This window comes from Psychrobacter sp. Arc9 (assembly GCF_041431295.1).
Classification (GTDB): domain Bacteria; phylum Pseudomonadota; class Gammaproteobacteria; order Pseudomonadales; family Moraxellaceae; genus Psychrobacter.
The window spans coordinates 1-48,354 of sequence record NZ_JASMRK010000022.1 but is presented as its reverse complement, the minus strand read 5'-3'; the positions used below and the strand labels follow the sequence as shown (position 1 = coordinate 48,354).

The window sequence follows — 48,354 nt, the reverse complement described above, 5'->3', positions numbered from 1 at the left end:
GATGTTTATGAGCGCTCAGAAGACTTAGTACTGGATATCAGCAATGCACAGAACGCCACTATTGGCACGGACAGTGCGACCGGCAGCATTGTTGATGAATCTGATGATCCAAATGATCCAGGCGCCAATACTGAAGGCGACAAACCGACCGTCAGCGTTGGCGATGCCGTTGCCACAGAAGGCGGCAACTTAGTGCATCAAGTCACCGTCAATGGTGAGACAACGCAGGCGGACGTCACCTATGACTTTAACCTAGCGGATGGCAGCACTAATCCTGCCATAGCGGGTAGTGACTATACCAATGCCCCCGTATTTAGTAACGGCGTCATCAATAATGGCGATGGTACTATTACCGTCCCAGCTGGAGTGACCGACTTTACCGTCACTTATCCAAGCTTGACTGACAACATCCTTGAGAATGATGAAACCACCACCATCACTATTGGTAATGATAGTGGCACGGGTACGATCTTAGATAACGACACCGCGCCGACATTAACCATCACCGATAACAGCGTCATAGAAGCTACAGGTACGACCGTTAATGGTACGTTTGAAGTTACTGATCTCCAAAGTGTGACAAGTCTAACCATCAATGGACAGGAGGTAATCACAGCAATTACAACACCTGTTACCATTGTAGGCAGCGCGGGCACGCTAGTAATTACTGGTTACGACACAGTAAATGAGTCATTCACTTACGAATATACAGAAAACGGCAATGCAGAAAATCATAGCGCTGGTGCTGTATTCGATCAGTTTGACGTGATATTAACCAACACCATTGGCGATACCATTAATGACATCTTAGATATTGAGATTATAGATACTGCACCAACGGCTAATGATGACAAAAACACCATTAGCGAAGAGATAGATACTGTTTCAGGCAACGTGCTTACGTCAACTGGTGCAGCGACAGATGATGTGGCTGATGATCTAGGTGCTGATAATGCAATAACAGCAACTACGGTAACAGCAGTGGATGGTAACACTGGTGCAATTGGAAGCGGTACACAAGGTCAATACGGTGAACTGACACTCAATGCGAATGGCGAATATGTTTATGATGTTGATAATGCCGCTATACAGTATTTGGCACTAGGTGAAAGTTTAACAGAAACCTTTGAATACACTATAACCGACGCTGATGGTAGTACTGATACTGCCAAGCTTACCATTACTATCACCGGCACTAATGATCAACCAACCATCACTGCTGATGGTAATGACAATATTGCGAATATATCTTTCGTCGAGCAAACAGATGACTCAGTGATTACTCAAAGTGGCATTATTGCTTTTAGTGATATTGATGTCAGTGATACGCTAACACTGGGTTATATTAAAGGTGAAAACCAATATACCTTTGGTCAAGGTAATACAGCCTTGACTGATCTAACTGTTCCGCAAAAAACTGCGCTAGAAGGTATGTTCTCAATAACTCAAGCGACCAATAATAATGGAGTTTGGGAGATTGAAGCAAAAGATACTGATATTGACTTCCTCCCCGAAGGCGAAACCATCACCATCCGCTACGCGGTACAAGTTGATGACGGCAATAACATCACCATAGCTGGCGGTGGTAACGAGATTAGTACCAGTGAAATTCGCTACGTTGAAGTTACTATAACGGGTACTAACGACGGCATTGCCTTAGTAAACGATGTTGTAAGTACGCGAGAAGATACCACCTTAACAGGTAATATATTTGACAATGATAGCGATGATCCAGATTTTGGTCAGGCATTAACCGTAGAGAGCTATGATGTATTAGGTATGACAGCAATAGCTCCTGGTACGACGACTACATTGAGCCCAGACGGCACTAACGCCATTGGTAGCATTACTGTCAATAGTGATGGTAGTTATACCTTTGTACCTGCCGCCAACTATAGTGGTAGCGTGCCTGTGATTACGGCCAATGTGACAAATGGCTTAGCACCGAGCGATCCGTCTTATTCTGCAGGACCGGAGACCTTAACGATAACGGTCAACCCAGTATCTGATGCCCCAGATATCGGCTCTAACAAGACAGGTATTGATAAGATTACAACGAATGAAGACACTATCGTTGAATTAGGTTTAACAGCCCCTACTATTGCCGACGATACTGATCTGGATGGCACAGGGAACGACACCGACAACCTAGAACGTATTGGTTTAATCACCTTAACGGGTATTCCTAATGGCGCTAAACTTAACTATGGTGGTACTAGCTTTGACACAGTGGGCAGTGATATTACAATACTACTCAGTGACTTTGTCAGTGACGGTAAGATAATTAACAACCCAGGGTCAGCAACCATTACCATGACCAGCGCTGAATTTGAGTCGATGACCCTCACACCACCAGCAGATGATGCTACCAATATCTCCTTTGAGATGTCAGTGACAGAGTACGAGGTTGATAGTGATGGTGATATTATCAAGGTTGATAGCAATGGTGCAGTTGATCCAAGCGGTACTGATATTGCTGGTGCAACCAGTACTGTCACTATCGAGGTTGATGTCCAAGCCGTCACTGATAGCGTAGATAAAAACGACCCTAATGATCCAGATAATCCTCATGATGATAATGACGACTTTAGTGAGTTTGGCATTGATTCAAACTATACTATTACGCCTGATGACGGTATTACCTCAATTACTGGTAATAATGTAGTCGCTAATGTCGCTGAAGGTCAGTCGATTGAATTACCAATAAATACTAAATTTGGTGACCTAGTCTATAGCGGTAATAACGATAGAGAGAACTATGGATTTGTAATTACCGGTCTTAATGAAGGTACAGTGGTTGAGTTTGTTGATGCTAATGGTGATGTTATAGCAAGTGGAACTGCCAACGCCGATGGGATGGCGTTGATAGGCGCTACTGCGACTATGGATGTTAATGGTGTTGTCACAGTCACTAACACAGGTCTGCCAGTATTTGACACCAGTAGTGGTCAGCCCACCATGCGTATCGATACAGCTGATTATAATTCGAATGATATGAATGTAGGAGTCACGCTTTATACCAAAGACAATGATGCTGACTCACCTGCTGCTAACCCAACTGTGGAAGAAATCGACACTATCAATGTCAACCTAACCGTCACCCCAGTTGCTGGTCAAGTCGAGCTTGATAATGCAGGTGTTGAAACCAAAGAAGATACGCCAGTCACTCTTGATAGCTTTGGCTTTACCGTGCAGGATGATAAAGATGGCGCTGGTGCAGAAGTCATCACCGAGATTCAATTTGAGCTGCCAGCAGGTTGGACGTTCACTGATACTACTGGTGCAGGGTCACAAAGTGGTACTACTGTAACTATCGATATGACTGGCTCGCCTAATTTAAGTCAGATGGAGCTTACACCGCCACCTCATTCATCGTTAGATGCAGACTTTATTTTTGAGGTCACAACCTTAGACACTGATGATAATGATAGTACTATTACGGTACAGGGCACAGCAACGTTAGAGCAAACCGTAGTCGTCACCCCAGTCGCCGAAATAGTTGGTACGGATACTGACGGTGATGGTACAGATGACCTAACCATCAATCCAAGCTACACTTACATAGCCAACGCAAATGAAGACGAAGCCTTTAATCTTTTCGCTGATCCTGATGGTTCATTTAACTTAATAGATGATTGGAGCAACCAAGACACTTCCGAAGATACCTTCGCACATATGACCTTTGGTAATAAGAGTGATAGCGGCTTCACCTCAGTTGAGGGGGCGGTATTTACTTATAATGATGGCAATGGTTTAGTTAGCCTGACTGACAACGGCAATGGTGTCGATATTCCGATGGAGTACCTAGATACCGTCACCGTAACCCCACCGCAAGACTATAGTGGCTTTAACCTTGCTAGCGGTGCCGAGACAGCAGTCAAGGTCGAGGCAAAAACTGTCGATGTTGACGAAGATGGTGGCGCAACAGATACAGCCACCAGTGGCGAAAGTTACTTAACATTTGAATTTGATGTAAAAGGCGTAGCCGACCCAGCCACCTTAGCTGTTGATCCTGCCGAAGGTTTTGAAGATCAAGCAATTATTGGTGGTAACAATCGTGATGGTTCAATACCAGCAACGATTGATCCTGCTCTTGGTATCCCGCTCGATATCCGCCCAAGCTCGCGTGATAATGACGGCTCTGAGACTTATGATGTGACCATCTCGGATATACCAGCAGACGGGCAGCTTTATTATACTAATAGCAACGGTGATACAGTCTTACTTGATACTACTGGTGGTACGGTAGTGATTGAAGATTACAATAATAGCGTAACTGGGTTGTACTTTGTGCCTGCTGAGAACTTCAGTGGTACGGTAAACCTAAAAGTACAGGCAGTGAGTAAAGAGGATGGCACTAGCGGTATTGCAAGCCCTATTCTTAATCTACCTATCAAAGTTTTTGGCAAGGCAGATCTAATAACCAATGATGACTTAGCAAAAGAGACCGCCACTATCAATGGTAAGGACTATACCTATGTGACTGATGAGGCAACGCTAGATGGTACAGGTAACCATCAGATTGCCTTATCTAGCCTATTCAAGGATGTTGCGGATATCGAGGCATATGATGGAGACAGCCCAGCTGCTGAGCAAGTTATTTATCGGGTTGAGGACTTGCCTGCTGGCTTTAACTTAATCGGTGCAGAGGTTACTTTCTTAGGTGGCGGCGGCACTGATCGAGTATGGTCAGTGACGCTTGAGGCCTTGCAAAACGGTACAGCGCAGCTGCAGACACCAGATAACTTTGCAGGTGAAATCAACTTCAATATTACTGGTACCACTACAGAGAAGGTATCTGGTGATAGTGTCTCCCACAATCAGCAAAACGTCTCTATTCTAGTGACCCCTGATGCAGCTGACGGCACAGTGAATAATACTCAAGTCGTTGCCACTGAAGATTTGTGGGCGACTATTGACTTTGAATCAGCATTTACAACCACAGATCAAGGCGGTTTAACTGAAGGTCAAGAAGTGCTTGAGAGTATCACGCTATTAGCAACTGATCTAATGGCTAAAGACGTCATATTACGTGTTGACGGTATTGAAGTGGACTTAACAACTAACCCACCACCAACTTTGACATTTACGCCCGATCAGACAATCGAGATTATGTACGATGACGATAAACGTCATAGCGATGATGATGTTAGTATAGACTTTGACTACACTTATACTGACACCGCTAAATTGACTGATAATTCAGAGATTAAGGAGTCCACTTCAGGTAGTGCTACTGTTAATGTGACCTTCCAAGCGGTTACTGATCAGCCGAGTATGATTTTGAATGTAAACGATGGCACTATTGATAACAGCGGTAATGACAATACGGCGTCTGTCACCGTATCTATATCTTCAGCTGATCAAGATGGCTCAGAGAGCTTTACTCGTCTAGAAGTGACTGATGTGCCTGATGGTCTCAATGTGCAAGGCGGTATCTTATCAAATGGCGTCTGGTACGTTGATGTCCCTAATGATCCAGCTATTACCGACACTGCAGCGACTTATGAGCTAGTGCTTGAGCGTAATGATAGTACGGTTAATATACCAGAAGGCAGTTTCAATATTACAGTGACGGGTATTACGCAGGATATCAATGGTCAAGGCACTGATGGTAGTGAAGCGCGTGTAACCGAGAGCTTTGAGATCGCAATAGATAGGACAGGTGGCGGTGAGGATCCTACCCAGCCTAACTTGATAGATAGCTTTACTAGCAAGGCAGTCATACCTTCGCAGGTAGAAGATATCAGCTTTACTCTAGGTGATATATTGGACGCTACCTTGAACTCAGCTACCGCTAATACAGTTAGTGCTTATACTTTTTCCTTGACTGATCTACCAGCAGGGACTGAAGTATCTATCACCAATTCAGCTATAAGCGTGCAGCAGATTGGCGGTAAATGGATCATCAGTGTGGATGATGCAAGTAGCCTCAGTCCAGAAGATGCTCTTGATGCAGTGACAGTGACTCCGCCGAAAGATTTTAGTACCAACGTCACAGACGGTAGCCAAGATCTTACCTTTAATACCAACTTTACTGCGTTAGATAAAGATGGTGGCGAGGAACGAGTGCAGGTTGACGACGTCAAGGTTGAGATCAAGCCAGTTACGGATCCGATAGACAATGATGGTAAAACCACTATAGTCGATACGGATGAGGACACCAAAGTAGAAATTGAGATCGACTTAACCAACACGGCTGACGGTAATAATGTTGAGATTATTGATAACAAGCTGTATCTGCAGCTGGATGAGTCTGGTTTAACGACTGATAATGGCACTAGCGGAAAACTAACGGATGACAATGGTAACGACTTGACGCTTGTAACATTGGCAGATGGTGACGTTGCTGATATTCCAGCTGGTGATTATTATATCGTAGATGTAGGCACGCCTATTTTTTATGAACCTGCCGAAAATGAAGATGGCACGGCAACGGTTGATGTCTATGCCGCTCATAAAGAGAGTCATAATATCAGCGGACATGACAGTGGTACAAAGACTTATAAGCACAGTTATGACGTCACAGTCGAGTCGCAGCCAGACAATCTAAGTATTACTGATAAGAGTGATCAATCAACAACCACTGCTAGCGGTAATGAAGATACTATGATTGCTATCGACTATAAGATTGCGACTATCGATAAAGACAATACTGATGCCGCTACTGCCATCACCTTAGACAATATCCCTAATGGTTATCTGGTCTACTATACTGATGCTAATGGCAATCCCGTCTTGGCAAGTAACAATGGTAATTCTGGTGGTAATAACTTATGGTCTATTGATGTCTCCAAACTGGGTGATACTAATACTGGCGAAACGTCAAATATATTCATCATGCCACCGGAAAACGTCAGTGGTATCGTGTCTGGTATCGAGATGAAAGTGGTCAATGACAGCGGGATGATCAGTGATCCGCTAGAGATTAATCTTGAGGTCAAACCAGTCGCTGATGGGGTAGCTGCTAATCCTTCTACTATTCTTGGTAGTCAGGGTAAGTGGACCACGCTGAATCTAAACGCAACTATGCAAGATACGGATGGTAGTGAGACCGTTAATATAGTTGTCACTGATGATGGTATGAGCTTAACCGATGATGTCTTACGCTTTAGAGTGAAGAGTACAGGTGAAATGTTGACTGCCGTGTGGGATGATGTCGCTAACAGCTATACCATAACGGATATTACTCCTGAGCAAATCAATGACTTGCAAATTCAGTCATCCATACCGTTAAAAGGCGATCTGGACTTTGTGCTTAGTACGACCGATAAAGCTACAGGTATGACTGATAGTGTATCAACTGAAGTGACCGAAGAGGTATCTGTAGATATTGTCTTTACCAAAACCTTTGGAGGCACACCTGAAGACGATATCCTTGACGCTTCTGGACAATCTGTGGCTGTGAATTATAAAGGCGGCGCAGGTAATGACATCTTAACGGGTGGTAGTGGCAATGACTTCCTTGATGGTGGTACAGGTGCTAATACGCTGAGAGGCGGTGCTGGTAACGATAAGTTGGTGTTCTCTGCTGATAACCTACTGATGGATGGTGGTGACGGCATAGATACCTTACTGATCAATACCGCTGGCACGACTATCGATTTTAATAGCTTTAATAGTAGCGTGATTGATAACATGGAAGTCATAGAACTGGGTGTTGGCGCGCAGTCATTGACTAATATTACTACCAGTGATGTCATTGAGATGACCGATAGTAACAATGAGCTGTTTATCAATGGCGGCAATGCTGATAGTGTCTCTTTAACAGCGGATTTTGAAAAACAGCAAACGTCTGATGAGACCGGATACGCTCAGTATCAGAGCACGTTGGATTCATCGGTGACTCTATATGTCGATACTGATATTACCGTGATATAATTGCTATCTTTTCTAGATAATGTTGATGTAAACAAAAAAGCCATACTTGTATACTTGTGATGGCTTTTTTGTTACCTATCTAGTTGTTCGCTGATTCATCTAGTGAGGTGATAGGTGTGATGGGATAGTCGGGCGTCATCATCTCATCAGCGGGGCTGGCAAGTATAGGCGGCTCTATAGGCTGGTTGGCATGTTGCGCATCGATTTGCTGTTGATTGCGTTGCTTGACCTCACTAATCAGCTTGGAGAGTTGTTCGCTGTCTTTGTCAATATCTGCATTTAGCTGCTGAGTTTCTTGGGTTTGCTGCAGTCGATATCCAGACAGATTTTGTTGCTCACCATTGACAGCTCTGTTATTGATAGTCGTCACTGAAAGATCATCATTGTCATCGCTATCCTTGCTCAAAGAGGCCCTGCGGCTTGTCTCTATAACAGACGGCTCTTGTGACGAAGGGGGCTTTTGGGGTGGTGTATGCTCTTGCGGTTTATGGTTTTGGGTCGCAGTATTGTTGTTCGATACGGGGGCTGCTGATGCGGTAGGTTCTGTATTTGCGCTCACTTTAGCGGTAAAAACCTCTGTATCATCAACTGTGACCTGATCAACCGCTATTTGATCAATTGTGATTTTAGTGTCTTCTGCTATCATAGGTTTGCTGGTAATAGGCTGGTTTTTATTTATTAAGGCTTGCGATTCAGACGTTTTTTTGTGGTCGAATACGGTAAAATAGACAACGATTGCCAGCAAAACATGCAGTAATAGAGCCAATACGATGGTTAGGATTGGCTGATCTTTTGGTTTGCTCGTTGGCGTAGGCGCTGAAGGGTGAGGCATAGGGTAATCCATATGTTGACGCTGAGGGCTCAAAACTTTTTAATAAACGCTTCAATACGTCTTTAAGCATTGATAATCATCACGATGAACTTTGTTATTATCTAAAAAACAATAGCAGCAAAGAAGCCATAATATCATGTTGCACTTTTATTTTTATCCCGATCAATCCCAAGCAATGATCAAAAAGCCAATGTTTAAAAGGTGCTTTATCATAAAAAAACTACGTCATAGCTTATCACCTTTGGTATCGACAACCGCAATAGGTATGTTACTGATGACGCTATCAAGTGCGGCATTTGCCAATGCTGATATGCATGTCAACACCTTGATCAGTCAAGCCATCCAGAGCCATCCGCTGGTCGGCGCGGCGCGTGCAGAACAACGAGCCACGACTGAGAGTATTCGTGCCGCCAAGCTAAATATGCTACCTGCTCCTACCTTGTCATCAGGCTATGATCGCGACGATGGCATGGTCTCTCAGCTGCGGCTGCGCCAGTCTTTATGGACGGGTGGCAAACTGACCGCCAACGTCAATCAAGCTGTCTTTGATGACAAAGCCGCGACAGAATATGTCTATGAGCAACAAAACCAAGTGGCCAAAACCACCATAGAGGCATGGCAAAGCTATATGACTGCTGTTGCCAAGCAGCAAGTCTATTATGACAATTTGCAACTGTTAACAGAGTTCGAGGCGATGATGCAGCGCCGCGTCAATCAAGGCGTATCGGCTCGTATCGAGATGGACTTGGTGACCAATCGTATTTTGCAAGAGCAAAACGCCTATCAAGCGGCCGTAGAGCAGCAGCGTATTGCACTGGCACGTTTAGAGCAAATCACTGGGCGCAGACTGTCTGCAGCTGATTTGCCGGCCCCGAATCTTAGTGATCTGGTGAGCCGCGCCAAAAGTTACTCACAAACCTTTGAACAAATGGCTTTTGATCAGGCCAGCTTTTATAATCCTACCGTGGTAAAAGGGCATTATCAAGTTGAAGCGGCTAAGCAAGAAGTTAAGTCATTGCAGGCGGCGCGTTATCCGACTTTTTATGCACAGTACGAATACGACTATTATCATGATGAAAATAGAAACAACAATCAGAATAATAGTGAAGGTGAGTTTTCGGTAGGCTTAAGCTATGATCCAGGAGCAGGCCTATCTAATTTGGCACTAGCCCGGGCATCAGCCTCACGAGTAAACAGCCTTTCACAGTCAAAAGAAGCGTCAAGACGACAAGTGCTTGAGACTATCCAAACCCAATATCAGCAGTTTGCTAGTGCTAAGGATCAAGAGCGCTCTTTGATCGCAGCAGTCGCAGGCGCACAGATTGTGGTGAGCTCTTATCGCCGCCAGTTCATTGCAGGGCGTAAATCTTGGCTTGAGGTACTGAACGCAGTGCGTGAGCATTCACAATATCAAGCACAACTGGTCGAGACCCGCGCGGCTATCATCGGTGCTTTTTATAAGCTGCAAGTGGATTTTGGCCTGATGTCGTGGCAGCAATATGATCAAAGCCGTCAGCCTGAGCCATTATTTAGTCCGCTAGACCCGGTAAAAAAATGGCTGACCCGTCAAGATGCTGCCAGACAGCAGTCTGATCAGGTCATCATTCAGCCGATCGTGATGAAAGAGGCGAGTAGTGACAACAAAGATGATACAGGTCTCGTCACTTATCCACTTAATGACCCTAACTATCCATAAATTTGTAGGATATATTTATCATGAGTACACCAGTTCCAGCTTCGAATGACGCTACATCTGACAGCGAGCTGATGGCAAATCCTACTTCGCAGTTATCGACGCCTGCCCCTGATGAGCAAATAAATGAGCAAGCGGCGCAATTGGCGGCAGCGTTACACACTTTGCTGACTCAGCAAGGCTATCCTATTGATAGTGTGCGCTTGCATGGGGTGCTGCATCAGCAGACAGAGCTTGTGACGCTGGCGAGTATTGTTAGGGTGCTGGAACAGTTGGGCATTGATCAGTTGCCAGAATCTTTACCAATACCCGATGCCGCATTTTTGCCATTGTTGGCTTTGCATCCTACGCAAGGATGGGGCGTTATTGAGCAACAAAATCCACAGGGATTGTGGCAGTTTAGTCAGTCTGAGAAAATCAGTGTTCATCCAAGTGATGCGTTTACACAATTACTGCGTATCCGCTTAGAAAGCGAGCCGAGCAAGCGTAAACAGCTGTCTTTTGACCAACTATTAAAAAAAGATCTAAAAAACTATCGTGGTATTGTTATTGAGGCAGTAGTCGCATCATTTTTGATTAATATGCTAGCGTTAGCAGTATCGCTATTTTCGATGCAAGTTTATGACAGAGTCATCCCAACACGCAGTGAATACACTTTAATCATTCTGGCAAGTGGTGTTGGTCTCGTCATCTTGTTTGAGACCTTTATGAAGTTTGCGCGCTCAAAGATTATGGATAAAGTAGTGGTTAACCTTGATCAGTACTTGTCTCGAGAAGTATTTCAGCGGCTGCTGAGTGTTCGGATTGATCAAATGCCAGGGTCGGTGGGTTCAATGGCAGCGCAGCTACGTGGTTATGAGCAAGTTCGCGGTTTTTATACTGCAAGTACGCTATTCGGTCTTGTTGACATTCCAATGGCTATTATATTTGTAACCCTGATTGTCATCATTGGTAATCCTTTAGTGGCTTTGGTACCTATTGTGGCCGCCGTTATAGCCATCATACTTGGGTTCGGCGCACGTAGAAAAATCGACAGTATTGCGGCAATTGGAGCAGCAGCGTCTTATCGCAAAACAGGTATCCTTGTGGAGACTGTGGAAGGTGTTGAGACTATCAAAGCAGGATCAGGGAATTGGAAGTTCTTATCACGTTGGCTCGATGTGATGAGCATCACCACTAAGAATGATCTTGATATGAAACATGCCAATGACAATTTGAGCTATCTGTCGCAAATGATTCAGCAGACCAGCTATGTCGGCATCGTAATTATTGGCTCGTTTGTAGTGATGTCAGGTGATATGACAATGGGTGGACTTATTGCATGCTCAATCCTAGGTGGTCGTATCTTAGCGCCAATAATGGGTATTCCTAACCTGTTAGTACAACATTCACATGCCAAAGCTGCCAAGCTAAATATCGAAAAACTATTCTCATTAGAACAAGACAATCATGGTGTCAGTCATCCCTTGTCGCCTAGCAAAATCGCTGGTAATTTTAATGTAGACAAAGTTATTTTTAATTACCAAAATAATGATCAACCCGCATTGGCAATTAGTAGTCTGAATATAACAGCAGGTGAGCGTATTGCAGTATTGGGCCCTATTGGCTCAGGTAAATCGACTTTATTAAAAGTACTGTCAGGGCTGTATGCTCCTACCCAAGGCCGGATATTATTAGATGGATTAGATATTCAGCAGATTAGTCGTGAATCTATGAGTGAGCAAGTCGGCTATCTGCAACAAGACCATCGTTTGTTCGAAGGCACACTGCGAGAAAACTTATTGATTGGTCTACCAGCGCCCAGTGATGATGTAATGCGCGACGCCCTCGTTAAGACGGGACTGATTAAATTGGTAGCCAGTCATTCTAGTGGTTTGGATTTGCCAATTAGTGAGGGAGGTAAAGGATTATCAGGGGGTCAAAAACAACTGGTAGCATTTACTCGGTTGCTGCTGACAAAACCTTCCATATTATTGATGGATGAGCCGACCGCTTCTATGGATAATCGGCAAGAACTACAATGTATTGACGTACTCAAAAAAGAGTTTGGACAAGGGCAAACGCTTATTGTGTCCACTCATAAAATGCCACTCCTACAACTGGTCGATCGCATCATTATTATGGACAATCAAAAAATCGTAATGGATGGTCCGAAGGCACAAGTTCTTGAGCAATTAAAAGGCAATGATGATCAGAAAAAAGCTAGCAAACCATCAATTAAAGTAAGCTCGCCTAGAGTGACAGCAATTAGTAATAAGACTTCGAGTATCTCACCAAAAAACGACGATAAACGTGATAATTCAGGGCAGGATAATGGATAATTATAAACATAAGTTTCATGATCCTAAAGTGGGGCGCACGCGCATTATCATTTGGGGCTCATTGGTCGGAATAATTGCACTCGTTGTCTGGGCTTATTTTGCCCAAATTGATCAAGTCACGCGAGCGACGGGAACTATCATTGCTAGCGCTCGTACACAAGATATACAAGCCGTAGAGGGTGGCGTCTTGACCGAGATATTGGTCAAAGAAGGCGAGGATGTCACTAAAGGACAGTTAATAGTTACTTTAGAGGAAGAACGTGCGCAAGCAGCGGTCGCCAACTCAGGCTCCAAAATAGCAGCACTCAAAGCTAAGATTGCACGCCTAGAGGCGGAGATATTTGAGCGACCATTGGTGTTTCCAGAAGGCATCAAAAACTATAGTGAATATATAGAAAATCAAACCCAACTCTATAATCGTCGTAAGCAAGCAATTGACCAAGATGTCAGCTCACTACAAAAGATGATGGTATTAGCCCAGCAAGAGCTGAGTATGAATGAGCCGTTATTATCGTATGGTGATGTGAGTCAGGCTGATATCATCAAGTTGCGTCGGCAAGTTGCTGAAATTCAAGCTCAAATTACTAACAAGCGTAATAAGTATTTTGAAGAAGCACAGTCAGAGATGACCAAAGCGCAAGAAGATTTAGATACTGAACTTGAACAATTACGCGATCACTCACAAGTATTAGAAGAAAAAAATCTATTTGCGCCAACAGACGGTAAAGTAAACAATATCCTAGTGACTACTATCGGCGGCGTGGTTAAGCCTGGCGAAATCATCATGAAAATATTGCCAACCAGTAGTGATTTGATCGTCGAGGCTAAAATAAAGCCCGTAGACATTGCTTATGTCAAAGAGCAGCAGGATGCCACTGTAAAGCTTGATGCTTATGATTATTCTATCTTTGGTGCTATGAATGGTACTGTGATCTATATTAGTCCAGACACATTAATGGAGCAAACTCCGAAAGGGGAAGAGCCCTATTATCGTGTACAGATAAAAATTACTGGTGCTGAATTTTCTGGGCGCAGTGATGAGATTGTCATTAAGCCTGGGATGACAGCTTCCGTCGATATTAAGGCACAGCAGCGCTCGGTACTATCATACTTAACTAAGCCCATTACTAAGACTTTCTCTGAAGGACTAGGTGAGCGTTAGCGTTCAATATATTCTAGATAAGCAATAAGCAAAGCGTTATCTGATTAATTATCGGGTAGCGTTTTTTTATTGTTATATTAGGCGGTGTAGCTAAAATCTCCCAAGTGTGTTTGTACGGATTTGACGGCATAGATCAATATTGAGTTATATTATAATCAGACTAGGATTCAAAAGGGTTTAGGCTATAAATCGCCAAGACAGGTGTGGTTTGATTATTATCGTCAGGCTGCGTAATCAAAATCTCCCAAGTTTATATATACGGGATTGACGGCAGGGGTCAGCAAACTGCACTTAGTGGTCGATGCTTGTGGCAACCCTATACATGTTGAGCTGTCAGGTGGGCAAGTACATGACTCTAAGATGGAAAAGGCGTTGATATGTAGCACGATTAACAACCAGACTAAAGCGGTGATTGCAGACAGGGGCTACGATAGTAGCGATATTAGAGAGTGTATCTTCAAGCACTGTGCTCAGTCAGTCATACCTGTTAAGTCGAACTCTAAAAGCCGCAACGACACACTAGATTGGTATTTGTATCGTTGCCGTCATTTGGTAGAAAACGCTTTTGCTAGATTGAAACATTTTAGGGGCATTGCCACGCGATATGATAAGCTCAAAGATAGCTATGCAGCGGCGGTAATGCTCGCTTGTGTCTTTATCTGGTTGCCCCTGATTTGAATTCTATACAGCCCCTAATAAAAATAATATTTTTTGTGGTATCGCCATCAGGCAAATCTATAAGTCATTATGACAAAGGACGCTAGTACAAGAAGCTTAATTCGCAATAGATAATGTTTCATCTGTAATCAGCATCATATGCACAAAAAACCGTAGTAGTGGTGAGTATTGCCACTTGTTAGTCCGTTCCCTATGGTCTTGACTAGCAATACCGATATGGAGAGCATTTTTCGAGTCATTAGATTGCTGCTTAATGTCTTGATAGTCAGTAGATGACATAGTTTCCATCAATAGATTTTTGTTGCTACTCACCAGCCAACGTTTCAAAGGCAGCAATTTCTCAGCAATCCCAATGAACCGCTGCAATTCTTTTTTATCTTCTTTTCTAAATGGTAGGTATGCTCTGCTAACAGACAGTTTTTCACGACATATCTCAATAAACCAAGTCCAATCAGTCCCTGACTTTTCTCGTAGACGGTAGGCATTACTTAACAAAAGCGATAGCAATCTTAAGTCACTTTGATATTGAATGTTCAGTGGACTCAGTACGGAATTCTTTGAATCTGATAGCTTAACAAAGCGAGATTTGCCGCGTTTGGTAGCGATGTCGGCAACCTCGCTGGCACGTTTTATTAAAATGTTTGCATCGTGCATAGAAATATTTGCCAACTGGGCTGCTTTACTCAACAGTACCTCTTTATCATAGGTCTGTAGTAGCAGCTGTACTCGGTTTAGACCATAACGACCAAACAATTCATCAGTGGTTGGGGTATTGGTACTCAAGAGAAACTGTTTATCACAGTTTTCGATCGTAAATTGAGGTGACTTGCGTTTGCCTTCTATAATACTTTTAAACAAAAGTTTACGCATGCTAGGTATGCTGACCATGCCATTAGCAGTAATGTCAGCATTATCCTTAATCCTTCTAAGAGGAAATTCGGTAATGTTACACAGCGTTTGCTCGGGTAGTTTGATGTCAGCAATACTTAACGCATAGGTCGCCATCAAAGTAGCAAAATGGTTGTAATACTCAAAGCTACGCTCAGGCGACAAGTGCCCCATAACACCTGATAGAGCGTACCAGCGATCTTGTGCATCGATATGCTCCCCGAGTAGGCCTTTTTTTATACGCAGTATGTCGTTTTCGTCATAATCGGTGAGGGCTTCTACGAGATCTGGATGACCTAATAGCGCTAAAGATAGATTGCTCACAGCCGTGTGTCTAAACCCATGAAAGGTATGCTCTGCCACATTATCATCTACCGACATGTCTTTTAAGACTCGTTTGAGTAACTGTAAAGGAACATGGTCATCAATAGGACGCTGATCCGATGATAAGGTAAAGATAAATTTGTTTGAATGGCTGCCAATATTACTTTGCACAAAGTTAATAAAAAAGTTCAGCTCATCAGGCTTGAGAAGGGCAAATAAGGCAATGCGGCGGATACTACTTTGAGTCTTGGTGGGACGGTAGCTATTGGGCCTGATTACCACTGAGGGTGTAGCTGCCTTTAAACCTTCGATATCACTATACTTAAGTCCCAACAGCTCTTTTTTGCGCATGCCAGTACGATAGACTAAGATAAATAAAAGCGCGAACATCTCCCGCTCCAATATATCTACAGAACCCAGTATCTGCGTAATTATGGCTTTGTACGCTTGCGGTGATATCAGCTCTGCACGTACACGCCGACCGTTTTTGGAGTGTTGAAAGTTCACGGAGGGTAGATTGTATTTGCTCTTAGCAAAGTTGTGCATACTCTTTAATAAATTGGCAGAGTATCCAATGTCAGTATTGTTCCGTACGACAGCTTTGTACTCTAAAATATCTTCATAAAGTTCCTCAAACTCTTCCTCTGACCAAATATCAAGCGGCTGAGCCGTTGTGAAATATAACCATTCATAGCCTATGGTTCTAATATATTTCAAAATAGACTCATTACTAAGTGATTTTGACTCCTTTCGATTGAGTAAACTTAGTACCCAATCTAATAAAATTTTTTCACTTAAGTCATCGTATTGCCCATAGCGTTTTTGTACTCTTTCGATAAGAGTGTACGTCGTTTGGCCGAGTTTTTTCTTCTTCTGTTTTTTATCCATTTTGAAGTCTTTAGTCAGATTCATAATTAAATCAGACTTTCTAACCTCTATCTTTTTGGTAGAACTACTACTAGATGTCTCGTTTTGATTAACAGAGTTTTTGCTGATAGACAGCGTCAAAATATGTTCTAGATCATACGGCTCCTCTTTATACTGATATTTTTGGTTCAAAAACCGACCAAAGTCCTGTGTACTCAGTCCAGCAGTATTATGCATACCTCGCAGCACCCCAACTGAAGCATGATCAATATTAGTGCCCTTCAGCTCCTCCCAGTAATAACTGGCGTAATATAAAAACCTTGAAAAGGGAAGTGGCTTAATACCTAAAGGATTGATCACGTCAGACAAAGCCACAGTCAAGTATTGTTTTATCTTATCTTCTGACAGCTTGGCAATGATAGGTTTGATCTCTGCTTGACTGCTTTTTTTATGATAACGCATCAGCCAACACTGACTGACCACATCTACAACGATTTGCTTGGTGTTATAAAGCTGGTCACTTTCTTCTTCTCGCTCGTTACCAAAGCGCTTCTGCACAAAGCGCGGCGAGACCATTATCCTGTCTTTGATAAATGGCTGATACTCTTTGGCGAGCAATGAGGTAAGCCATCCTTGAAGCATTTGTACCTCGTTGATGCCACCATATACAATTCCTGAGAATATCAGCCAACCTATAATCTGATCTTGGCTATAATCGACTGTTTGCTCCCAATTATGCTCTACTGCGCGAATAATTTTGACCAGCGCCTTACCGTCTTTTAACCAAGCTGTATTTGTAATTAGTGGATTAATTTTAGTAGGCTGTGGCGCGATTATCTTAGGATAGTGATGCTCAGCAAGCATATGGTACTTATTTTGATAGTCAACGAACTTAACGACGACTTGCCAGACATGTTTGAGTGTTCTAGATGACTCGTAAGCTTTTGCAATTTTGTTTTCAATGATTGACTGAAACTCATCAAATCCTTCTTGAGACAATGGTTCCAATTGTCTATAAAGCTCTATCTGAAACTGGCTTAAAGATTGACTCCAAGATAGCCATGATAAATCAAAATAGTCGCTAGAGCTTGGCGAAAATGAAAAGATGCGCTCATTGGGCCAAAGCGCTTGTTGGTAGTATTTATTGAAAGACTGTATGAATCCGATACTTCCAGGATGAATCCTTTTCAATGACTCCCATTCGGTTTGTAAGTCGGCGAGTAGCTTTATCTCACGTGTCCTTGCCGTGTCACTGTTTTTGAGTATAGATGGGTAAGGCACGTAGCGCTTTTTTCTACCATCAAACTTTGCTAAGTCATCAATAATTTTTGGCAGCTTTATTTCATTTATTAGCATGATCAACCTCTGCAGTGCTTGTGCCGACATGATTTGAATTAGGGTAATGATTGATTGTGATATCTGATAACCCAAGCTGTGCTGCGATCTGTTCAAACACGGACGCTACACGCTTAATATCTGCTTTACTACTTGATGAGAAGCGCCCCAATACTTCTTGACGAGCTTTTTCATGACCAATAACCGTGTTAATCAGTGATAAGGAAACGCCAAGTTTTTCAAGCTGCGTACGAACAAAGTGGCGTGTCCAATAGGGATTGGCGTCAATGATATGCTTGGTCATATGATAAGCATCGCCACGCTTAATATCTTTAAGAGTAGGAGAGTTAGCAGTAGGAGCTCGCTCAGACAACAGCTTTAATAGTGCTTCATCATTACCTAAACGTATATTATCAATGATAGCGCTGATATCATGATGACCTTGGTGCTTTGCCTGATAGTTGACTAAATATGCTCTATAGTCTGTTAGATGGCGTATAAGTGTGGGGCATAGCGGAATGAGACGGTCACTTTTGACCTTCTTAACTGGCTTGTCATTGATGAGCAGCCAACCCATATCAAGATCAATATCGTACATCCTGCCAAGACCGTTGTTTGGTCGCACGCCGGTTAAAAGGCAAAAGACAAACCATACAAAAATACTGGTTCTATTAAAGTGCTCCTCATCGTTTGAACTTTGATCAGTCCAGTACTTCATCTCATTTACGATGTCGCAAACGGTTTCAATCGTTAGCGCAAACGCTGAGCCTACGGTATATTTATGCCAAGGGGTGATATAAGTTAAGTCAAAATCACTGTTGCTATTAAATATGCCCAGTGCTGATTTATAGTGTGTCATAAGTGCTTCGCTGGTGTGGCTACTATAGTACATTGCAGGAGCATGGGACGCAGGCGTGCGACAGATGATATCGGCGATATGTGCATGACAATTAGGTGTATAACGAGAGAGCACGACATGTAGTGCGGTCTCTATACGATTGACGGACAGGTACGGCAATCCAAGGCTGCTACGTAAGGTGGCAAGATAAGCCGTAAAATCTTCTTTTAATGGCAACTCGCAAGCAAGTAAATCATCTATCAGCCACAACGGTAGTGGAACTTTGATGGTATCAGAAGTATTTTCATAATCATTTTCGAGCAATGTTTGGCTTGTGGACTTTTCGGTAATACCTAAGCTGTGTTCGATGTAATACTTTTTACCTTTAATTTTGAAAATATTAGGATGACCGATATAGCCGGGTGTTAGTAAGGATTTAACTGGCAACCCAGTAATCATAGATAACAATAAAATACCAGCACAGGTTTTATCAGTCTCTGTTTCTGGTAAGGTGCTTGCATCTTGGTTGAGCGCAGCAAATAACGCTTGGTAGCCGGCAAGAGAGAGTAAGCGCGTGTTAGAGTTAAGCGCGAGATTGCGCTGAGACATATAGTTTTGCTGTAGCGATAAATCTATAGTTTGGAGCGGTATAGAGTGTTTGATTAACGGGTTTGGATATTCGCCATAGCTGACATAGGGTGCCTCATGGTGATCAATACGCTCTTCAAAGCTGGTGGTTAACCCTTCATGGCTTTCAGTATTAGCGTCTAAAAATGCAAGATCTATGGCGATAGCGCTGTGTTCTATATCATCACGTGTGTTACTCCATGTATCATTGCTAGGCGTGGTATTCCAGTTGTGACTCGTTGCAGTAGAGTCTAAGGGCAATTTCGATGTGTTATCTGCTAAGTTGATGGCTATAATTTTAATATGTTTAGGCGGCTTCTTATACTTAAGTCTAGGCTTGCGTAACGTATGCGCATTTTGATAGGCGGTCGTTATTTTCTCTATTTGGCTCAGTTTATCTTTTGCCACTTTCTTTTCTTCGGCATGAGTAGCTTGCTTATCATTTAACAATTCATATGCACTTTTTTGCTGCTCTAATAGATCAGTGAAAATGGCGCATATACTTTCCACACTCATGATCATTTGAGGTAAATCAGGTAGTTCACGCCAAATCCATGTTCGTCTAGAAGATCTTGAAAACTGCGCCTGTTTAAATTGCATCAGTATATTTTTGGTTTGCTGTTTTGGCCAGTGCTGCGTCAGCATCACACTGGTGTGCATTGCTATGGCTAGCCAAATTAACCGTTTCTGTAGGTAGTCATGCTGATGTTCATTGATAGAATGTTGCATGAGAATAAGCAATTGCATGATGAGTGGTTTTTTTGCTAATTCTGATCTACTAATAGTCATAGAAAGCCGAGGAACTGGCCTTCTTTGTAATACCTGTAATATTAATCTTAGTAGATTTTGGGGATTATCATCTGGCTGGCTATAGCTATTGTGTACTGCTAAAGTGATCTCAGATATGGCAGTCGATACTGCTTCTGGATATATAAAATTTTGCTCATTATCAATTTTCTTAACGATGTCTGTTAATGCTTGCGCATTAAGCCATTCACGCTCTTCATGATTATTCTCAGCATTCTCAGCATTCTCAGTCATAAAACACCCTCAGAAGGTCGCTTGTAATAAGTTTGCTCACTTATATTTATAAGCCGACAAAATGTAGTAATAGCAAAAATATTTTTGCCAAATAATTTTTGGTTTATCTCTTGATCCAAGGCTTCGTTTAGCTGCGTGTAAATGAGCGTGATATCTATTTTTTTGTTGTATTTTGCGATGAGATCAATGAGCTCGTAAAAACTAATGTCAAAATCAAACTGATCCTTTGAGATGTATTGCACAGCTACTTTTTGTCTGAGTACACTAAAATCAGCATCAGGGCTTTTGATCAGGTGAAAAAGCTCAAAATTATTGAGCAAGAACCATTTTTCCTCCTCTTTTATAAAGCAGGTAAGTTTTAAGCAAGTATTACTTTGCTCAAGTTCGATAGCCTGACTATTAAGAAGTGGTCTAATATGGCAGGTATAAATATCAAACAGACTAATGATTTCTGGATATACAAGCACATTGAGTGTTTGTAGCTTAGCGATCGATAGTGATTTCATATTTTTCCTACTAAGATATCGAGTTGATGACTTGTTCTTTATATATACCCTTGTGCTGACCTCCACTAATACTTTACGAGGACTAGCAAACAATTGAAAGTCAAGTTTTGGGGTTTTGAGACAGAATATCAAATTAGGCGACGGCTAATGACGCCTTGCTATGATTTATACTTTTAGAGACAATCTATGGTGATCCTATCTGAAGTATTTTAAGAGTTTAGCTTGAGTGGGTAGGTGTGTGGGCAGATGAGATAACTAGAAAAGTAGCTTAGGATGATAGCTTGGGGTGGGAATTTAGAGAAAGCAGCGTACTACTTGGATGTTAGGATCAAGAGCTTAGATGGCGTGGATGCAGATTAATATGTGATTTTAGGACATTAAAAGAGTGGTCTTATATATCTCAGCGCTTAAACCGCCTAATACTACTCGCCACCACCCCAAATAATTCAAGCGATCCCTTAACCACGATATCGGCATAATTCTCATTATGCGCACGTAAGATAATACTCTCACCCAGTATCAATTGCTTGGCAGTAAAGCCATCATCGACCAGTGCAATCACAATGTCCTTATGACAGGCTGTCAATGAGCGATCCACGATAAGAATATCATTGGGGTAGATACCGATATCCACCATACTGTCTCCTTCCACCTCGACCAGATACATCGATGCCGGATGGCGTATGAGTAACGTGTTTAAATCAATACGGTTTTGCACATAGTCAGTGGCTGGGCTTGGAAAGCCCGCTTTGACCTTATCGCTGTATAATGACAGCAATACCGTTTCACCTTCATTGGTGAGCTTACCGATTATTTTGACGGTCATCTAATGCACCTTAGGCAACTGATTGATATTGGTGGTGTAGCAAGGAGAAAGCATGTCACGGCTCATCTGCCATGACTGCTTGTCCTTGATACCTTCACTGGCGATAAACACTGCCGCTTGCTGATGACTGTTCTGTCCGTACTTTTTATTCAGTGCATCCATGATGGCAGTGACCTCTGTATTTTTCTTTTTATCCTCGACAGCTGCTTTGCTTTCTGCAAACAAATCAAGCTGCACCTCATCATGCTGACAGATACCGAGCAGCATCACACCTGCCTTAGCATAGCGTACCTCTTCTTTATAGATCACCTTTAGAACTTGTCTGGCAGCGGTGACCATCACTCTGGTGTCTGCCGTTGGCGTGATAAACTGATAGTTACCAGAGATAGAAACATAAGGTTCATTTTTACTAAAGGGGCTGTTCTTAGCAAAGACCGTGATATAAGCACAGACGCTGTCTTGTTGTCGTAGTTTACTGGCGGCTTTTGCTACATGGCTACAGATCGACTCGCTTAGAGCTTGTTGGTCAGTGATGCGCTCAGAGAATGACCGTGAGGAGATGATTTGTTTCTTCGGGGCTATGCTTTCAATGCCTAGACAGGACTGACCGTTGAGCTCTAAGCAGGTGCGCTCGAGTACCACGCCAAAGTGCTGTCTGATTTTAGCAGGCTCACAGATGGCCAATTGGTAGACGGTATGAATGCCCATCTCATTGAGTCTAACCTTGTACCGACGACCCACACCCCACAGCTCGCCGACATCGGTTATCTGCATGATGCGGCGTATCCATCTGATATTCTCTAACACACAGACGCCTTTGGTGGCGGGATACGTCTTAGCCGCATGATTGGCAAGCTTTGCCATAGTCTTGGTGCTACCAATACCGACACCGACTGGAATACCAGTATGCATCTCAACAATGGCTTTAAGCTTATGCCCGTAAGCATTGAGGTCTTGCATGGCAACGGGATAATCGGCTAAGTATAAAAAGGCTTCATCAATAGAATACACTTCAACGGTTGGACATAGCGTTTCAAGCGTGGTCATGACACGCTGAGACATGTCCGCATAAAGAGCGTAGTTGGAGCTAAAGACAGTGATGTTATTTTTGATGCAGAAGTCTTTGACTTGAAAGTACGGCACGCCCATCTTAATACCAAGCAGCTTTGCTTCAGGTGAGCGTGCTATGACGCAGCCATCATTATTAGACAGCACGACGACAGGCTTGTCCTTTAGATCAGGGCGAAAGAGCTTTTCACAGTTGGCATAAAAGCTGTTGCAGTCGATGAGCGCATACATGGCAGACTCGTCATAAAGGAAAAGGTATATCCAAGCACGAGTAACTAGATGCTCAGATGAGATGACTTTGATTGTAGAGACAGCCGCTTGAACAATTCAAGGGCAAATGTGAGTTATGCGACGGTGGTTGTCGTGAGGTTTTAGATGAGCAGTTTAAACCATAAAAAATAGCGCCCATGTTAGGCGCTACTTTATCTATCGTTGTTATGTGATTAAGGTTATGCAATAAGTCATATGATAAAGCGAATCACTACTGACTGGTTAAGGTCACTGTTCTAGCGCTGCCATTACTACTAGGCTGATTAAGTGTCACTTTGCTCGCTAAGAGATCGCCTTTGGCATTAATCTTGTAGCATTCTGATGACGTACCTGCAGGGTCAGAGCTGAGCAATAGATTGCCTGATGTTTCTATGCAGAACCATGCGGTGTTATTAGTATCTCGCGCAAGAGACCAATCTTGGTTATAAGTACCTATCTTGTTACGCATACTACTATTAGTATAGATATTCTCAGTAATCAACTTACTTGAGTCACCGACTGTAGCTATCTTAGGAATGACAGTTGTCTGGTTTGATAGTGAGTATTTACCCGTGCTATCTGTAAAGCCATGAAACACGAGTGGGTTCAGGGTAAAGTAATTGATAGCGACTGACTGATCAGTGATTCGATCATTCACTTTATTGATAGTGTTTACTTCGGCACCTTGTACAGCTTTATTATTGAATCGCATACTGCCTTTAGGTGTGACTTGAATTTCTGCTGATACACTTTGATTCCCAACCGTGGCAATTAACTTATCACTGCGTTGCTTGGTGTAGATGTTTAGTATGGCAGCTTCAACAGGATATTGAGTGACGACTCTATTGGCATTATTATTTTGGTCTGTATTACCTGTCATAGCACAAGCGCTTAAGCCCAGTCCTGCTGCAATACACAATCCTAGTACTTTCATGGTTCAACCCCTTAGCTTGTTTAAATAATAGTTATAGATATCTACTATAATCGAATTTCTAGGCAATGACATCTGTCAACTACTTTAAACCCCGCTATTTTTAAGCATCCTATAGGTGATGAAACCCGTAAATGGCAGTCTCTCACTCAGCACCTATAGCTTTCTAAGTCACCTGAGCGGTGAGATCCATTTTTCCGAATTGCGTTTGGAATTATAACTTCTGAAAATTCTATTTAAAGGATTTTCCTTGCACAACTAAAATTGCAGTACAATTTTTTAACGCTGCTCATAAGTCACCTGAGCGGTGATGAAGTGGCATACTTGGGTTTGTAGAGCCGTCAGGGTTTTCTAAGTCACCTGAGCGGTGATGAAGCGTTTAGGTAACTGGTATCAGCTAGTTGGTGATTTCTAAGTCACCTGAGCGGTGATGAAGCACGCAACAGACCGTGAGAAGCATGTGGTTATTTTCTAAGTCACCTGAGCGGTGATGAAGGCAATTCAAAAAGCTCAAGGTGAACATCATCATTTCTAAGTCACCTGAGCGGTGATGAAGGTAGCACGACGGAACACCGCCCCTGCGTGATTTTTCTAAGTCACCTGAGCGGTGATGAAGTAAGTCAAGCATCACAAGTATTCAGCTGAAAATTTCTAAGTCACCTGAGCGGTGATGAAGTTATATAATATATGTCATAAAACGATCTATTATTTCTAAGTCACCTGAGCGGTGATGAAGTAACTGCGGTTAGTGGGGCGGTATCTTCAGCTTTTCTAAGTCACCTGAGCGGTGATGAAGTTTTATGACTCAACTATGACACTTTGACTGTTTTTCTAAGTCACCTGAGCGGTGATGAAGACAATTATTTTGCATCTATTTTGCTGGTCACTTTTCTAAGTCACCTGAGCGGTGATGAAGAGTTATTGAAGTGTAAAGCGTGGTGGCGCATTTTTCTAAGTCACCTGAGCGGTGATGAAGGCTACCAACTCTGTTACTGAAATTCGAGATAATTTCTAAGTCACCTGAGCGGTGATGAAGTGTTGGCGAGCAGTTTGACAGCTTTAATATATTTTCTAAGTCACCTGAGCGGTGATGAAGGTGCCAACGGCGGTCGTGTATCGACTGTTAGTTTTCTAAGTCACCTGAGCGGTGATGAAGGTCGGCTTTATCTCTGACAACTTTCACGAAATTTTCTAAGTCACCTGAGCGGTGATGAAGTGTCATGGCTAGTAGTATGTCGTTGAGTGCAGTTTCTAAGTCACCTGAGCGGTGATGAAGCCACCGCAAACGTCCTTAGCCGCATCGTCTGTTTTCTAAGTCACCTGAGCGGTGATGAAGCAAGAGAGTGTTGGCGCTGAAACACTACAAGTTTTCTAAGTCACCTGAGCGGTGATGAAGTTGCACTAGCAAATAATATTAATGGCTTACAGTTTCTAAGTCACCTGAGCGGTGATGAAGTACAGACCTCTTTATAATACCTTTGCCAAATATTTCTAAGTCACCTGAGCGGTGATGAAGTTGCGCGTGAGAATGTATAAACAGGGTCTTGCTTTCTAAGTCACCTGAGCGGTGATGAAGGTGCAAGTCCTGATGGACTGATTGGTGCTTACTTTCTAAGTCACCTGAGCGGTGATGAAGTGTATGAGCTTGACGCTACGAAACTTGGTGGCTTTCTAAGTCACCTGAGCGGTGATGAAGAAGACAGCAATACTCTATACTATACACAGTAATTTCTAAGTCACCTGAGCGGTGATGAAGTACGGCTTTACGCCACTTATACCGCTTGATAATTTCTAAGTCACCTGAGCGGTGATGAAGAACTAAAGCAGCTCGATCAGTCGGTATTTGATTTTCTAAGTCACCTGAGCGGTGATGAAGGCTTACAATCTGCGTCAGGCGCGGTGATAGATTTTCTAAGTCACCTGAGCGGTGATGAAGGATATGCAGCTAAAAGCATCGCTGACAATGGTTTTCTAAGTCACCTGAGCGGTGATGAAGAGTGATGCGAGCACAGTACCAATACTTAGTTGTTTCTAAGTCACCTGAGCGGTGATGAAGTGAGCTTAACGGCGTTGATGACACGATAAGAATTTCTAAGTCACCTGAGCGGTGATGAAGGCTCAAACTATACCGTCACCATGCAGGGCGGCTTTCTAAGTCACCTGAGCGGTGATGAAGATATCTACAGGCAATAAAAAACCGCCCATTAATTTCTAAGTCACCTGAGCGGTGATGAAGATTGCTTAGCATGTGCATCCAGCTCTTTTCTGTTTCTAAGTCACCTGAGCGGTGATGAAGCGCATATCAATGTGAATAATATTGGTTTCATTTTTCTAAGTCACCTGAGCGGTGATGAAGGAAAACACCTTCGTCACTATCAACTTCTACGTTTTCTAAGTCACCTGAGCGGTGATGAAGATCCAAAACACGCGGCAAATATTATGATTGTCTTTCTAAGTCACCTGAGCGGTGATGAAGTTAACTCATTGCAGTGGATAGCTGAGGCAGCATTTCTAAGTCACCTGAGCGGTGATGAAGGCTGGTGGTAATAAGTCTTTTGTTGTTTCTAGTTTCTAAGTCACCTGAGCGGTGATGAAGCAAGTTTGAACATATCAGCAATGCCGGTATAATTTCTAAGTCACCTGAGCGGTGATGAAGCAGCGTGTCGTGGTGGCTAAACTGTTGCCATTTTTCTAAGTCACCTGAGCGGTGATGAAGGATAGCGACTGTTACCATGATTACCACGATTATTTCTAAGTCACCTGAGCGGTGATGAAGTGGTTTGTTTGAGTCGCATTGCTCGTTTTGGTTTTCTAAGTCACCTGAGCGGTGATGAAGAGGAACTATACCTCAAAAAAGACAGTTATAACAAGGCGCGGAGGGCAAAATACCCTAATTTACCCTCCAATTTTCATATTGTCATAACTGTTTGATTTTATTGCAAGTTTTTAAATAGATTAAAAAAAAGGTTTTTATACCCAATTAAAGGATAATTCATCATTACCCTTTAACTTTATCTACTACCACTGCGGCACAGTAACGTTATCGCGCATGCCATTCATACCGTATACATTAAAACCACCAGTTACGTCCTGTTTACTAGGTTGTTGTAAAATTTGCAATGGATAATGGGCTTTATTGCTTTCACTAAACATTCTGATAAAAGGCAGCTTTAATTCAGCTTTGCGTTTAACAACTATCGCCATTGCCTCGTCATTGCTAATCTCCATTTTTTTGGCTAGAGATTCTACTTGTACCTCTATCGGTTTAAAACGATAGCGGTGTACACTCACGTAGCCCGTTATTTTATCTATAGGCACGTCTTTGATGCCTTTGATATGCACGTAGTCAGTAAGCCGCGATAGCCAGTTATCAAGATTTAGCGTTTCTAAATCTTTTTGGTTAGAGGCAAAGACGCGAAGCTTTACTCCCAGCTTAGATGACTTCTCCTTTTTATCATCATAATGATAATCAGGGAAGCTGACACCGATGGATTCGATGTCATGTTTATTCTTCATTTCAGCTAGCGCAATGTGTAGCTGGGTAAATAGCTTACTCCAGATAAAGTAGGGCGCAATATCAGGGTCAGGGATGATGGTTAACTCGCAGTAATGGGTCAGGCTTGAAGTTGCATCACTCATAAATTACTCCTTGCCACTGGCACCAAACACGCCGCCACGGATAAGCACACCCATCACGTAATGTTGTTGCTCGGTACTTGGCGCATCACCTTTTAATACCCAATTATCGAATAGGCTATAAAAGTCCATCTTAGCTTTAGGCTGACGGAACGCTGTACCTAATGTGGTCACCGCGCCATATGGCTCAACCGCAATAGGAAACTCGGCATTAGGATACCAGTCATCGATAGTACGAATAGCATTACTGACCTTTTGTGAGTGCATACCTGCATTATCCTCAGAGCCTTTGCGGTCACTGACACGGTAAAGCACTTTACTCTTTTTGCTACCTGTATCAAGTATCAATTCTTGTGACGGATAGACTTCTTGACCATAGCCGATGACGGCGTGTGCTTCTACGTATAAAATGATAAATTCATTACCATCTAGACCTGCTTTGATCCAGTCTGCGACTTGTTTGATATTAGCGTCATCACTGTTAAAATCTTTGAGACCATAAGCTTTTGCATCGTCAATAGTAATGGTTTGTCCATTACATTTAACGGTGACTTTGATGCTTTCAGTACCCACACGGTTGCGCCATAACCAACGCGCGTTCAGCACGTTAATCGCATAGCGCCTTGCCAATTCATCTACGCCTTGAGCGTCGATATAATCAGTAACCACTTGCTCTAAAGCCTGTTGATAGTCTTGATCATTACAGACGTTAGGCTTACCAGTGAAAGGTAGTACTTTCAGGCTAAAGCGCGCAACTAAGGTATCGTTGTTCTCATCTAGTGACGCAGAATCTACCTTTTGTAAATTAGCTTTTTCGGTCTCGGCATCTAGTTTGGCAGGGTCATTAGTAATAGCATTTTTTAGACGATTGCTTATCGTTCCGCGAACTGATTTTTCTTTAATAACGACAGGCGACGGCATTGCAGCTTTATCAGCTGCTTGGCTATTAGTCTGCCATAGGTAAGCATCTGATACGTCAAGGTTACGCTCAAAAGCGAGGACGGATGCAGTTTTTAGGGCTGATTTTGACATGAGTTTCTCCATAAGAATAAAAGTTAAATTGAATGTATCGTAAAAGTTAAAGGATTTAGAAAATTAAAAATGTGATTAAAAGTCTTGCTGCTGGGTGACCAAGTACAGAGAATCATCGGCGTCATAGTGGTAACGCCAAAAGGCATTGACAATATCATGCTCACCGCCGATGCGATTTAAACGCTGTGGATAGATCCATTTGCCAAGACTATATATCGCTTCGACATATTGGCTAGGGTATTCGGGATTACGTACGTTTTGCATCACACCTGCATCATAACGATCAGAAATTCCTTGATATCCTATAGGCATAGGGACAAGCCAACCGTGACCACTCTTACGCGAAGTCGTCAACCATTTGGTATCGCCATTTTTTTGAGCTTCTGGAATATGATGTAGCGCGCAAACGTCTATTAAGGCATCTAAAGGTGCCGCATCTGGATTGTCTTTTTGTACGTCATTAATAATTTGAGCAAATTCATCTTGAGCATCCATTAATACAAAGGCAGGTAATAGCTGCGGTATGACGGCACTAATATCGCTACTATCAAAATATTGTACGGGCTCAAATCGAGCCAATCCGCGTACACTACCGCCAGCCATACGTTGTTGTTGAATCCACTGACTAGTCTTTTGGATAACAGACGCTTGCTGCTCAGTCGTCAGTTGAGTGTCTGCCAATACTTCAACTACAAAACTCATTACTAAATGGCATTTGCCTTCTTCGATGATAGAAGCTGTTTTACCGTCTTTTTTAATAGGGTTACGCGTTTGATTAAAGGTGTAATTATTATAAGAGTTTGGGCGATACATCTGCGGCTGACAGTCATGACAGGCCAGTAATACGCCACCTAACGATACGTTAGATAGTTGCTCATCATCCGCCATTTTGCGCGACATCGCATGAAAGCTACCCAAGAATCCAGTGATAGCTGGAAAGCCATAAGTAAGCGGGCTTGATATGGTATTTGCCCCATTAATAACGACCTTTTTGAACAGCAAATAGCCAATCACTCCGATATCGTTGTCATCATCTATACGGCTCATAAAAACACTCCTTTGCCTGCGCGCTCATAGCGTTTTTGCATATTTTCAATCTCACGCTCCCAGTCCAAATGCTCGGCATCGCCAAAGTCGCTGGCAATGGCTTTAAATTCAGCTTGCATCAAAGTATTGAGCCAACGGGAAAAATCATGAATAATTTGGTGATGCCAAGCGTCAGTTAGTTCACGCTCAGCTTTGAATTCCTCCTCGCCCTCAAGATCAGCGCGTTTCGGATCAAGCCAAAGCTTCTCGTGTCGCTCAAGCTCATAGTCTTTTGACCATCCCGCGGGCATATCGGTACGAATGTCTTCTGCGGCTTTGAATAATTTATGTAGTAACTTATCAATAGCAAGATTGCGCGCACTTTTTATAGACTCAAAAATCTCTTTAATAGCTTCGTGCGCGTTATATTCCATAGCTGTGCCAAAAATACTATTGGCAAATTTGGATAATTTAAACGAGCGTTCTTGTTTGATAATGGGTGGAAGTGAAGGGAGAAGATAATTACGACCACCTTGTTTACTCATTAACAAGCTAACGTTTTGCGGCTTAGTACCGCCAAGCTGAAGGGTCGCTAAATCATTCAAGGTGATATAAGGCTGTTGATCGGCGGTTTTTTTAAAACGATTATCACGGGCAGCTTTATTGTCCTCAGAAAATTTAAGATGATTGATACGCTGATAGACTTCGTGAGTGAGTACAGAGGGGTAGAGCGGAACAATATTAATATAATCAAGCTCTTCTATGTCCGCGCCTTCGTAGGCGTTGGTTACCCAAAGCGTTTGTTTATTACGTTCATGGGTGACAGGGTTTGTAATAAAGTTTTGCAATGCTTCTTTAAAAGTCTGCTGATAGGTATTAGCCAGTATTTTATCGCTGGCAAGTGAGGCAATAAAATCAACATTATCCGCTAAAATAAGGTCACGAATTTTAGTCGTCTCATCTACTTCAAAATCGAAGAAAGCGGCAAGGGGCAGGGCTGCGGCATTACCGTTAGCATCGATGTAACTGCTGTCTATTGAGTGCGTACCTACGATAGTTTGCGATAAATTGTCTACTGTATCAAAGCTAACATTATCGCCCTTAGCGTCAGGATGAACGCCCTTTGAGATATGCGTACCGAAGTTTAGTTGCTTTGCCATGCGAGTAGCCGCATCAGCAATCCAGTTTGCAATGCTATATTTTTCTTTGGCATTTACTAACGCTTCTTTTAGTTCTGTGACCTTGTCGTGGTCGCTACTTTCAATTGCTTTAGAGAGCTGTTTTTGCTCAGTATCCGTTTTTTTATCATATTGGCTAATAAGAAATGCTTTGACAGCACCGCTTGCTAGCTCTGAAGATATATCCATCAAAATTTTCTCCTTTTATAATGCACAAAAATTTTTTATTTACAATATTAAAGCACGTAATAATTAATAAGTAAACCATGTTATAACTGGTATTTAAATAAATATTAGAGATATCAGTTATGTTTATAAAAGACGCTCTGTTATAATTTGATTGCACCGCTCAGGTGGCTTAGAAAATGTTATAACTGGTATTATCTTTCACCACCGCTCAGGTGGCTTCTAGCAAAAGCACGGTTAACGCCGTGCTTTTTTATGCAGACAATTAATGGGCTAAAACCTATCCACGAACAAAACCAAAAAATTCATGAAACATCCAGCCACTACTATTGCTAGACTTAATGCTATCAAGCGACACTGATGAATAAGTGATGGCTAACGAGCGCAAACTCTTATCGGGCTGGGATTTTTGCAAGTCTTGTAAAACGTCATTCAAGGAGACAGTCAGCCATGGCTTTATTTGTTCGTGCTCAAAATTAAAGGCTAGCGGTTGAATGGTTTTATTGTGGGTGCTAGATTTGGCTAAGCCTTTTTCAAAGACGTCCTCGCTATAATAAGTATCAAAGCCCATGCTCGGCATGTCAGTATCCTCGTCATCATTGACCATTCGTGGAATCAATAACCAATCGTCTTGCGGCGTTCCTGCTCTGAAAGGACTGATTTGCTGCAAATGCGTATGGGTACGATTGGCAGTAGCCTTGCTATCCCAATAGGCGTTGACATAATTAAGTTTATGGTTGTTTAATAAATGCTGCATGACGCGATGTTCAAGGTCGCTTAACGTTTCTATGGTTTTGTTTTGAGACCTTGAAATTCTAGGTCTTGAATCGACTTGTGCTAGCTGCTCTTGAGTCATCAATTTATTTAAATCGTAGCTTGGTGGCTTAAATAGCGTGGTCTCAAACCCTGGATGCGTGAAAATGGGTCGCTTGCTATTTGCATGTTTAAAGTAGCGGATATTATATTGCAGCAGTAAGATGTTCGGTTCATTGGCGAGCTTTTCAGGACGATGCCGCCAGACACGTCCTGCCAACTGAATGATAGAGCGCATAGAAGAGGGTTCGACGATCGCCCAGTCATAATCATGGTCGCGACCAACTTCGGCAACAGGGGTGGCTAGAACCATAAAGATATGTTTTTTAGCAGGCTGATTAGCAATGGCTTGTTCAATCTCAGGATGATTAAAGATATTGGTTTTCGAGTCGCTACGATCTAAGATTCTATCGAGTTTATTCTCTAACGCATTACGGAGTAGCAATAGCTGCTTGGCGTGATAGCACACCACATGTATTATCGTATTATCTGGTACAGCTATGTCGTCTGCTTTAAATAACTGCATGGCAATATTAGTAATGTTATTGATATTGGCGACGCGCACCAACCCGATACTCACTTGCGTATTATCACTAGATTTTTTCTGATTAGAATTAGGCAGCACCTCGTGATGCTTATCATGCAAGCTTATGGCAGCATCGACCAAAGTTTGTGCCAAAGCGCTATAAAACTGTGTCGCATTATCTTTGGTGTAAGAAGCTGAAAAGGGCAATATTTCTGCCTGACGTCTAACGGGCTGCTTGGCTAAATAGCTGGCACGCTTATCACAAAATTGTTTATGGGTATTTTGAAAGGCATCAACATCAGCGCATTGCTCGGATAGCATCGCTTTAGGTTGTTCATCAAACCAGGCACAGACTATTTTAGGAGTAGGCTTATTTTGGCTTTGGTTAAACAGTTTGCGTCCTTCCATGTAAGCTTCGAATAATCCTGTTACTAAGTCAGGCGTCAGAGTGGCAGAAGACAGCAGAACACGTGTGCCAAAGAGTCCGGCAAGATGCACCAAACGCGAAAGCGCAGGCAAGTCCGCTTGGTCAAAATCATCAGGCTCATCAAGTATCAAATCGCTACTCAGTAGACGCAGCATCGGTGCAATGTATTTACCGCCACGTTTGCACTCGCTTGCTTGGATAATATGGTCAACGGTACAAGTCACAATCGGCGCAAATATTAAATCGCGCGCTTTAGGACTGGCAATGACAGTATCGAGATTCAGCGTCTCATAGTCCTGATAATCGATATCGCTATCAACAAACTCATCTAATAAATCCTCGCTAGACTCACTACCAAAGGTCTCTGATTCATTATCAGGCTCGTCGTCTTTTTTATATTCGCTGATAATATCTGTAATATCATTAGTCTTATTGTCGTATACCAGCTCAAACAGTTTTTTATTCGCGCTGCCGCCAACTAATATGGCTAATTGGTCGCCTTGTAACTTCAAGTCTTTACGAAAGCTTAGCCCTGTCTGTAAAGTTAAAATCCGCAGTCCTAATGCAATGGTAAAACGCGCACCTTTTTTAGGGTCAGCTAAAGCATACATAATACGAGCATTACCGATGGTTTTACCTGCGCCTGTCGAGGCCATATTTACCCCGAAAAATCCATGCTCACGTGTCGCTTCTTGCAAACCATAGCTCATTTTAAATGCTTGGTTTTGCCATTTAAAACGCTCTATGCCAGTCGGCTTAGCCAATGGATCGTGATTGCATAGGGTAGGCATTTCGCTAGCAATAATAGGTAGCGCGCGGCAGAAATGAGCGGTAAAAGCACCCACGCCCAATAAATGCTCCTCTAATGACTGTTTTACAGTGGGCGTGCTAGCGGTTCGGTCAGTGTTGGCAGCTAATTTTTTAAACTGGCTATTAACAGTTATACAACGTGAGTCATTTTCTTTTAGACTGGAATAATTATGATCACCTACCATTAAACATAAACGCGATAAATGGAGTAAAAACGGATCACTAATAGCCTTTTTGTTATCAATTGCTTGCTGACTAATTTGCATTAATGCAGGATCATTGAGTGCTTTTTTAGACCAGCGTCTGATATTTTTTTGCCATGCACGGCTATTAATCACTAAATGCTCAAATTGCCAAAAGCTTTTTAGTTGAGCTTTACTCATTTCCTCTAACGATTTTGGATTTTTGACCCAAAAGTCAAAAGGCGTTAACTTGCTATAAAACTGTTGCAAATTTTGCTTATAAGCTAGTGTTTCTTTGGGCTGCTGCATACGTTGAATGGCGGTAAAGGAATGAAATACTTTATCCGCAGGTGGCAATCGATGGTGGGTGACAATTAACCACGCGACCCACTGGGCAAGGGGCGGCATTGCTTCTATGTTGACGGTATCTTGATTGGCTTTAGACAGTAATCTTTCTATATCGTTATTTTTCAGCCAATCATCTAACTGCATCAAACGTTCAAGCCATGCCTCATCAGTAGCGCAATCAATAATCATCAGCTCAAACAGTTTTAATGATATCCACTCATGCCGATAAGAGTCGCCTTGTTTGCTACCGACAAGGAGCTTGTTTTGAAAGCCAATGGTTGATTTACCGATATCATGAAGCAGGGCAGATATAGTGGCAATAATCTGAATACTACTGGCATAGCTCCACTCATTTTCCCATTCACTGTGCAAGATGTTTCTTTTGGTACGGTTCACAGGAACAATTCCAACCTCATTAAACTTACGCTTATTGCCCACTACCCATACCAGTTCAGTCAGCTGGCGTGTCTTATTACGATGACAGCTTACCGCCGTCGACTTAGTCGCTGAGCTGCGTAATAGCTGCTTGACGGTTTTTAGACCTTCCTCAGTAATAGCCGTTTGCCAAACATTATCACCAATCCGATTAGCGAAAGCGTCCAAAATACGCCTAGTTCGACCTAGAGCCTTCTTTTCACATTGCGAGACTAAAGTGACAATCATTTATGCCTCCCAGCTTTTGGTCATAGCAATCTGCTTTACGACTTCGAACTGATAATCCAGTGCCTTATGCTTAGTAAACATATTCAGACATTCTTGACGAAACTCTTGCTCGCTCATGTTTTCGCTGGCACAGATAAAGGCGAGGGGTAGTACCAGTGCATCTTTGATAATATCGGCGATATCAAATACCAATGCACCGCGCCGAGTCTTGCCGTGCATTACCGCAAAGCCATGTGGAATACCTAATGTCCATGCTGTGGTCGCACCTAAACCATAAGCCAAATAGTTGCCGTGATTAAGGAAACCATTGGCCTTATCGATACCTTCATGTTCCCTTGTAAAGCCATCATAGCCCGTATTTTTGGCGGCCAGTTTATAGAGCTGCTTAGTCAAACGCGCTTCTAATTGCAATAAGTGCATGACCTCCATTTGCTGATTGATTTGCCGACTGTTATCTGTGAGCAGGGCTTGCACTGCGTCATTACTGCTATCAAAGCCCCAACGTTTTAGCTCACTGTCTTTATTCCATACCGTTTGTAGATAAGCCAATCGTGCGTGTTGCAAAAGTTTCGCTGCCATCAAACGCTTGTCATCATCCCACCACCAGCTCATCCACCCTTGAATGTATTCTGTTGGACGATACTCGCTTTGTGGCGTCATCCACTCGACATAGACTTCACGCTCCGCACCCATAAATAATGGCGAGCCACCACCACCACAAAAGCCAACTAAGACACCTGCTTGTGATAGCAGTCGCATTGCCGCTTGAGTGATGGAAGTTCCTGTACCGAGCAGGATTGAGGTGGTATTAGCGATAGGAATGTTATAGAACAGATTGGCTTTATCTTCTTCAGTTAGATAGAGAATCCTTCCATCTTTTTGCATTACCCTACAATGGGAAAGGTAGTAAATATTGGCACGTTTAGAGTGCAGAATAGTTTTTAGATCTGATGAGGCAAAACTATTATCTGTATAAGCGTTGCTAGATTTTGCCATAGTAGTTCCGTCCATTGAAAGCATTATAAAGTTTAATACAAATTTACTTTAACGGAACTATGTCGGTAAAACAACGTATAAAAAAGTCTTTACGACAACAGATGTCGTCAGTCAATTAGAAACAATAAAAAGCCAAACAACCTAAGCTGTTTGGCTTTGAATGTTTAAAAAAATTTATCGGTTGTTATGCTCACGCCACACAGCGTGCTCACATACTTCACAACACCAACTATGTTTTGCACGCATATAAGAAATGTCTGCTGGCACCTCTAAAGGGCAAACATAACCACAGTACTCGCAAAGTACATCATCTAGATAAGCAAAACACTGGCCTACCGTAACAAACATAATATGAGGACTGATGTCATACTTCTGACAAACCCCTTCTACATGCTCAATGAAGCCACATTCATTATCGTATGCCCAGTAATCGCTACAGATTTTCAGATCCCGTGAGTTCTGCGTTATATTAGGCTCAAGTCTTAAGCTCATAATATCCTCCTTAGTACCCATAGCCAGTGTGTGGTAGTAGCTCGTAAAGCTCACTCTTCAGCTGACCACGCATCTCATCAAGTACATAGTCAGGATTGGCATCTAAGCGCTTCTGTACCCATACCCGCATTGCCATATGATTATCGAAGCAACTATCAACATTTAAGAACCGAGCCAAACCAATACCTGATTGAATACAGAGTTCACAAATCAAAGTATTAGCAATGTCATTAGCATCGTCACTGACATAACCACTAGGTTTAAACGTCGCATGCAGTTTATCGTAATCAATGATTTTCATTGTGACGTCTCCTTGTCCGTAGATACCTGAGCAATCTGACTGCGATTGACCAATGCTTCAAATGCACTACCATCCTGCCTAGTCATATTCGGTACATAGCGGCTATAAGTGTTGAACAGCATCTTAGTCGTAGAGTGTCCCATTTGGCTGGCTATCCACTCAGGACTTTCGCCAGCAGCTAACCATAACGTCGCTGCGGTATGACGGCTCTGATAGGCATTACGCTTCTTCAGACCCAAAATCTTAAGAGTAGGGTGCCAAACACGCTTATTCACGTTGTTATAGTCAAGTGGTTCACCTGTATGCGCGCAAAATACATAGTCAGAGCGCTCATAAGTTATGGCTTGTTGCTCTAATAGAGCATCATAAACCCAAGGTGACATTTGAATCGCTCGATAAGACTCTTGCGTCTTAGGCGGCACAATCTTGCCCTTAACCAAAGCCTGCTTGATTACAATCTCACGACGATCAAAATCAATGTTCTCCCATATCAGTCCATCAATCTCACTGGTACGCATACCAGTAAAAAAACGTACCAAGTAATAGTTACGGTAGTCTGCTCTCACACCGTTAATAAACTTCCAAACCTCCTCCAGCGTAAAGGGCTGGATATCGGTCTTAGGCTCCTTGAGAGACTTAATATCATCATATGGATTATCAAACTTGTAGCGTTTAGCCGCTTCCTTTAGTATCATACCCAAAGGTACCATAATCGAATTAATGCGTGCCGCTGACAGATGTTTGTTAGCTTTTCCGTAAGTCACTTTGGCGAGGGATGAACGGAAGGCTAATACATCTGTCTTTTTTATGAGATGAATGGGCTTAGTCCCAAACTTAACAATCAAATACATATCAATAATCTCCTTTATTTTGCGCTTATAGGTATCGCGCCATTCAATTTCTTTTTCAAGAAACCATAATTTTGCAAACTGCTCAAAAGAAGGCGTATTAGTGTTGATGCATTCCTTGCGATCGTTCAACGCTACCATTTCTGCCGCTTTGTCACTTTTTGGAAAGTACTTAGCGTAGTTGAAGAGACCTAGGGTGATTTCTGCTTCCATTTTCTCAATCACTTTCTCAAGCTTCTTGCGATTCGCTGGCGTGTCCGTTAAGTTTGTCGTCTCCCGACAGCGTATACCCATATAATAAAAATCGACAACGAGCTTACCGTATCTACTTCTGATGCTAGCCATACTATTTCTCCTTATTGTAGTGCCATGGCATTGATGCTACCGGCGATGCCAGTGCGCATATCTTTTTCAATCTCTTCCCAAATGTACAAAATCTTACGACCACCGAACGGGCGTATATAATGAATGCCCTCAATAAGTACACTATCCTTGAGTTCATTGCGGATAGTACGAGGGTTGTATTTGATGAGCTCAGAAAGCTCTTGGGTAGTTAGGTAGGTATGTGACATAATATGTTCCTTATATAAAGTTTAACTATAATGGTACTTTTAGATACCATGGTTGTAATTTACCATAAATTTATAACTATGCAAGTACTTTTTATAATTATAATTGGAGTTTATAGTATGATAGTTAATCATCTCCCAACTTTGTTAGCTGAAAGAAGGCTTAAAGTAGCGGATGCCGTACGAGCAACAGGGGTAAGCAAAACGACGTTGCATAAGATATACAACGATCAATCATCTAGAATTGATTTCGATACTATAGATAAGCTTTGTGAGTATTTAGAAGTAGAGGTAGGAGATATTTTTGAATATGTAAAAGAGGATAAAGAGAAAAACACTAAAAAATAGGTTCTAGCTTAGAATTTGAAGTAGAGGTCAAAAAGAAGATTTTAATTTTAATGGTTTTTAAGGGTCGGTCACGTTTTGGTCACCATTTGGTCACCGTCGCGTTTTTGAATCATTTAAAGTTGATTAAATAATAGTGATTTTAACTGGATACCAATATAGATTTTCCGCTACAGCCTATATTTTACGGACAAAAAAAAGCCCCAGTCGTTAAACTGGAGCTTTCTAAATTTGGTAGGCATAAGCAGACTCGAACTGCTGACCTCTACCATGTCAAGGTAGCGCTCTAACCAACTGAGCTATACGCCTATTTAGGTTGAGCATTTTAGCAAGTTTCCCAGACTTTGCAAGTCTTTTTTAGCATAAACCTCTTTTATTGTCATAATATCTGATATTCAGGCTTATATTAGATATACTTTTGTGTATATTCATTAAATATTGAATTTAATACGTTTAGTTTGTATTGTTAATAAACGAGATGACGCTAATGATTAAACCCTTATAACTGGTATGATATCTCTCTAAACAACGTAATCATCATGATAATAATGGCTTCAAGTCAATCATGCTGACTAAGCGTTAAATAAATATTAAAAACAGTTGGAGAATAACATGGGTCTCTTGGTAGATGGGCAGTGGCAAGACAAGTGGTATGAGACAAAAGAGAGTGGCGGCCGCTTTCAGCGTGAAGATGCTGGTTTTAGAAACTGGGTAACGGTAGATGGTAGCGCAGGGCCAACAGGTATTGAAGGCTTCAAAGCCGAACCTGACCGCTATCATTTATACGTGTCGCTAGCCTGTCCTTGGGCACACCGTACCCTTATCTATCGCAAGCTCAAAGGCTTAGAAAACATCATTCCGTTGTCTGTAGTACATCCATATATGGGTGAGTATGGTTGGACGTTTGCAGAGGGTGCAGGCGTCGTTGCTGATCCAGTTATCAATGCAGACTATGCTTATGAGCTGTATACCAAGGCCAAGCCAGACTATACAGGCCGTGTCACCGTACCTATCTTGTGGGATAAAAAAACAAACACAATCGTGAGTAATGAGTCATCTGAAATCATTCGCATGTTTAACTCTGCCTTTGATGAGGTTGGTGCGCTAGCAGGTGATTTCGTGCCTTCAGAGTTGTTACAAGAAATTGATGATATAAATACCTTCGTCTATTCAACTATCAACAATGGCGTGTATAAGACAGGATTCTCTACCACACAAGAGGCTTACGAAGAGGCTTTGATCGAGCTATTTGCGGCATTAGATACACTTGAGACGCGCTTAGCACATCAGCGTTATCTGACAGGTAGCACTATAACTGAGGCCGATTGGCGACTATTTACGACGTTGGTTCGTTTCGATGCTGTCTATGTTGGGCATTTCAAATGCAATCTGCGTCGTATCGTTGACTATCCAAACCTTTGGGAATATCTGCGTGACTTATATCAGGTACCTGGTATCGCAGAGACGGTAAATATGGATCATATCAAGCAGCATTATTACACCAGTCATGCCAATATTAATCCCACGCGTATTGTCCCTGCTGGCCCAGTGCTTGATTTTAATGAACCACATAACCGTGCACGTCTATAGTTTTATTTTAATAGAGTAACCGCATAAAAAAGCCCCAGCTACTAATAGGCAGCTGGGGCTTTTACATTATAAAAGTTAGTGTAATTACTATTAGGCATTGTTTAGCTGACGAGCCGCTTCTAGAGCGAAGTAGGTCAAGATGCCATCAGCGCCAGCACGGCGGAAGCCAATCAGCGACTCTAAAATCACTGCATCACTTAACCAGCCGTTCTGAATGGCTGCCATATGCATGGCATATTCGCCAGATACTTGATACGCAAAGGTTGGTACGCCAAAGGTGTCTTTGACTTCACGAATCAAATCAAGATACGGCTGACCAGGTTTAATCATGACCATATCTGCGCCTTCGTTGATATCCATAGCCACTTCATGTAGCGCCTCAGCACGATTGCCAAAATCCATCTGATACTGTTTCTTATGGCCACCTTTTAGATTGCCGGTACTACCAACGGCATCACGGAATGGGCCGTAGTAAGCAGAAGCATATTTGGCTGAATAAGCCATGATAGCCGTATTCACAAAACCTTCTGCTTCAAACGCATCACGCATGGCCTTGATACGGCCATCCATCATGTCACTAGGAGAGATGATATCTGCGCCTGCACGCGCATGTACCAGCGCTTGCTTGACCAATACTTCGATAGTTGCATCATTGATGACGTAACCGCTATCATCAAGCAGACCATCTTGACCATGTGAAGTATAAGGGTCTAGCGCTACATCAGTCATGACGACCATTTCTGGCACAGCGTCTTTGACCGCTTTTATCGTACGTGCAGTCAGGGCGTTTTCGTCATAAGCGGCGCTACCGTCTGGTGTTTTCAAAGCGTTATCGATCACAGGGAAAAGATCGATGGTTGTGACACCTTCTGCTAACAGTTCTTTGGCATAGTTGATTAGCAAATCAATCGATAAGCGTTCAACGCCCGGCATACTAGCGATGGTTTCGCGCTGGTTTTCGCCTTCTAATACAAAGACAGGGGCAATAAAGTGCTTAGGATGCAGCTCCACTTCACGAATCATTGAACGTACATTGTCGTTATAGCGCAGGCGACGTAAGCGAGTAGCAGGGTATTGACGGTTAAAGGTATAACTCATAATAATTCCTTATGATTGTTTTAATAGTTATCATATTACATGGTTAAAATAATATCGCTATAAGCGGTATTTTATAGAATTAGTTTATCAAAATCTGTGCTTTATAAGTGGCTGTATATAAAGAGAGCTTGCATAAAGTGAGCCTACTATAACCAAAAGACGTTAATAAAAGCAAAAATCCCCACCACGTTAAGTCGGTAGGGCTGATAGTACGTATCGACTGTCAATGTGATGATAGAGCTGCGTCATCAGATCAAGGCTGGGTCATTTAAGGCTCAACAATCTGGGTCACAGGAACTTGCTCAACACTATTGTTATTGAAGCGAGTCTCTTCAGTGACCACGCCGACAGCGGCATCCTTTTTACCATCATCATTCACATCGACGATAGCAGTCGGTTTGAAAGTAGTCGTTTCTACCGCTTGCGACTGCTTGATGGCGACAGCTTCTTGCGGTGTAGTCACACGCGCTGAACCAGCTGCTTTGATGGCGTTTGTCGCTTTGGTTTTTGCACTAGTAGCAGTTCCAGTGACAATCTGCGCCAAGTTAGTGTGCTGCGGTACAGGTATGACGGTCGGTACATCAAGATTCGCTCCGCCACCAAGCGCTTGGTACAACTCAATCTGGCTAACGATTTTCTGTAGCTCTAAATCTAGGATACCTTGCTGAGTAGAGAACAGTGAACGCTGAGCGTCAAGTACGTCTAAGTAATTGTCCAGACCTGCTTTAAAGCGTGCATCTGCTATCTGATATGTCTGTTCAAAATTATCCTGCAGACGATACTGCGCCTCTAACTGCTCACCGAGCGTCGCACGCGTGGCAAGTACATCTGACACTTCGCGGAATGCCGTTTGAATAGAGCTCTCATAGCTAGCAAGCGTTTGCTCACGTTCGATTTGAGCCACATCATAGTTGGCATCTAAACGGCCTGCATCAAAAATAGGAACGCTCACGCTAGGTCCAAACGACCAGCCAACGGCACCATTTTTAAACAAGTCATTCAAGCTGCCGCTACTGACGCCCACACTACTGGTCAAGCTAATAGATGGGAAGTAAGAGGCACGGGCCACTTCGATATTCGCACCAGCCGCTTTTAGGTTGTATTCTGCCTGTAGTACATCAGGGCGATAGCGCAGTAATTCACTTGGTAGACCGGCATTGAATATCTGCTGGCTAGTGATATTACTGACAGCAGGTGTTGGGATAAGCTCGTTTGGAATAGCGCCACCAACCAAGTACTGCAATGCATTGCGTGATTGGAGAACGTTGGTCTGTGCACGTAATACGGCAAGCTTGGCACTCTCTAATGAGGCAGCAGCCTGCAATGAAGGCAGTTTTGCGTCAATACCTGCTTCAAAACGTTTATCCGCGATAAATAGCGAACGCTCACGACTCTCGACTGTAGCTTCAGCCAGTTTTAACTGTGCCAAGCTGTAGCTTAGATTGGCGTAGCTTTGCGCAATATTACTAATTAAGCTGATTTGGGTCGCATCTTTGGCCGCCGTAGTCGCCAAGAAATTCTGCAATGCTTGGTCTTTTAGGCTGGCAATTTTACCCCAAAAATCCAGCTCATAATTTGCCAATCCTAGATCGACATTATAGCCACTACTAGGATTTTTGTCTTTTGCGTTTTGTGCTGAACGAGTGTAACCAGCACTGCCATTAATAGCAGGTAAGTCATTAATATCGGTAATCTGATACTGTGCACGTGCTTTTTCAATCGCTAGGCGCGCACTCTCAAAGTCTTTGTTGTTTTCAAGACCGAGAGCAATCAGACCTTTTAGACGCTCATCGCTATAAAAATTCTGCCAGCGCTGACTGGCAATGCTTGCTTGGTCAGCACTACTGACAGTCTCTTTATCAAATGCACCGTAAGATTCCTGCATAGGGATATTCGGCTCTGCTAGCACAGGACGCATATCCGCTTTTGGAATGGTGTTACAAGCGGCCATGCTGATTGCCAATGCAGTCAGCCCTAACAGGCGGCCACTGTTTTTGCGCAAACGAGATAGTGCTGGCTGCGCATCGATAGCTGTAATAGCTACCGATGATGAGTTGATGATAGATGTTTTTTGAGCACTCATTGTGTATTGTCTCCAAGACTTGCAGGCTGATAACTCTCAGAAGGTGTTGGGTTATGCGAGTTAGGCGTACCATTGCCACCATCTTTATCATTGGGTGTATTGTTCTCATATTTATGCGGGAACGCACTACGCACCCAGATATAGAACATTGGGATAAAGAAGATACCTAAGAGGGTTGCTGTGATTACCCCACCAACAACACTAGTACCAATAGCGTTTTGACTGCCTGAACCTGGCCCATTCGCCAAGAATAATGGCACAACACCCAAACCAAAGGCAAGTGAGGTCATGACAATCGGACGCAAACGTTGGCGTGCTGCGGTCATGACGGCCTCTCTGAGACTGTAACCTTCCTCTTGGTGTTCTTTTGCAAACTCGATAATCAAAATGGCGTTTTTGGCGGATAGACCAACGACAGTCAGTAGACCAACTTGCAAGTAGATATCATTGGCAAAACCACGTAGCCAGGTAAATATCACTGCACCCAATACCCCAAGTGGAATCACTAGTAGCACAGAGACAGGAATAGACCAGCTCTCATACAACGCTGCCAAACATAAGAATACAACTAGGATTGAAAGCGCATAAAGCATCGGCGCTTGGGCACCTGATTTTTGCTCTTCCAATGACATGCCTGTCCACTCATAACTGATACCTTCAGGTAACTTGTCTATCATCGCTTCCATCGAGCTCATTGCTTCACCAGTACTTAGTCCTGGTGCGGCGCTACCTTGGATGTTCATGGACGGTAGGCTGTTGTAACGAGTAAGACGCGGTGAGCCTGACTGCCACTCACTACTAGAGAATGCATCGAACGAAATCATATCGTTCATGTCATTTCTTACATACCATTTACCAATATCATCAGGGTTGGTACGGCTGCTGGCTTCACCTTGTACATAGACGCGTTTGATACGGCCACGATCGATAAAGTCGTTAACGTAGCTTGAGCCCCACGCTGTTGAAATGACACTATTGATATTGCTTAGTGACAGGCCATAAGCCGCCGCTTGTTCTTGATTGATGTTTACTTTAAGTTGTGGCGAATCTTCTTGACCGTTAGGACGTACACCAGCTACTTGGTCGTTCTGTGCAGCCATACCTAAGAGCATATTTCGAGCTTCAAGTAGCCCATCATGTCCGAGGTTGCCACTGTCCTGAATCATTAAGTCAAAACCACTGGCATTACCAAGCTCGGTAATTGCTGGTGGTACGATGGCAAATACTTGTGCTTCGTTTAGCTGAGTAAAGAAGTACCCCATCGCTCGACCAGCGACAGCCTGAGCGGTATTTTCATCGCCCGAGCGTTCCTCCCAGTCTGATAAGCGCACAAACGCTAGACCCATATTCTGACCTTGACCTGCAAAACTAAAGCCTGCAATGGTAAAGACCGAAGCGATATTATCAGTTTCTTGGGTATCGTAATAGTTTCTGACTTTATCCAATACGTCTTGCGTCTCATCTAACGTCGAACCAGCCGGAAGCTGAACCAAGGTAAACATAATGCCTTGATCTTCTTCTGGTAAAAACGAGCCTGGAATACGTAAGAATACGACCGCCATGATACCGATAATGGCTGCGTAGCCAATCATGTATAACCATTTAAAACGAATACTTTTGCCGACAAAGTTTTCGTACGAACGGCTAAGTTTGAAGAAGCCGCGGTTGAACCAACCGAAGAAGCCTTTTTGCTTTTCGGTACTGCCTTTTTCATGACTTTTGCCACGTTTTAGCAAGGTCACACATAGGGCAGGGGTGAATACAAGCGCGACCATGGCAGAGAGCACCATGCTGGTAATCAGCGTAATAGAGAACTGACGATAAATCACACCTGTTGAGCCACCAAAGAAGGCCATCGGTACGAATACTGCAGACAAGATAAGCGCAATACCAATAACGATTTTACTGATTTCACCCATCGACTGGATAGTTGCATCTTTGATAGAGATGTGAGGATCTTCTTCTAGTATTCGCTCGACGTTCTCTACGACGACGATCGCATCATCGACCAACAGACCGATGGACAATACCATGGCAAACATGGTCAAGACGTTGATACTAAAGCCTGCAATATACAACACTGCAAAGGTACCCAAGAGTACGACAGGTACGGCAAGGGTCGGGATAATGGTGGCACGCCAGTTCTGTAAGAAAATGAACATAACGATAAATACCAACACAATCGCTTCAATGAGGGTCATAACGACTTGTTCGATAGACAAGCGTACAAATGGTGTGGTGTCATACGGAACGACTGAGGCTAGACCAATTGGGAAGTTTTTTTCCAGCTCAGCCATACGTGCGCCGACGGCTTCACGAGTCTCAAGGGCGTTTGCGCCACCAGCGAGTGAAATACCTAAACCGGCTGCTTCTTGACCATTGTAGAGAGAGACAACGCTATAGTTTTCACTGCCAATCTCGACATCTGCCACATCGCCTAAGCGCACTTGTGCGCCTGAGGTATCTGTTTTTAGTAGAATGTTTTTAAATTCTTCAGGCGTTTGAAGATAGCTTTGTACAGTAACAGTGGCGTTGATAACTTGTTTGTCTGTGTCGGCAGGTGCTTGACCCAATTGACCAGCAGATACCTGAGCATTCTGTGCTCGTATCGCATTGACCACATCTGAAGGTATCATGTTGTAGCTACGTAGGCGTGATGGGTCTAACCAAACACGCATCGCATAAGTAGAACCAAAGACTTGAACTTCACCCACACCCTCTACACGACTGATCGAATCGACGACATTAGAGTTAATATAATCGGCAATATCTGCCCGATCCATGGTGCCATCTTCAGAAATAAATGCTTGCACCATCAAAAAGCTGCTAGACGATTTATTGACGTTGACACCTTGACGCTGAACAGACTCAGGCAAGGAGCTCATCGCTGCTTGCAGTTTGTTCTGTACTTGTACTTGAGCTGTGTCAGGATCTGTGCCGTTTTCAAAGGTAAGCGTCACTGAAGCACTACCATTTGACGAGCTCGATGACGACATATACATCAGACCATCGAGGCCTTTCATACGCTGCTCAATGATCTGTACGACTGAGTTTTCTACGGTTTGCGCATTAGCACCAGGATAGCTTGCACTGACCGAAATAGTCGGCGGTGCAATACGTGGATATTGTTCAATCGGTAGATTGATAACGGATATTACCCCGATGAGCATGACCAAAACAGCCAGCACCCATGCAAAAATAGGGCGATTAATAAAAAAACGTGACATAGTATATCCCTAAGTCTTCCTGTCTTGAATGGAATTAGTTGGCAGCGGCTTCTGTTGGTTTTTTGGTAGAAGTCTCATCGCCAGCTGGCTTTTTATCCATCGTTTTTGCGGCTTGCTGCGGCGTTTTGGTATTAGGCGCACTTTGTGCAGCTGGTGCTGGATTTGCACTTTCTAATGGTTTAGCGACCACTTCTTGGTCAGGCTTGACCTTAGCACCACCAATCACAACCACTTTGTCACCTGCTTTCAAGCCTTCAGTGACGACCCATTGTCCATCGTAAGTACCATTAATGGTGACCGGACGTACTTGGATTTTATTATTTTCGTCAACGATATAGACTTGCGTCTCACTCTTCGGCGTACGAGTGACTGCACTTTGCGGGACAAGGGCTGCGTTGGTAATAACACTCTGTGTCAAACGTGCCGTGACATACATACCTGGTAGCAGGATGTTATTGCTGTTTGGAAAAATAGCACGTAAGGTGACAGCACCTGTTGACTCATCAACTTTGGCTTCAGACAGTGCAAGCTTACCGCGTACTGGATAGACAGAACCATCTTCTAGCACCAATTCGACTGAGTTCATACCTGGCTGAGCAGTACCATCTGCGATCTGCTGACGAAGCTTTAGCAACTCAGAAGAAGACTGGCTGATATCAACGTAGATAGGGTCTAAGCGTGAAATAGTCACCAATGGATCTGCTTGACCAGCGCTGACTAGAGTACCAGCAGTGACGCTAGAGCGATCAGTACGGCCGGTTAGCGGTGCGCGTACGATTGTACGGTTTAGATCTAAGGTACTGGCTTCTAAACCTGCTTTTGCGGTCTGAATGCCTGCTTTTGCACTCTCAATACCTGCTTGAGTTTGACCGACAGCGGCGGCGGCACTTTGTACTGCTGCTTGTGCTGTACGCACGGCTGTTTGTGCTTGATCGTACTGCTGCTTTGAGATGGCATCAATACTGACCAGACCTTGCAGACGTTGTAAGTCATTTTGCGCTTGTGCTAATGACGCTTGACGACTGACCAACTCAGCTTTTGCATTGGCATTGTTTGCCACAGCAGTTTGATAATTGGCTTGTGACTGCTGTACGGCGGCTTGGCCACTCGTAACAGATGAGGCATAGTTATCGGTGTTGATGCGATATAGTGGCTGACCTTTTTTGACGTTGCTTCCTTCACGGAATAGTACTTCGTCAATCACACCGTTGACCTGTGGGCGGACGTCAGCAGTTTGATAAGCTGCAGTACGACCAGAAAAAGTTTGTACTTGAGGGACGGTATCGAGAGTGACTGTCTGAACGTTGACAACCGCAGGCGGCATTTGCTGCTGTGCGGCTTGCTCACCAGCGGCGTCCTCGTTTTTGTCACAGCCAACCAGTACAGCTCCAGATAGTACAGATGCTATTACAAGCGCAAGATAAGAGTGCTTCATCAATGTCCTCGGCAATATATATAAATAGTGACAGTATAAAAATCGATCAATAAGTTTGGCGTACTGAATATAAGGGTCTTGCTAATGCTAAATAACTTGCTAATGCTAAATAAAGAGCATAAATAGCCTAAGCTGGCGCTATTTACTCCAGTTTCAGATGTTTCCGTTAGCGAAATATGACTAATAGAAAATCTGACATCGATATGGATTAAGTATCGAAAGGATTATTTAGCATTAATTGTTTAAGCAAACCACAGAATGGATTAATAAATTTAATGAGTCATTATAAACTATTGGGGTAACCCCACAGTCAAGTAGTTTGCAATACGAGCTGGATCGAAAAGCGGTAATATTACAGTTTACGAATTAATAGATTACCGTCATAGTAAGCGTCGTCTCTATAGTCACTGCACTACAAAAGAGTTATGTTTTGGATGAATATCATAAAACAATTTAGATAAGTCATTTTCCATCCA

At 43.0% G+C, this 48,354-nt stretch carries 27 protein-coding genes, 1 tRNA gene, 1 pseudogene and 1 CRISPR repeat array; of the genes and pseudogenes, 7 read left to right on the top strand and 22 right to left on the bottom strand.

Annotation, left to right across the window (positions count from 1 at the left end; translation table 11 throughout):
• Positions 1-7,881: VCBS domain-containing protein (locus tag QO187_RS10900; RefSeq protein ID WP_371548349.1), on the top strand; the 7,881-nt coding region annotated here is incomplete at its 5' end.
• A 79-nt stretch (positions 7,882-7,960) separates the two neighbouring features.
• On the opposite strand, the gene QO187_RS10895 is transcribed toward QO187_RS10900, so the two are convergent.
• Positions 7,961-8,713, bottom strand: a complete 753-nt coding sequence (locus QO187_RS10895; RefSeq protein ID WP_102093443.1) for a hypothetical protein — start codon at positions 8,711-8,713, stop codon at positions 7,961-7,963.
• Between the two features lie 274 nt (positions 8,714-8,987).
• Between QO187_RS10895 and QO187_RS10890 the strand changes: the two genes are divergently transcribed.
• The 4 genes and pseudogenes from QO187_RS10890 to QO187_RS10875 all read left to right on the top strand — a co-directional run.
• Complete coding sequence (locus tag QO187_RS10890) at positions 8,988-10,409, top strand: TolC family protein (protein ID WP_102093444.1); 1,422 nt, start codon at positions 8,988-8,990, stop codon at positions 10,407-10,409.
• 20 nt (positions 10,410-10,429) lie between these two features.
• A complete protein-coding gene (locus QO187_RS10885; protein WP_102093441.1) occupies positions 10,430-12,727 on the top strand; it encodes a type I secretion system permease/ATPase in 2,298 nt (765 codons plus the stop codon).
• Positions 12,720-13,889, top strand: a complete 1,170-nt coding sequence (locus tag QO187_RS10880; protein ID WP_102093440.1) for an HlyD family efflux transporter periplasmic adaptor subunit — start codon at positions 12,720-12,722, stop codon at positions 13,887-13,889. Before QO187_RS10885 ends, QO187_RS10880 begins: the two co-directional genes overlap by 8 nt.
• Before the next feature lie 279 nt (positions 13,890-14,168).
• A pseudogene (locus QO187_RS10875) lies at positions 14,169-14,567 on the top strand (IS5 family transposase); the annotation flags it as partial.
• A 96-nt stretch (positions 14,568-14,663) separates the two neighbouring features.
• Here the strand turns inward: QO187_RS10875 and QO187_RS10870 are convergent.
• The 16 genes from QO187_RS10870 to QO187_RS10795 form a co-directional block, all read right to left on the bottom strand.
• The gene (locus QO187_RS10870) at positions 14,664-18,002 is read right to left on the bottom strand and encodes a tyrosine-type recombinase/integrase (RefSeq protein ID WP_371548346.1); all 3,339 of its coding nucleotides are present in this window, start codon (positions 18,000-18,002) and stop codon (positions 14,664-14,666) included.
• On the bottom strand, positions 17,989-20,487 hold the full coding sequence (locus tag QO187_RS10865) for a site-specific integrase (protein WP_102093438.1): 2,499 nt from the start codon (positions 20,485-20,487) through the stop codon (positions 17,989-17,991). The genes QO187_RS10870 and QO187_RS10865 overlap by 14 nt, the downstream gene beginning before the upstream one ends.
• Positions 20,484-20,993 carry a hypothetical protein gene (locus QO187_RS10860; protein WP_102093436.1) on the bottom strand — a complete coding sequence of 170 codons (510 nt, stop codon included), beginning with the start codon at positions 20,991-20,993 and terminating at the stop codon, positions 20,484-20,486. Before QO187_RS10860 ends, QO187_RS10865 begins: the two co-directional genes overlap by 4 nt.
• A 400-nt stretch (positions 20,994-21,393) precedes the next feature.
• Positions 21,394-21,819 carry a translesion error-prone DNA polymerase V autoproteolytic subunit gene (gene umuD / locus QO187_RS10855; RefSeq protein WP_102093435.1) on the bottom strand — a complete coding sequence of 142 codons (426 nt, stop codon included), beginning with the start codon at positions 21,817-21,819 and terminating at the stop codon, positions 21,394-21,396.
• On the bottom strand, positions 21,820-23,118 hold the full coding sequence (umuC, locus tag QO187_RS10850) for a translesion error-prone DNA polymerase V subunit UmuC (protein ID WP_102093433.1): 1,299 nt from the start codon (positions 23,116-23,118) through the stop codon (positions 21,820-21,822).
• A gap of 250 nt (positions 23,119-23,368) precedes the next feature.
• Complete coding sequence (locus QO187_RS10845; RefSeq protein ID WP_102093432.1) at positions 23,369-24,070, bottom strand: hypothetical protein; 702 nt, start codon at positions 24,068-24,070, stop codon at positions 23,369-23,371.
• A gap of 285 nt (positions 24,071-24,355) precedes the next feature.
• Positions 24,356-26,903: direct repeats of the CRISPR family, unit length 28 nt; unit sequence TTTCTAAGTCACCTGAGCGGTGATGAAG.
• A 182-nt stretch (positions 26,904-27,085) separates the two neighbouring features.
• Complete coding sequence (gene cas6f, locus QO187_RS10840; protein ID WP_227673239.1) at positions 27,086-27,706, bottom strand: type I-F CRISPR-associated endoribonuclease Cas6/Csy4; 621 nt, start codon at positions 27,704-27,706, stop codon at positions 27,086-27,088.
• 3 nt (positions 27,707-27,709) lie between these two features.
• A complete protein-coding gene (gene csy3, locus QO187_RS10835) occupies positions 27,710-28,735 on the bottom strand; it encodes a type I-F CRISPR-associated protein Csy3 (RefSeq protein ID WP_102093769.1) in 1,026 nt (341 codons plus the stop codon).
• 75 nt (positions 28,736-28,810) lie between these two features.
• Positions 28,811-29,782, bottom strand: coding sequence for a type I-F CRISPR-associated protein Csy2 (gene csy2 / locus QO187_RS10830; RefSeq protein ID WP_102093767.1), 972 nt, complete (start codon positions 29,780-29,782; stop codon positions 28,811-28,813).
• Positions 29,779-31,128 (bottom strand): type I-F CRISPR-associated protein Csy1, encoded by a 1,350-nt coding sequence (gene csy1 / locus QO187_RS10825; protein ID WP_371548342.1) that lies wholly within the window; start codon positions 31,126-31,128, stop codon positions 29,779-29,781. The genes csy2 and csy1 overlap by 4 nt, the downstream gene beginning before the upstream one ends.
• Before the next feature lie 277 nt (positions 31,129-31,405).
• On the bottom strand, positions 31,406-34,894 hold the full coding sequence (gene cas3f, locus QO187_RS10820) for a type I-F CRISPR-associated helicase Cas3f (protein ID WP_102093764.1): 3,489 nt from the start codon (positions 34,892-34,894) through the stop codon (positions 31,406-31,408).
• Positions 34,895-35,890 (bottom strand): type I-F CRISPR-associated endonuclease Cas1f, encoded by a 996-nt coding sequence (gene cas1f, locus QO187_RS10815; protein ID WP_102093763.1) that lies wholly within the window; start codon positions 35,888-35,890, stop codon positions 34,895-34,897.
• Positions 35,891-36,064: 174 nt separating this feature from the next.
• Positions 36,065-36,382, bottom strand: coding sequence for a hypothetical protein (locus tag QO187_RS10810; RefSeq protein ID WP_101211223.1), 318 nt, complete (start codon positions 36,380-36,382; stop codon positions 36,065-36,067).
• Positions 36,383-36,392: 10 nt separating this feature from the next.
• Positions 36,393-36,683 (bottom strand): hypothetical protein, encoded by a 291-nt coding sequence (locus QO187_RS10805; RefSeq protein WP_102093761.1) that lies wholly within the window; start codon positions 36,681-36,683, stop codon positions 36,393-36,395.
• Positions 36,680-37,876, bottom strand: coding sequence for a site-specific integrase (locus QO187_RS10800; protein ID WP_102093760.1), 1,197 nt, complete (start codon positions 37,874-37,876; stop codon positions 36,680-36,682). The genes QO187_RS10805 and QO187_RS10800 overlap by 4 nt, the downstream gene beginning before the upstream one ends.
• An 11-nt stretch (positions 37,877-37,887) precedes the next feature.
• On the bottom strand, positions 37,888-38,103 hold the full coding sequence (locus QO187_RS10795; RefSeq protein WP_045447035.1) for a hypothetical protein: 216 nt from the start codon (positions 38,101-38,103) through the stop codon (positions 37,888-37,890).
• A 117-nt stretch (positions 38,104-38,220) separates the two neighbouring features.
• Between QO187_RS10795 and QO187_RS10790 the strand changes: the two genes are divergently transcribed.
• Positions 38,221-38,448 carry a helix-turn-helix transcriptional regulator gene (locus tag QO187_RS10790; RefSeq protein WP_102093774.1) on the top strand — a complete coding sequence of 76 codons (228 nt, stop codon included), beginning with the start codon at positions 38,221-38,223 and terminating at the stop codon, positions 38,446-38,448.
• A gap of 229 nt (positions 38,449-38,677) precedes the next feature.
• Here QO187_RS10790 and QO187_RS10785 read toward each other — a convergent pair.
• Positions 38,678-38,754: transfer RNA gene (locus QO187_RS10785), tRNA-Val, on the bottom strand.
• A 303-nt stretch (positions 38,755-39,057) separates the two neighbouring features.
• On the opposite strand from QO187_RS10785, the gene QO187_RS10780 reads away from it, so the two are divergent.
• A complete protein-coding gene (locus tag QO187_RS10780) occupies positions 39,058-40,035 on the top strand; it encodes a glutathione S-transferase family protein (RefSeq protein ID WP_102093758.1) in 978 nt (325 codons plus the stop codon).
• 90 nt (positions 40,036-40,125) lie between these two features.
• On the opposite strand, the gene hemB is transcribed toward QO187_RS10780, so the two are convergent.
• The 4 genes from hemB to QO187_RS10760 form a co-directional block, all read right to left on the bottom strand.
• Complete coding sequence (hemB, locus tag QO187_RS10775) at positions 40,126-41,133, bottom strand: porphobilinogen synthase (RefSeq protein ID WP_102093756.1); 1,008 nt, start codon at positions 41,131-41,133, stop codon at positions 40,126-40,128.
• A gap of 268 nt (positions 41,134-41,401) precedes the next feature.
• A complete protein-coding gene (locus QO187_RS10770; protein WP_371548337.1) occupies positions 41,402-43,216 on the bottom strand; it encodes an efflux transporter outer membrane subunit in 1,815 nt (604 codons plus the stop codon).
• Positions 43,213-46,443 carry an efflux RND transporter permease subunit gene (locus QO187_RS10765; RefSeq protein WP_102093753.1) on the bottom strand — a complete coding sequence of 1,077 codons (3,231 nt, stop codon included), beginning with the start codon at positions 46,441-46,443 and terminating at the stop codon, positions 43,213-43,215. Before QO187_RS10765 ends, QO187_RS10770 begins: the two co-directional genes overlap by 4 nt.
• Positions 46,444-46,477: 34 nt before the next feature.
• Positions 46,478-47,878 carry an efflux RND transporter periplasmic adaptor subunit gene (locus tag QO187_RS10760; RefSeq protein ID WP_179798404.1) on the bottom strand — a complete coding sequence of 467 codons (1,401 nt, stop codon included), beginning with the start codon at positions 47,876-47,878 and terminating at the stop codon, positions 46,478-46,480.
• Positions 47,879-48,354 lie beyond the last annotated feature (476 nt).

Excerpts from the sequence above, each read along its gene's own strand:
- umuD (WP_102093435.1), bottom strand. The coding sequence starts at position 21,819 with ATGACCGTCAAAATAATCGGTAAGCTCACCAATGAAGGTGAAACGGTA.
- QO187_RS10845 (WP_102093432.1), bottom strand. The coding sequence starts at position 24,070 with ATGAAAGTACTAGGATTGTGTATTGCAGCAGGACTGGGCTTAAGCGCT.
- QO187_RS10760 (WP_179798404.1), bottom strand. The coding sequence starts at position 47,878 with ATGAAGCACTCTTATCTTGCGCTTGTAATAGCATCTGTACTATCTGGA.
- QO187_RS10770 (WP_371548337.1), bottom strand. The coding sequence starts at position 43,216 with ATGAGTGCTCAAAAAACATCTATCATCAACTCATCATCGGTAGCTATT.
- hemB (WP_102093756.1), bottom strand. The coding sequence starts at position 41,133 with ATGAGTTATACCTTTAACCGTCAATACCCTGCTACTCGCTTACGTCGC.
- QO187_RS10780 (WP_102093758.1), top strand. The coding sequence starts at position 39,058 with ATGGGTCTCTTGGTAGATGGGCAGTGGCAAGACAAGTGGTATGAGACA.
- QO187_RS10880 (WP_102093440.1), top strand. The coding sequence starts at position 12,720 with ATGGATAATTATAAACATAAGTTTCATGATCCTAAAGTGGGGCGCACG.
- QO187_RS10810 (WP_101211223.1), bottom strand. The coding sequence starts at position 36,382 with ATGAGCTTAAGACTTGAGCCTAATATAACGCAGAACTCACGGGATCTG.
- csy3 (WP_102093769.1), bottom strand. The coding sequence starts at position 28,735 with ATGTCAAAATCAGCCCTAAAAACTGCATCCGTCCTCGCTTTTGAGCGT.
- QO187_RS10800 (WP_102093760.1), bottom strand. The coding sequence starts at position 37,876 with ATGGCTAGCATCAGAAGTAGATACGGTAAGCTCGTTGTCGATTTTTAT.
- cas3f (WP_102093764.1), bottom strand. The coding sequence starts at position 34,894 with ATGATTGTCACTTTAGTCTCGCAATGTGAAAAGAAGGCTCTAGGTCGA.
- QO187_RS10795 (WP_045447035.1), bottom strand. The coding sequence starts at position 38,103 with ATGTCACATACCTACCTAACTACCCAAGAGCTTTCTGAGCTCATCAAA.
- cas1f (WP_102093763.1), bottom strand. The coding sequence starts at position 35,890 with ATGGCAAAATCTAGCAACGCTTATACAGATAATAGTTTTGCCTCATCA.
- QO187_RS10890 (WP_102093444.1), top strand. The coding sequence starts at position 8,988 with ATGACGCTATCAAGTGCGGCATTTGCCAATGCTGATATGCATGTCAAC.
- QO187_RS10860 (WP_102093436.1), bottom strand. The coding sequence starts at position 20,993 with ATGAAATCACTATCGATCGCTAAGCTACAAACACTCAATGTGCTTGTA.
- csy2 (WP_102093767.1), bottom strand. The coding sequence starts at position 29,782 with ATGAGCCGTATAGATGATGACAACGATATCGGAGTGATTGGCTATTTG.
- csy1 (WP_371548342.1), bottom strand. The coding sequence starts at position 31,128 with ATGGATATATCTTCAGAGCTAGCAAGCGGTGCTGTCAAAGCATTTCTT.
- QO187_RS10870 (WP_371548346.1), bottom strand. The coding sequence starts at position 18,002 with ATGCTAATAAATGAAATAAAGCTGCCAAAAATTATTGATGACTTAGCA.
- cas6f (WP_227673239.1), bottom strand. The coding sequence starts at position 27,706 with ATGAGTGATGCAACTTCAAGCCTGACCCATTACTGCGAGTTAACCATC.
- QO187_RS10790 (WP_102093774.1), top strand. The coding sequence starts at position 38,221 with ATGATAGTTAATCATCTCCCAACTTTGTTAGCTGAAAGAAGGCTTAAA.
- QO187_RS10865 (WP_102093438.1), bottom strand. The coding sequence starts at position 20,487 with ATGACTGAGAATGCTGAGAATGCTGAGAATAATCATGAAGAGCGTGAA.
- QO187_RS10765 (WP_102093753.1), bottom strand. The coding sequence starts at position 46,443 with ATGTCACGTTTTTTTATTAATCGCCCTATTTTTGCATGGGTGCTGGCT.
- umuC (WP_102093433.1), bottom strand. The coding sequence starts at position 23,118 with ATGTATGCGCTCATCGACTGCAACAGCTTTTATGCCAACTGTGAAAAG.
- QO187_RS10885 (WP_102093441.1), top strand. The coding sequence starts at position 10,430 with ATGAGTACACCAGTTCCAGCTTCGAATGACGCTACATCTGACAGCGAG.
- QO187_RS10805 (WP_102093761.1), bottom strand. The coding sequence starts at position 36,683 with ATGAAAATCATTGATTACGATAAACTGCATGCGACGTTTAAACCTAGT.
- QO187_RS10895 (WP_102093443.1), bottom strand. The coding sequence starts at position 8,713 with ATGCCTCACCCTTCAGCGCCTACGCCAACGAGCAAACCAAAAGATCAG.